The sequence below is a fragment of the Microvirga lotononidis genome, from assembly GCF_034627025.1.
In the GTDB taxonomy this organism is placed as follows: Bacteria; Pseudomonadota; Alphaproteobacteria; order Rhizobiales; family Beijerinckiaceae; genus Microvirga; species Microvirga lotononidis.
Genome location: NZ_CP141048.1, coordinates 845,883 through 900,793, shown reverse-complemented (window position 1 = coordinate 900,793; position 54,911 = coordinate 845,883). Strand labels below are relative to the sequence as shown.

General features: G+C 65.1%; 58 protein-coding genes and 1 tRNA gene (1 of these 59 only partly in view). 26 read left to right on the top strand and 33 right to left on the bottom strand.

Annotated features, from left to right (window positions below; translation table 11 throughout):
• The 3 genes from U0023_RS04235 to U0023_RS04225 all read right to left on the bottom strand — a co-directional run.
• A protein-coding gene (locus U0023_RS04235) for a class I SAM-dependent methyltransferase (protein WP_009763580.1) crosses the window boundary here: on the bottom strand, positions 1-263 show its start. It extends 541 nt beyond the left edge of the window; only the first 263 of its 804 coding nucleotides appear in the window; its start codon is at positions 261-263; its stop codon lies beyond the left edge, outside the window.
• Between the two features lie 209 nt (positions 264-472).
• A complete protein-coding gene (locus tag U0023_RS04230) occupies positions 473-1,270 on the bottom strand; it encodes an HpcH/HpaI aldolase family protein (RefSeq protein WP_009763581.1) in 798 nt (265 codons plus the stop codon).
• A gap of 296 nt (positions 1,271-1,566) precedes the next feature.
• Positions 1,567-2,460 (bottom strand): LysR family transcriptional regulator, encoded by an 894-nt coding sequence (locus tag U0023_RS04225; protein ID WP_009763582.1) that lies wholly within the window; start codon positions 2,458-2,460, stop codon positions 1,567-1,569.
• 136 nt (positions 2,461-2,596) lie between these two features.
• Between U0023_RS04225 and U0023_RS04220 the strand changes: the two genes are divergently transcribed.
• The 3 genes from U0023_RS04220 to U0023_RS04210 all read left to right on the top strand — a co-directional run bounded on the left by U0023_RS04220 (position 2,597) and on the right by U0023_RS04210 (position 4,142).
• Positions 2,597-3,325 carry an SDR family oxidoreductase gene (locus tag U0023_RS04220; RefSeq protein WP_009763583.1) on the top strand — a complete coding sequence of 243 codons (729 nt, stop codon included), beginning with the start codon at positions 2,597-2,599 and terminating at the stop codon, positions 3,323-3,325.
• A 15-nt stretch (positions 3,326-3,340) separates the two neighbouring features.
• Positions 3,341-3,709: an Atu4866 domain-containing protein gene (locus tag U0023_RS04215; protein ID WP_009763584.1), complete on the top strand. Its 369-nt coding sequence runs from the start codon at positions 3,341-3,343 to the stop codon at positions 3,707-3,709.
• Between the two features lie 169 nt (positions 3,710-3,878).
• A complete protein-coding gene (locus U0023_RS04210) occupies positions 3,879-4,142 on the top strand; it encodes a hypothetical protein (protein WP_009763585.1) in 264 nt (87 codons plus the stop codon).
• Positions 4,143-4,221: 79 nt separating this feature from the next.
• Here U0023_RS04210 and mepA read toward each other — a convergent pair whose 3' ends face one another.
• Together mepA and U0023_RS04200 are read right to left on the bottom strand one after the other, a co-directional pair.
• Entirely contained in the window at positions 4,222-5,133 is a 912-nt protein-coding gene (gene mepA / locus U0023_RS04205) for a penicillin-insensitive murein endopeptidase (protein WP_009763586.1), read from the bottom strand.
• A gap of 193 nt (positions 5,134-5,326) precedes the next feature.
• Entirely contained in the window at positions 5,327-6,487 is a 1,161-nt protein-coding gene (locus U0023_RS04200) for an SDR family oxidoreductase (RefSeq protein WP_009763587.1), read from the bottom strand.
• A gap of 472 nt (positions 6,488-6,959) precedes the next feature.
• Here U0023_RS04200 and U0023_RS04195 point away from each other — a divergent pair, with 472 nt between their 5' ends.
• From U0023_RS04195 to arsC, 8 genes are all read left to right on the top strand, one after another.
• Entirely contained in the window at positions 6,960-7,370 is a 411-nt protein-coding gene (locus tag U0023_RS04195; protein WP_009763588.1) for a PRC-barrel domain-containing protein, read from the top strand.
• 121 nt (positions 7,371-7,491) lie between these two features.
• Positions 7,492-8,190, top strand: a complete 699-nt coding sequence (locus tag U0023_RS04190) for a hypothetical protein (protein WP_009763589.1) — start codon at positions 7,492-7,494, stop codon at positions 8,188-8,190.
• 572 nt (positions 8,191-8,762) lie between these two features.
• Positions 8,763-9,629, top strand: a complete 867-nt coding sequence (locus tag U0023_RS04185) for a DMT family transporter (protein WP_009763590.1) — start codon at positions 8,763-8,765, stop codon at positions 9,627-9,629.
• Positions 9,626-10,717 carry an ATP-dependent DNA helicase gene (locus U0023_RS04180; protein ID WP_009763591.1) on the top strand — a complete coding sequence of 364 codons (1,092 nt, stop codon included), beginning with the start codon at positions 9,626-9,628 and terminating at the stop codon, positions 10,715-10,717. Before U0023_RS04185 ends, U0023_RS04180 begins: the two co-directional genes overlap by 4 nt.
• 98 nt (positions 10,718-10,815) lie before the next feature.
• Positions 10,816-10,989 carry a DUF1328 domain-containing protein gene (locus U0023_RS04175; protein ID WP_009763592.1) on the top strand — a complete coding sequence of 58 codons (174 nt, stop codon included), beginning with the start codon at positions 10,816-10,818 and terminating at the stop codon, positions 10,987-10,989.
• 211 nt (positions 10,990-11,200) lie between these two features.
• Positions 11,201-12,289 (top strand): TRAP transporter substrate-binding protein, encoded by a 1,089-nt coding sequence (locus U0023_RS04170; protein ID WP_040639040.1) that lies wholly within the window; start codon positions 11,201-11,203, stop codon positions 12,287-12,289.
• 163 nt (positions 12,290-12,452) lie between these two features.
• Positions 12,453-13,073 carry a hypothetical protein gene (locus tag U0023_RS04165; protein ID WP_009763594.1) on the top strand — a complete coding sequence of 207 codons (621 nt, stop codon included), beginning with the start codon at positions 12,453-12,455 and terminating at the stop codon, positions 13,071-13,073.
• Between the two features lie 87 nt (positions 13,074-13,160).
• Complete coding sequence (arsC, locus tag U0023_RS04160; protein ID WP_009763595.1) at positions 13,161-13,586, top strand: arsenate reductase (glutaredoxin); 426 nt, start codon at positions 13,161-13,163, stop codon at positions 13,584-13,586.
• A gap of 44 nt (positions 13,587-13,630) precedes the next feature.
• Here arsC and U0023_RS04155 read toward each other — a convergent pair whose 3' ends face one another.
• The 5 genes from U0023_RS04155 to hrcA all read right to left on the bottom strand — a co-directional run bounded on the left by U0023_RS04155 (position 13,631) and on the right by hrcA (position 19,357).
• Positions 13,631-14,866 carry an MFS transporter gene (locus U0023_RS04155; protein ID WP_009763596.1) on the bottom strand — a complete coding sequence of 412 codons (1,236 nt, stop codon included), beginning with the start codon at positions 14,864-14,866 and terminating at the stop codon, positions 13,631-13,633.
• Between the two features lie 266 nt (positions 14,867-15,132).
• Positions 15,133-16,938 (bottom strand): translation elongation factor 4, encoded by a 1,806-nt coding sequence (gene lepA, locus U0023_RS04150; RefSeq protein ID WP_009763597.1) that lies wholly within the window; start codon positions 16,936-16,938, stop codon positions 15,133-15,135.
• A 204-nt stretch (positions 16,939-17,142) separates the two neighbouring features.
• The gene (locus U0023_RS04145; protein ID WP_009763598.1) at positions 17,143-17,559 is read right to left on the bottom strand and encodes a hypothetical protein; all 417 of its coding nucleotides are present in this window, start codon (positions 17,557-17,559) and stop codon (positions 17,143-17,145) included.
• A 186-nt stretch (positions 17,560-17,745) separates the two neighbouring features.
• Positions 17,746-18,153, bottom strand: a complete 408-nt coding sequence (locus U0023_RS04140; protein WP_009763599.1) for a hypothetical protein — start codon at positions 18,151-18,153, stop codon at positions 17,746-17,748.
• Positions 18,154-18,265: 112 nt separating this feature from the next.
• Complete coding sequence (hrcA, locus tag U0023_RS04135; protein WP_009763600.1) at positions 18,266-19,357, bottom strand: heat-inducible transcriptional repressor HrcA; 1,092 nt, start codon at positions 19,355-19,357, stop codon at positions 18,266-18,268.
• A gap of 147 nt (positions 19,358-19,504) precedes the next feature.
• On the opposite strand from hrcA, the gene rph reads away from it, so the two are divergent.
• The 3 genes from rph to U0023_RS04120 all read left to right on the top strand — a co-directional run bounded on the left by rph (position 19,505) and on the right by U0023_RS04120 (position 21,364).
• Positions 19,505-20,218, top strand: a complete 714-nt coding sequence (gene rph / locus U0023_RS04130; protein ID WP_009763601.1) for a ribonuclease PH — start codon at positions 19,505-19,507, stop codon at positions 20,216-20,218.
• Complete coding sequence (gene rdgB, locus U0023_RS04125) at positions 20,215-20,856, top strand: RdgB/HAM1 family non-canonical purine NTP pyrophosphatase (protein ID WP_009763602.1); 642 nt, start codon at positions 20,215-20,217, stop codon at positions 20,854-20,856. The genes rph and rdgB overlap by 4 nt, the downstream gene beginning before the upstream one ends.
• 79 nt (positions 20,857-20,935) lie before the next feature.
• Positions 20,936-21,364 (top strand): shikimate kinase, encoded by a 429-nt coding sequence (locus U0023_RS04120; protein WP_210161018.1) that lies wholly within the window; start codon positions 20,936-20,938, stop codon positions 21,362-21,364.
• A gap of 49 nt (positions 21,365-21,413) precedes the next feature.
• On the opposite strand, the gene U0023_RS04115 is transcribed toward U0023_RS04120, so the two are convergent.
• Complete coding sequence (locus U0023_RS04115) at positions 21,414-21,893, bottom strand: DUF2852 domain-containing protein (protein ID WP_009763604.1); 480 nt, start codon at positions 21,891-21,893, stop codon at positions 21,414-21,416.
• Between the two features lie 75 nt (positions 21,894-21,968).
• A complete protein-coding gene (locus tag U0023_RS04110; protein ID WP_009763605.1) occupies positions 21,969-22,640 on the bottom strand; it encodes a TetR/AcrR family transcriptional regulator in 672 nt (223 codons plus the stop codon).
• A gap of 297 nt (positions 22,641-22,937) precedes the next feature.
• On the opposite strand from U0023_RS04110, the gene hemW reads away from it, so the two are divergent.
• Entirely contained in the window at positions 22,938-24,098 is a 1,161-nt protein-coding gene (gene hemW / locus U0023_RS04105; RefSeq protein WP_009763606.1) for a radical SAM family heme chaperone HemW, read from the top strand.
• A gap of 114 nt (positions 24,099-24,212) precedes the next feature.
• Here hemW and gshB read toward each other — a convergent pair whose 3' ends face one another.
• Positions 24,213-25,157 (bottom strand): glutathione synthase, encoded by a 945-nt coding sequence (gene gshB / locus U0023_RS04100; protein WP_009763607.1) that lies wholly within the window; start codon positions 25,155-25,157, stop codon positions 24,213-24,215.
• A 160-nt stretch (positions 25,158-25,317) separates the two neighbouring features.
• Between gshB and U0023_RS04095 the strand changes: the two genes are divergently transcribed.
• The gene (locus U0023_RS04095) at positions 25,318-26,199 is read left to right on the top strand and encodes a lipid kinase (protein WP_009763608.1); all 882 of its coding nucleotides are present in this window, start codon (positions 25,318-25,320) and stop codon (positions 26,197-26,199) included.
• On the opposite strand, the gene U0023_RS04090 is transcribed toward U0023_RS04095, so the two are convergent.
• Complete coding sequence (locus U0023_RS04090) at positions 26,196-26,405, bottom strand: DUF1127 domain-containing protein (protein WP_009763609.1); 210 nt, start codon at positions 26,403-26,405, stop codon at positions 26,196-26,198. The two genes, U0023_RS04095 and U0023_RS04090, sit on opposite strands and share 4 nt — an antisense overlap.
• 104 nt (positions 26,406-26,509) lie before the next feature.
• Here U0023_RS04090 and U0023_RS04085 point away from each other — a divergent pair, with 104 nt between their 5' ends.
• The gene (locus U0023_RS04085; protein WP_009763610.1) at positions 26,510-27,382 is read left to right on the top strand and encodes a LysR family transcriptional regulator; all 873 of its coding nucleotides are present in this window, start codon (positions 26,510-26,512) and stop codon (positions 27,380-27,382) included.
• Between the two features lie 22 nt (positions 27,383-27,404).
• Here the strand turns inward: U0023_RS04085 and U0023_RS04080 are convergent, their stop codons facing one another.
• Complete coding sequence (locus tag U0023_RS04080) at positions 27,405-27,782, bottom strand: YraN family protein (protein WP_009763611.1); 378 nt, start codon at positions 27,780-27,782, stop codon at positions 27,405-27,407.
• The gene (rsmI, locus tag U0023_RS04075; protein WP_009763612.1) at positions 27,779-28,717 is read right to left on the bottom strand and encodes a 16S rRNA (cytidine(1402)-2'-O)-methyltransferase; all 939 of its coding nucleotides are present in this window, start codon (positions 28,715-28,717) and stop codon (positions 27,779-27,781) included. The genes U0023_RS04080 and rsmI overlap by 4 nt, the downstream gene beginning before the upstream one ends.
• A gap of 134 nt (positions 28,718-28,851) precedes the next feature.
• On the opposite strand from rsmI, the gene U0023_RS04070 reads away from it, so the two are divergent.
• On the top strand, positions 28,852-30,135 hold the full coding sequence (locus U0023_RS04070) for a penicillin-binding protein activator (protein ID WP_009763613.1): 1,284 nt from the start codon (positions 28,852-28,854) through the stop codon (positions 30,133-30,135).
• Positions 30,136-30,278: 143 nt separating this feature from the next.
• Here the strand turns inward: U0023_RS04070 and U0023_RS04065 are convergent, their stop codons facing one another.
• The 4 genes from U0023_RS04065 to U0023_RS04050 are packed head-to-tail and all read right to left on the bottom strand — an operon-like array spanning position 30,279 to position 33,442.
• On the bottom strand, positions 30,279-30,788 hold the full coding sequence (locus U0023_RS04065) for an OsmC family protein (RefSeq protein ID WP_009763614.1): 510 nt from the start codon (positions 30,786-30,788) through the stop codon (positions 30,279-30,281).
• Between the two features lie 19 nt (positions 30,789-30,807).
• A complete protein-coding gene (locus U0023_RS04060) occupies positions 30,808-31,596 on the bottom strand; it encodes an ABC transporter ATP-binding protein (protein ID WP_009763615.1) in 789 nt (262 codons plus the stop codon).
• Positions 31,596-32,450 (bottom strand): ABC transporter permease, encoded by an 855-nt coding sequence (locus U0023_RS04055; protein WP_009763616.1) that lies wholly within the window; start codon positions 32,448-32,450, stop codon positions 31,596-31,598. The genes U0023_RS04060 and U0023_RS04055 overlap by 1 nt, the downstream gene beginning before the upstream one ends.
• Positions 32,451-32,473: 23 nt before the next feature.
• Complete coding sequence (locus U0023_RS04050) at positions 32,474-33,442, bottom strand: aliphatic sulfonate ABC transporter substrate-binding protein (RefSeq protein WP_009763617.1); 969 nt, start codon at positions 33,440-33,442, stop codon at positions 32,474-32,476.
• 250 nt (positions 33,443-33,692) lie between these two features.
• Here U0023_RS04050 and U0023_RS04045 point away from each other — a divergent pair, with 250 nt between their 5' ends.
• Both U0023_RS04045 and grpE read left to right on the top strand, forming a co-directional pair.
• On the top strand, positions 33,693-36,443 hold the full coding sequence (locus U0023_RS04045) for a [protein-PII] uridylyltransferase (protein ID WP_009763618.1): 2,751 nt from the start codon (positions 33,693-33,695) through the stop codon (positions 36,441-36,443).
• 65 nt (positions 36,444-36,508) lie between these two features.
• A complete protein-coding gene (gene grpE / locus U0023_RS04040) occupies positions 36,509-37,126 on the top strand; it encodes a nucleotide exchange factor GrpE (RefSeq protein WP_009763619.1) in 618 nt (205 codons plus the stop codon).
• Positions 37,127-37,246: 120 nt separating this feature from the next.
• On the opposite strand, the gene U0023_RS04035 is transcribed toward grpE, so the two are convergent.
• From U0023_RS04035 to dnaK, 10 genes are all read right to left on the bottom strand, one after another.
• Positions 37,247-38,185: a hypothetical protein gene (locus U0023_RS04035; protein ID WP_009763620.1), complete on the bottom strand. Its 939-nt coding sequence runs from the start codon at positions 38,183-38,185 to the stop codon at positions 37,247-37,249.
• A 47-nt stretch (positions 38,186-38,232) separates the two neighbouring features.
• Complete coding sequence (locus U0023_RS04030; protein ID WP_009763621.1) at positions 38,233-38,853, bottom strand: alpha-ketoglutarate-dependent dioxygenase AlkB family protein; 621 nt, start codon at positions 38,851-38,853, stop codon at positions 38,233-38,235.
• A 183-nt stretch (positions 38,854-39,036) separates the two neighbouring features.
• The gene (locus tag U0023_RS04025; RefSeq protein WP_009763622.1) at positions 39,037-39,657 is read right to left on the bottom strand and encodes a 2,3-bisphosphoglycerate-dependent phosphoglycerate mutase; all 621 of its coding nucleotides are present in this window, start codon (positions 39,655-39,657) and stop codon (positions 39,037-39,039) included.
• Positions 39,658-39,696: 39 nt separating this feature from the next.
• Positions 39,697-40,503: a 4-hydroxy-tetrahydrodipicolinate reductase gene (gene dapB / locus U0023_RS04020; protein ID WP_040639042.1), complete on the bottom strand. Its 807-nt coding sequence runs from the start codon at positions 40,501-40,503 to the stop codon at positions 39,697-39,699.
• A gap of 117 nt (positions 40,504-40,620) precedes the next feature.
• Positions 40,621-40,923, bottom strand: coding sequence for a DUF1330 domain-containing protein (locus U0023_RS04015; RefSeq protein WP_009763624.1), 303 nt, complete (start codon positions 40,921-40,923; stop codon positions 40,621-40,623).
• A gap of 4 nt (positions 40,924-40,927) precedes the next feature.
• A complete protein-coding gene (locus U0023_RS04010; RefSeq protein WP_009763625.1) occupies positions 40,928-41,215 on the bottom strand; it encodes a DUF1330 domain-containing protein in 288 nt (95 codons plus the stop codon).
• A gap of 55 nt (positions 41,216-41,270) precedes the next feature.
• Entirely contained in the window at positions 41,271-41,999 is a 729-nt protein-coding gene (gene pyrF / locus U0023_RS04005) for an orotidine-5'-phosphate decarboxylase (RefSeq protein ID WP_040638710.1), read from the bottom strand.
• A gap of 8 nt (positions 42,000-42,007) precedes the next feature.
• Positions 42,008-42,631 carry a class I SAM-dependent methyltransferase gene (locus U0023_RS04000; protein ID WP_009763627.1) on the bottom strand — a complete coding sequence of 208 codons (624 nt, stop codon included), beginning with the start codon at positions 42,629-42,631 and terminating at the stop codon, positions 42,008-42,010.
• A 66-nt stretch (positions 42,632-42,697) separates the two neighbouring features.
• Entirely contained in the window at positions 42,698-43,849 is a 1,152-nt protein-coding gene (gene dnaJ / locus U0023_RS03995) for a molecular chaperone DnaJ (protein WP_009763628.1), read from the bottom strand.
• Positions 43,850-44,056: 207 nt separating this feature from the next.
• Complete coding sequence (gene dnaK, locus U0023_RS03990; RefSeq protein ID WP_009763629.1) at positions 44,057-45,973, bottom strand: molecular chaperone DnaK; 1,917 nt, start codon at positions 45,971-45,973, stop codon at positions 44,057-44,059.
• 369 nt (positions 45,974-46,342) lie between these two features.
• Between dnaK and U0023_RS03985 the strand changes: the two genes are divergently transcribed.
• Entirely contained in the window at positions 46,343-46,747 is a 405-nt protein-coding gene (locus U0023_RS03985; RefSeq protein ID WP_009763630.1) for a hypothetical protein, read from the top strand.
• Here the strand turns inward: U0023_RS03985 and U0023_RS03980 are convergent.
• Entirely contained in the window at positions 46,744-47,652 is a 909-nt protein-coding gene (locus U0023_RS03980) for a bifunctional transcriptional activator/DNA repair enzyme AdaA (protein ID WP_009763631.1), read from the bottom strand. The two genes, U0023_RS03985 and U0023_RS03980, sit on opposite strands and share 4 nt — an antisense overlap.
• A 760-nt stretch (positions 47,653-48,412) precedes the next feature.
• Between U0023_RS03980 and U0023_RS03975 the strand changes: the two genes are divergently transcribed.
• Together U0023_RS03975 and U0023_RS03970 are read left to right on the top strand one after the other, a co-directional pair.
• Positions 48,413-49,705 (top strand): adenylosuccinate synthase, encoded by a 1,293-nt coding sequence (locus U0023_RS03975; RefSeq protein WP_009763632.1) that lies wholly within the window; start codon positions 48,413-48,415, stop codon positions 49,703-49,705.
• A gap of 34 nt (positions 49,706-49,739) precedes the next feature.
• Positions 49,740-50,933, top strand: a complete 1,194-nt coding sequence (locus U0023_RS03970) for a hypothetical protein (protein ID WP_009763633.1) — start codon at positions 49,740-49,742, stop codon at positions 50,931-50,933.
• A 127-nt stretch (positions 50,934-51,060) separates the two neighbouring features.
• Here U0023_RS03970 and rpoH read toward each other — a convergent pair whose 3' ends face one another.
• The gene (gene rpoH / locus U0023_RS03965) at positions 51,061-51,951 is read right to left on the bottom strand and encodes an RNA polymerase sigma factor RpoH (RefSeq protein WP_009763634.1); all 891 of its coding nucleotides are present in this window, start codon (positions 51,949-51,951) and stop codon (positions 51,061-51,063) included.
• Between the two features lie 186 nt (positions 51,952-52,137).
• Positions 52,138-53,136: an RluA family pseudouridine synthase gene (locus tag U0023_RS03960; protein WP_009763635.1), complete on the bottom strand. Its 999-nt coding sequence runs from the start codon at positions 53,134-53,136 to the stop codon at positions 52,138-52,140.
• A gap of 95 nt (positions 53,137-53,231) precedes the next feature.
• Between U0023_RS03960 and U0023_RS03955 the strand changes: the two genes are divergently transcribed.
• From U0023_RS03955 to U0023_RS03950, 3 genes are all read left to right on the top strand, one after another.
• Positions 53,232-53,307, top strand: a tRNA-Glu gene (locus U0023_RS03955).
• Between the two features lie 95 nt (positions 53,308-53,402).
• The gene (locus U0023_RS35505) at positions 53,403-53,582 is read left to right on the top strand and encodes a DUF6538 domain-containing protein (RefSeq protein WP_009763636.1); all 180 of its coding nucleotides are present in this window, start codon (positions 53,403-53,405) and stop codon (positions 53,580-53,582) included.
• Between the two features lie 281 nt (positions 53,583-53,863).
• Positions 53,864-54,268, top strand: coding sequence for a hypothetical protein (locus U0023_RS03950; RefSeq protein WP_040638711.1), 405 nt, complete (start codon positions 53,864-53,866; stop codon positions 54,266-54,268).
• Positions 54,269-54,911 lie beyond the last annotated feature (643 nt).

The window sequence follows — 54,911 nt, the reverse complement described above, 5'->3', positions numbered from 1 at the left end:
GCCTCCTGGGTCATTCCAGGTGAGAGATCGGAAAGGGTCAGATTGAGCTTTTCAGGCAGCGTGCTTGCCGTTGCCGCCCAGAACCAACCCGGGCCGCAGCCTGCGTCCAGGACATGATTGCCGGAATTCAAAGGCAAATGTCTCGCAACCCAAGGAAACCAGCCGATCTCGGCGATTGTGTACCTGGAATTGATGCGCGCCCGTGCCGCCAGCTTTTGGCTGTCGCTGTATTGTTGGGCCAAGCCTGAGGTTATGGAGGACATGGTGCCTTCTCCTGCGCGAACCACAACGAGCGGCTCGTATCGCGAAGCGAAAACCCTCGTGGAGCTTTCCCGCGCAGAAATATGCAGCAATTCCGTTCTTGTGTGAAAGCGTGCTGCGAAGGCAGCACGATGAACGGAATACGAGAGTACGCGCCGTACCTTGCCGACGAAGGCTCAGGGCCGGCTCATCGCCGGAGTCCCTCGAGCCTTCATCGCCCGTTTGGCGGCGTGTTCGCCGAGGCGTTCGATTTGAAGCTCTGTGCCAGTTCGTCGGCACCTTTGACCAGAAGCCCGAGATCCGACCCGACGGCAATGAAGCCATAGCCCCATTCGATGTAGCGGCGGGCATCCGTCTCCCGTGGGGCAAGGATGCCGGCAGGCTTTCCAACAGCCTGAAGCCGCCGCACGGCATCTTGAATGGCGGCCTGGACCTCCGGGTGCTGCGGGTTTCCGATATGGCCCAAGGATGCGGACAGATCCGCGGGGCCGATGAACACGCCATCGACACCGTCGACACGCGCGATTGCCTCCAGTTCAGCAAGAGCCGCTGCGGTCTCGATCTGCACGAGGACGCAGGTCTCCCGGTCGGCCTGCTTGAGGTAGGCGGGCAAGCGTCCGTAGCCGCTGGGCCGGCCGACCGACGTAATGCCGCGAATGCCTGCCGGAGGATAGCGGCAGGCGGCCACGGCCAGTTCTGCTTCCCGGGCGTTTTGAACGAATGGGATCAGAACCGCCGGCGCCCCGATGTCCAGGAGACGCTTGATGAGGACAGGATCATTCCAGGCCGGACGCACGATGGGAGTGGCCGTCCCGCCCGTGAGAGCCTGGAGCTGGCTCAGAATCCCTGGAACTTCGTTGGGCGAATGTTCCATGTCGAGCAGAATCCAGTCATACCCGCTGTGAGCAATGATTTCCGCGACGATGTTGCTGCAGAGGCTGCTCCAGAGGCCGATCTGCGGCTGTCCCGCCTTGAGGGCAGCTTTGAAGGCGTTGCGCTGAATGTCCATCGTCGATCACCCTTGTGTTTGGATCATTGCTTCGGCTGGAGTACCAGGAGGGAGCGGGCCATCGCCCAGGGCGAGCCTACGAGATTTCATGAGGAGAGTCTTGGCTCGTTTCTCGTCTCTCATCTTCATACCCAACGAATGGCGCAATCTGTCATCGCGTTTCCATCCTGCAAAGCGTCGACCGGGAATCTCGAACATCCGCACGACCGTCTGGCGGTTCTAAGCCGGCCGATGCAAAGAAACCGGCCGCGTGCATCCGTTCGACCTCATGCTTCGAGCCGGTATGAAGCGCGGGGTCAACGTCGGCTCTTGCGCAGGTAATCGATCAGGGCACGCAGTCTGAGGGGGACGTTCCTGCGGCTCGGGTAATAGAGATAGAAGCCGGGGAACGGCGGGCAGAACTCTTCGAGAAGCGGCACGAGTTCGGCGCGGGCAAGATAGGGGCGGAAGGTCTCCTCCATGCCGAAAGTCAGGCCCGCTCCCGCGCAGGCCAGTTGGAGCATCACCCTCATGTCGTTGGTGGTCACGCGAGGGTTCACGTCGACGGTGAAGTCGCGCCCGTCTTCGGTGAACTCCCATCGGTAGGGAGCGACCTGCGGGCTGGGCCGCCAGCCGATGCAACGATGCTTGGGCAGGTCGCGGGGATGGGCGGGAGCGCCATGCCGGGCCAGATACGCGGGAGACGCCGTCACCAATTGGCGCTGCTCGTCCGAGACCGGAATCGCGATCATGTCCTGCTCGATGACCTCGCCGAGCCGCACGCCTGCATCGAAGCCCTCGGACACGATGTCGAACTCCTCGTCCGTCACGGTAATATCGAGACGGATGTCGGGATAGGCTTCGAGGAACCCGGCGAGAAGCGATCCGCTCAGGAACCTCTCGGCGATCGAGGAAACCGTCAGGCGCACCATGCCGCTGGGCTGCTCGCGCATCTCGCCCACGGCCTCCATCGCGGCGGCGAGATCGTCGAGAGCCGGGCGCACGGATTGGTAGAGCCGCTCTCCTGCTTCCGTCAGGCGGACGCTTCGGGTGGTCCGCTGAACCAGGGCCACACCCATCCGCTCCTCGAGCCGTCGAATGGCCTGGCTGATGGCAGAACGGGTCACGCCCAGGCGTTCGCTGGCTGCGCGGAAGCTGCGTGCGTCCGCGACGGTCACGAAGACGGCGATGCCGGAAAGGTCTGGGCTCATTGGTGACAAATACTGACCAACCTATTCATGATTGGCAAGTCGATCAGGTCGATAGGACGAATTATCTTTCGCTCATCGGCTCGGTACCGTCACGCAATGACGGGTCCGGGCATGGATTGGACGAAAGGAAGAAGCCATGTCCGAGAGGAAAGTTGTTCTGATTACCGGTGCCTCCAGCGGGATCGGCGAGGCGACAGCCCTGGAGCTTTCGAAGGCCGGTCACGCGATCATCCTGGGCGCGCGCCGGACGGACCGTCTGCATGCTCTCGTCGGCCGCATCGAGGCATCCCACGGGGTCGCACGGGCCCATCGGCTCGACGTCACCTCCCGGGACGACTTCGCCCGGGTCGTATCGGCAACCCTTGAGGAGTTCGGACGCATCGATGCGATCGTCAACAATGCGGGCGTCATGCCCTTGTCCCCGCTCAAGGCCCTCAAAGTGGAGGAATGGGACCGGATGGTGGACGTCAATATCAAGGGTGTCCTGAACGGCATCGCGGCCGTGCTGCCTATCATGGAAGCCAGAGGTGATGGCCATGTGATCAACATCGCGTCCATCGGGGCGCACCGGGTCTCTCCCACGGCCGCGGTCTATTGCGCCACCAAGTATGCCGTCTGGGCGATCTCCGACGGGCTTCGCCAGGAGACTGACCAACTGCGGGTCACGGTGATCTCTCCCGGCGTCGTCACGAGCGAACTGGCGGAGACCATCTCGGACGATACGGCGCGCGAGGCGATGAGGGAGTTCCGCAGGATCGCTATCGAACCGGATGCGATCGCTCGCGCGGTCCGCTACGCGATCGAACAACCCTCCGATGTGGACGTGAGCGAAATTATCGTTCGCCCGACCGCAAGCCCGCACTGAAGAAGGGAACCCTCGATGCTGCGCGTGGAGCCCGCTCTCGCCTTTGCCGTCGCCATGGCGCTCGCACCAGGTGCGCATGGGCAATCCGCGAGGACCGATCAACCCCTATCCAAGGATGCAACAGGCATGACAAATCACCCCTATCTCGGCATGTGGGTCACCGAGGATGGCCGCATTCGCCAGGAGCTACTCCCGAACGGCCGCTACGACGAGGCGCGGGGCACCCGCAGGAGCGCCTATCAGGGACGCTATGAAATCCGCGGCACCCGGATCGACTACTGGGACGATGCCGGGTTCACGGCCGACGGCGAGTTCATCGGCGATGTCCTCCACCACGGAGGAATGCTGTTCTACCGCGAAGGACAGAGGAAGCCGCGTCCCTGACGCCTGCTGGAAACCGTGCTTGCCAGCGCCTCCTGAGCGGCCCGACAGCAGGCTTTCGATGGCCTGCTGGATCCGTCTTCCATCTTGGCCGCAACCTTCCGGTAAACTTCGCGTTGGGTGTTGACCAATAAGCATCACCTCAGGGGCATCTGATCGCAAGGAGATCCCCATGCGTCGTATTCTGTTGGGCACTGTGACGATCGCCACCATCGTTCTGGGCGCGGCCACCGCGATGGCCCAGAACCCGCCACCGCCGGTTCCGGGCGGAAGCGGATCCCAGACGACAAATCCGTCGACGTACCGGGACACGGCGAGGCGAGACCGCGAGCGTTCGATGCTGCTTCAGCAGAAGCAGCTCGGAATGACCACGGGCAGCGTCAGCAAGCATCACACCACCAAGAAGCACCACCGCTCGACCCATCACAGCATGTGAGCCAGTCGGCTTGTGCGACGTCGAAGCCTCGGGGCCCCGGCCATCGGCCGGGGCCTTTCGTCTGCGCGCGTCCGATGCTTTAGGGCGCCGCGAGAACGTTGCGGCACTCGTTGGGTAATTGCGCCAGGGTCAAGGGCGGGCGGGGTTTGCCGGGTTTCGGATGCAGCATCTGCGGCGTGAACCACGCATTGAGCTCCGCGCCGCATCCGTCGCCGTTCGGCGGCGGATCCTGATCGGCACAGCCCGCATCGCCGGCCGGACAGGCGAGGCGGATATGGAAATGGTAGTTGTGGCCCCAGATGGGCCGAACCTTCGTCAGCCAGGAGCGGTCGTCCCCCGCCTCTCGACAGAGGGCTTTCTTGATCGCCGGGTTCACGAAGACCCGGGCCACGCTGCGTTCCTGGGCGGCCGCGCGGATGAGCGCGGTGTGCTGAGGCGTCCATCGGGCCGGATCGATGTCGAGCAGGTCGTCGCGGACCACGTTGGTGGCCGACATCTCTTCTCGCTCGGCCCGCGAGAGGCGGCGGTTCGGCATGGGCGTGAGCCAGATATCCGCATCGAGGCCGATCTGATGCGAGGCGTGACCCGTGATCATCGGACCGCCGCGCGGCTGCGAGATGTCGCCGACGAGAAGGCCCGGCCACCCGTTGATGCTGGGCAGGCGGGTCGCAAACCGCTGCAGGAATGCGATCATCTGCGGATGCCCCCAGTTGCGGTTGCGGGACAGGCGCATGACCTGCCAGTTGTCGCCGTCGATCGGGATCGCGGCAGCGCCCGCCACGCATCCCCGGGCATAACCGCCGATGGAGCGGGAGCGCAGATCGGCCGGCGTCGTACGCCGCCCGAAGAGTTCCTTCGCGGCGAGCTTGGGATCGTCGGGGTTGGCGAGCGGCGGCAGCGGCTTCGGGTCAAGAGTGCCTTTGTCCTGGGCGACGGCGGAGCCGCCGGCGAGGAGAGCGAGCGCGAGGGCGAGAGAGCGAATCGGAATCATGCGGCAAGGCTAGCCTGCGGGCGTGGAGTTCGGAACGTGCCGGATGCGGCCATCTTGTCGCTCTTTCGAAGGTGTGGGGAGCTTGACGAACGTCAGGTCATGGCCAGGCCCGTCCCGGCAAGGTGGGACCCAGCGCTTCCTGCAAGTCGTGATCACCGGCACAAGGCCGGTCATCACGCCGGAGACTTGATCCTCAATGCCTCGGCTGCGGGCGGCCTTCGCCGGGGCCGCGCTGGCTGATGTGGCCGGGGCCGAAGGTGCGCTTGTCGTGTCCGTTGCCGGTGCGGCGCATGGTGGGCTGGTAGCGCGGCGTCGGTCGCTTGGACCGCTTCGGGCGGCGGCTCCCTGCCAGGGGCGGCAGGAAGAGGGCCGCGATGCCGGCCGCGACGGTGGCCAGCACGGCGGCCGTCGCGAAGGGATGGAGCTGTGCTTCGAGAAGCAGGCTCGTCTGGCGCGGCTCGCCGGGCAGGGACGAATACATGTCGCCATCTTGCCGGGCACGATAGAGGTTGTCGCGCATTCCCGGGCGCTCGGGCTGGTCCGTGGTCTGCGAGGCATAGCCCGTCCATTCCATCGCCTTGTCGATGAGGTGCGGCGCGACCTTGCCCATGGCGCCGATGACCCACCCGCCGAACCCGATGGTGATCTCGCGGCGCTGGTGTTCGGCCGCGTGTACGATCGCCTTGGCGACGAGATGCGGGTCGTAGGATGGCGGCGGAACGGCATTGCCCCGGTCGAGATAATTGCGGGCATGCTCGACGTAAGGCGTATCGATGGAGGATGGTTTGATGAGCGTGACCGAGATCGGCGCATCCTGGTTGGCAAGCTCCATGCGCAATCCGTCCGTGAAGGCCTTCACCGCATGCTTGGCCGCCGAATACTGGGTCTGCAGGATCATGGCCCGCTCGGACAGCACGCTGCCGACATTGATGATGGTGCCGCCGCGACGGCGCAGGTGATCCGCCGCGATCATCGAGCCGTTGACGACGCCCCAGTAGTTCACGTCGAAGAGCTGACGCTGGTCTTCCATCGGGATGTCGGTGAGATTGCCGTAGATGGCCACAGCGGCATCGTTCACCCAGGTGTCGAAGCCCCCGAAGGTCTCGATGGCGGTGCGCGACACCCGCTCCAAGTCTTCGCGCTTGCTGACATCGGCAGTGACCGCGATGGCGCGTGTTCTTCCGTGGCTGAGCTCATCGGCGATCTTGCGCAGGGCGTCCTCGTTGCGGGCGACCAGAACGAGACCCTTCACGCCGCGTTCCGCGAACAGATGGGCCGTCGCAAGTCCGATGCCGCTCGACGCGCCGGTGATGACGACGATCTGGCCCTCGACCGGCTTCTGGCGAACCGCCATGGCACTCTCCTTCAAATCCTCATGGTCCATGAACGTGGGTCAACGTGAGGTCGGAAACGGGGTTCCTAAGGCAACGCTTGCTGTCCGGCGCAGGTCTCGACCCAGCTTCCCCATAGGCAAGTGAGGGGCCCGCAGGTGCAGGGAAGATCCTCCCCGAACGGGTGGATGCCGGCATTCCCCTTCGCCCTGAACGTTGAACCCGTCGCGAGCGGGGCATCGGGGAGATCCCGGCACAGGAAGCCCGCTCGTGCCCAGATGATCCCGCAAAACTCTTGGAAAGCTTGGACTTTCGGACCCGAACCGGAACCTGCTTTTCGACCTGAGCGTTGCCTTGGAGCATCGTGCGGAAAGATGGATCCTTTTTCCGCATCGACGATGCCCCGATTGAAGGATGACACATCGGATCTGACCCATAAGCCGGGTCCGCTTTTCGATCCGGTGCCCTGGATCTCACACAGAAGGGAGCGCAGTGATGGAGACAACGGCACAGAGCAGCGACGTTCGCGAAACGCACAGCCTGATCGCCAGCGACAAGGTCGAAGGGACGCCGGTGCGCCGTACGGACGGCGAGAAGATCGGAACCATCGAACGGGTGATGATCGAGAAGAGGTCCGGCAAGGTTGCCTATGCGGTCATGAGTTTCGGTGGCTTCATGGGTCTCGGCGAGGAATACTACACGCTTCCCTGGAGCGTCCTGAAGTACAATACGGAGCTCGATGCCTATGAGCTGAACCTCTCCGAGGATCAGCTGCGTGGAGCGCCCCGCCGCAGCGCGGAGGGCCACGACGCGTCGTACGATCGCGAATGGGAGGAGCACGTCCACCGCTACTACAACGCCACGCCTTATTGGGGCGGCAGCGACCCGATGAGCACGGGCCGGTAAGCCCGATCGGCACCCCGGTCAAACAAAATCGCCCGGCTTTCGCCGGGCGATTTTTTATGCGCAGGCGCCGGGCGATAGGAGAGGTCCTATCCCGGCGCTTGCGGCATGAGCGTCTTAGCGCTTGCGCGACTTCGACGGGCTCTTGCGAGCGCTCGAAGACCGCTTCGCGACCTTGGCCGACTTCTTCGTGGCAGAGGTGCGGCTCGAAGCGGCAGCGGCGCGCTTCGTGGTAGACTTGGAGGCGCTGCGCGACTTCGCAGGCGACTTCACCGCGCTGCGGCTGGTGCTGCGAGCAGCCGTCTTCCGGGCCGAGGTCGAGCGGGCCGAAGTCGAACGAGCCGTAGACTTCTTGGCGGCCGACTTGGCCGGAGCCTTCCGAGCGGTGGTCTTCTTGGCAGTGGTCTTCTTCGCTGCCGACTTGGCCGACGAACGAGCCGTGGTCTTCTTGGCAGCGGTCTTGGCGGTGGTCTTCTTGGCGACTGCCTTCTTGGCAGTGGTCTTCTTCGCGCCGGACTTGGCGGAAGATTTCGCCGCAGACCGCGAGGTCGACTTCGCAGCCGTCTTCTTGGCCGTGGTCTTCTTGGCCGTGGCCTTCTTGGCAGCGGTCTTCGTGCCAGCTTTCTTGGCGGTGCTCGTCGAGCTGCGGCGTGCGCTGCTCTTCTTCGCGGTCTTCTTGGTGCTGGTCGCACCGGTGTCACCCGTGAACAGCATCGTCAGCGGGTTCTTGGTATCTGTCGGCATTGCCGCCTCCTTCAAGGGCCTTCGCGTGCAACCGTCACGCTTGCAAGGCAACGTCGTTATACCAACGCGGTTCCGATAATCGAAAAGTGTAGACAGTAGAACGCTCACTTTTTCTGTGGATATTTCGACCGGCAGGTTTCTCTGCTCTTGCGGATCAAAGACTCAATATCGGGTTGAAGATGAGACAGTTAGAGACACTTCCTCAGCGCCGCCGGCATTGCTCTTCATGATCGATCACAATCGTTACGGTCAAAAAAATCCTTTAAAATCAGTTACTTATCTCAATGATAAAGAAGATGTTAAGCCTCAGCAGAGTATTCGAACGTGTTCATGCACGTTCAACGTCGTGGCCGAAAACCTCTTCACTTGGAGGGGGACGAAACCGGCTCTCGTGCCGATCGGATTCGTCGCGCATGCGTGATCGAAAAAATTGTCGCGCGGAGTCGAAAACGGGTCCGCATGTCGCCGCACGAGTCGAGAATCACATGTCGCGATGCGCGCCTCGGGAGCTGCGCGCATTCCTCGTCGAGATCGGTACGCACATCCATCCGTCGTGTGCGCCTTGGTCGCTGCAGGTCGCATGACGATGGAGGCTTCACGCGATCGCCGAGGCAGGTTAAGCGAAAAGGGCCTCACATCGGTTGGACCGCCTTGCCCCATCGCAGCATCCTCGCCGTCGTCCTCTGGATGAGCGGCGCGCTTCTCTCCTTCTCCGCAACCGCCATCGCGGTCCGCACCCTTGCGCCGAACTTCTCGATCTTCGAGATGCTGGCCGTGCGCAACGCCGCCGGCGTCCTGATCCTGCTCGCGCTCGCGCTTCTCAAGCCGGACCTGCGGCCCGGTCTGAGGCCCCGCCGCTTCCCGCTGCACCTGGCGCGCAACGTCCTCCATTTCCTCGGCACGGACGGGTGGGCTTTCGCGCTCACGCTCCTCCCGCTCGCGACGGTCTTCGCAATCGAATTCACCACGCCGGCCTGGGTCGCGCTTTTGGCGATCCCGCTGCTCAAGGAACAGATGACGCGTGGCCGTCTCGTGGCCATCGTGCTCGGTTTCGTGGGCATTCTCGTGATCCTGCGTCCGGGGGTGGAAACCTTGCAGCCGGCCAGTTTCCTCATGCTCGGCGTGGCGTTCAGCTTCGCCCTCGTGGCGATCATGACCAAGCGCCTCACGATGACGGAGAGCACCTTCTCGATCCTGTTCTTCATGAACCTGCTGCAGCTGCCCATGAACCTCGCAGGCGTGAGCCGGGCCTTCTGGCTCCAGGTGCAGCCGTCTCACGCGCTCGGCCTCACCGGCATCAGCGTCGGCGGCCTGCTCTCGCATTACTGCCTGACCAATGCCTACCGGCGCGGCGACGCCACCATGGTGGTGCCGCTCGACTTCATGCGCATCCCGCTGATCGCCTTCGTCGGCTGGCAGTTCTATGGCGAGGCGCTCGATCCGTACGTCTTCCTCGGGAGCGGCATCATCATCATGGGTCTTCTCTACTCCCTGCATCGCGAGGCGAAATCCGCATGACCTGGTCGCCGCAACAGGACGCCGCCCTGAAAGCCGTCGCCGAGTGGCTCCGCCGTGGCGACCGTCCGGTGTTTCGTCTCTTCGGTTATGCCGGCACGGGCAAGACGACGCTCGCCAAGCACATCGCCGAGAACGTGGACGGCGACGTGGCGTTCGGCGCCTATACGGGCAAGGCCGCGCTCGTGCTGCGCACCAAGGGCTGCACCGATGCGTCGACGATTCACTCGATGATCTACCGCTCACGGGAATCCGACGAGAACGGCCCGCAATTCGTGCTCAACCGCCAGAGCCCGGTTTCCAAGGTCGACCTCATCATCATCGATGAATGCTCCATGGTGGACGAGGAGCTGGGGCGCGATCTCCTGTCCTTCGGTCAACCCGTTCTCGTGCTCGGCGACCCGGCGCAGCTGCCGCCGGTGAGGGGCGGCGGATTCTTCACGGAAGGCGAGCCCGACGTGATGCTCACGGAGGTCCACCGGCAGGCCAAGGACAATCCCATCATCCACCTGTCGATGCAGGTGAGGGAAGGCGGGCGGCTCGAGCCGGGCTCCTATGGCGAGAGCCGCATCATCCGCCGCCGCGAGATCGATGCCGCCGCCGTCATGGCGGCCGACCAGGTGCTGGTCGGCCTCAACAAGACCCGGCGCCTCTACAACACGCGCCTGCGCGAATTGAACGGCTACCGCGATCCCATGCCGGCGGCTGGCGAGAAGCTCGTCTGCCTGCGCAACGACAAGACCAAGGGTCTTCTCAACGGCGGCACCTGGAGCATCCAGGCTTTGCGCGGCATCCGGAACGACTTCATCCGCATGGACGTGCTACCCGACGACGATGCCCGCCGCCGCTCCGTGGAAGTCGCCGTGCACAAGGCCTTCTTCGAGGGGATGGAGGAGGAGGTGCCGTTCGTCCTGCGCAAGGAGTCCGACGAGTTCACCTACGGTTATGCCCTGACGGTGCACAAGGCCCAGGGCTCGCAATGGGACGACCTCGTGCTCTTCGACGAGTCCTATGCCTTCCGCGAGCATCGCAGCCGGTGGCTCTACACGGCGCTCACCCGCGCGGCCGAGAAGGTGACAGTCGTCATTTGACGGGAGATGCTAGGCATCTATCGGAGGGCTGCCCGGAACCGGATCGACCGTCGGCGCTTAATGTCTTCAGCTGAGCAGTATGAAGTCGAGGTGCCGATATGCTGAAATGGGCTCTTATCTTTCTCGTCGTGTCTCTGGTGGCCGGCGCGCTCGGATTCACGGGCGTCGCGTCCGGTGCCAAGACCGTCGCCAAGGTTCTGTTCGGCCTGTTCCTCCTCGGCTTCATCATCCTGATCCTGATCGCATGGGGCGCAGGCGAGCTGATCTTCTGACGACCTGTCCGTTCGCGCGGCCGCAGGTTCCAAGCCTTGCTCTGGAACCTGCCCACGCATGCACTGAATGCATGAAGTCCCTGCTTCGGAAGCCCTCCCTTCTTTCCCTTGGGGCGTTATAGGGGCGTCTCAACTATTCGTTTGAGTGCGTCGCGTTGAAACTTTCTGTCCCGTGTGCGCCCTGAAACGGAAACGAATGAAAGGGACGCTCATGAAACGTCGTGCATTCCTCCAGGCCGCCACCATCGGTGCCGCCGCCGGAGCCGTCGCGAAGCCCGCCATCGCCCAGTCGAACCCGGAAGTTCGCTGGCGCCTGACCTCGGCCTTCCCGAAATCCCTCGACACCCTGTTCGGGGGCGGCGAGACCTTCGCCAAGCTCGTGGCGGAAGCCACCGACGGCAAGTTCATCATCCAGACCTTCGCGCCCGGCGAGATCGTCGGTGCGCCGCAGGCGCTCGACGCCATCGGCGGCGGAACGGTGGAGATGGGCCACACCTGCTCCTACTACTACGTGGGCAAGGACCCGACCTTCGCCATCGGCACCACGCTGCCCTTCGGCCTCAACTCCCGCCAGACCAACGCGTGGCTCTATCACGGCAACGGCAACGCGCTGCTGAACGATTTCTACGCCAAGCACAATGTCTACGCTCTGCCTGCGGGCAACACGGGCGTGCAGATGGGCGGCTGGTTCCGCAAGGAGATCAAGACGGTTCAGGACCTTCAGGGCCTGAAGATGCGCATTGCCGGCCTCGCCGGTCAGATCATGGGCAAGCTCGGCGTCGTGCCGCAGCAGATCGCCGGCGGCGATCTCTATCCGTCCCTGGAGCGCGGCACCATCGATGCCGCCGAGTGGGTCGCGCCTTACGACGACGAGAAGCTCGGCCTCAACAAGGTGGCGCCGTACTACTATTATCCGGGCTTCTGGGAAGGCGGTCCCGCCATCCACTTCTACATCAACCTGCAGAAGTGGAACGAGCTGCCGAAGAACTACCAGGCTGCCGTCCAGGCGGCTGCGGGCTACGTGAACGTCGACACGCAGGCCAAGTACGACGCCAAGAATCCGGCCGCCCTGCGCAGCCTGATCGGCAACGGCGCACAGCTGCGTCCCTTCTCGCAGGAGATCATGGAAGCGGCCTACAAGGCCGCCAACGAGGTCTACGACGAAATCTCGGCCAAGAACCCGGATTTCAAGAAGATCTACGACAGCTACAAGGCGTTCCGCGGTGAGGAATATCTCTGGTTCCAGGTGGCCGAATACGCCTTCGACACCTTCATGATCCGCGCCCGCGCCCGCGGCTGATCGCCAACAGGGCAGAAAAGGGAAGGCGGGTTTCGATCCGCCTTTCTTCCCGGAAGAAGACCGGTGCATCGGTCCTGATGTCTCGCCGCCGGATTTTGAGGCAACCGTTGCAGTTCCAGGGCGTTTCCTATGACGTGAGGGTCTGTGCCCCTGGAGGGTTTCAGTGGCTAGCATGATGTGGCGGGGAGCAGGGACGCGCGCGATCGTTCTCGTGGCAGGACTTGCCGTTGCTCCCATGGTGCATGCCGCCAACGACCCGCTCGACAGGATCGACGGGACCGAGGCGATCCAGGCGCGCTTCGACGCCGCCGCGCACCAGACGCAGGTTTCCGGCAAAGTCGCGTCCGATCTCTGCTACTCCTTCGCGCTGCCGGAAGAGTGGCGTCTCACTGAGGCGGGCCTGAAGGCCGTCGCATCGAATGCGCATCTCTCCATCGGCCTCCGGTCGGCCGAGGAACTTCGCGACATGCCCCAGCCCGATCTCGCGATCCGCGATGCGGCAGCCCTGCAGAGGGACTACGAGGAGCTGTTGGGGCAGCCGGCGCAATCCGTGTCCCTGTCCTCGGAGGCAGGGGCGACCCGCTGGTCTGCCACATGGATCGACGTCAATCTGCCGACGACTTCGCGTGCCATGACGGTCGAGACCCTGATCGTGCCGCTCTCGAGCGAATGGGTGCTTGAATTGTCCCTCTCCGGTGTGGAAAGCCGCGAGGCCTACGAGGCTCTCGCATGGCGCCTCCTGGCACGATTGAAGGTCGAGGGGCGGGCGGCCTGCCGGAACTGACCTGTCGTGCCTTGAACCGATTGCCCGTCAGCCTTGACATGGGTTGTCCTGACGAGGGACGGATTCACGCAGTAAGAAGGATCGGCCATGGACGTGATCATCTACCACAATCCGCAATGCGGGACCTCGCGCAATACCTTGGGGCTGATCCGCAATGCCGGGATCGAGCCGCATATCATCGAGTATCTGAAGACCCCGCCGACGCGCCTGCTCCTGCGCCAGCTGATCGACCGCATGGGAGGAAGCGTCCGCGATGTGATCCGCGAAAAGGGAACGCCCTATTCGGAGCTCGGGCTCGGTGATCCCTCCTTGAGCGACGACCAGCTCCTCGATGCGATGATGGCGCATCCGATCCTGATCAACCGGCCCATCGTGGTCACGCCCCTGGGCGTCAGGCTATGCCGCCCGTCCGAGACGGTGATCGACATCCTGCCGCCGCAGCAGGGCGAGTTCGTCAAGGAAGACGGCGAGCCGGTGATCGATGCCTCCGGGCGCCGCGTCGGCGTGGCCTAGATAAGAACGAAGGGAGCTGCCATGCTGCGGTTCGATGGAGGCGCTCAATGCGCCTCCAGCCGCGTTCCGACGGGAACGACCGGTTCGGGAACGAAGGTTTCCTTTTCTTCCGTCGCCGGTGCGGCGCGCTGCAGGCTGCGATAGGCGCCCCAGATCGCCATGAGGGCCTGGGCGATGATGACGACATAGAGCAGGCCCAGCCGCCCGAACTCCGTCATGGCCATGCCCGAGATCACCGGGCCGATGGCCGCGCCGATGCCTTGCAGGATGAGGAGGCCGCCGGCGGCGGCCACGAACTCGCCGGGCTTCACCATGTCGTTCACATGCGCCGTCACGATGCTGTAGGTCGGGATCACGCTGCCGCCGAAGATGGCGACATAGAAGAAAAGCAGCCAAACGGGCACCGTGAGCGGCACGAAGTGGATGAGCGCGAGAAGGATCGCCGCAGCCATGCCCGACGCGCCGATGATCACATGGCGCCGGTCCATGCGGTCCGAGAGCCAGCCGAGCGGGTATGTGGTGGCGAAGCCGCCCAGGGTGCCGCAGGCCATGAAGATGGCGATCTCCGCCGTATCGAGCCCTCGCTCCTGCGCCCAGATCGGGCCGAGCGCGAAGAACGAACTCGTGGTGATGCCGCACAGGACCGCAGCCACCACGCCGAAGGGCGATTGCCTGTAGAGCTGCCTGAGATTGATCTTCGTGTCGCTGACCGCGTGGGCCGGGGCGGAGGCCCGCGACAGGGCCGTCGGCACGAGAGCGAGGCAGATGAGGATGGCGACGAAGCAGAACAGCCGGTAGCCGTTCGGATCGCCCGCGGGCAGGAGCATCTGCCCGCCGATCCCGGCGATCAGGCCCGTCATTCCGTAAACGCTGAGAACCTGCCCGCGGGTCTGCGCGTCGGCGGAGGCGTTGAGCCAGCTTTCGACCACGATGAACAATCCGGCGAAGCAGAAGCCCGTCACCGCGCGGGCGGCGATCCAGACGGGCGGATTGATGACAAGAAGATGCAGCAGCGCCGTCGAGGCGGCGATGGCCGCCAATGCGGCAAAGGCCCGCGTGTGGCCGACCTGCTGGATCACGCGCCCGGCGTAAAGCGAGCCCACCACGATCCCGCCCCAGAAGGCGGATCCGACGGCGCCGATTTCCGTCGGCGTGAACTGAGCGATGCTCCCGCGCACGCTGAGCAGCGTGCCCTGCAAGGTGTTGCCGATCTGCATGAGAGCGTAGCCGAAGAGAAGGGCGAAAAGCGTCGGCAGCGTGGCCCGCAGGGATGAAGGCATTGGCGCTCCTCTGTAAAGCGAGGTCCTGTGGCTTGGATGTGCGGTTTGCGAAAGGTCCAGCCGGCATGGACGTGCCGAAGCCCGGCGTCCGAAGACTCCGTTCCTTCAGCATCGACCCTTTGGAGAGACCTTGGCCCCGTACGGGGGTTGAACTCAGGCTGCCGGATCAGGTTCCCGGCTGCGCCGATGAGCCGCTCGAACAAAAAGCGCGCCGGTTGATGGCCGGCACGCTTTTCGACGCGTCACGTTTGATGTGAAGTCGGAGATCAGTTGTCCATCTTCAGCGCGGCGATGAAGGCTTCCTGCGGGATGTCGACCTTGCCGTATTGGCGCATCCGCTTCTTGCCTTCCTTCTGCTTGTCGAGAAGCTTGCGTTTGCGGGAGGCGTCGCCGCCGTAGCACTTGGCGGTCACGTCCTTGCGCAGGGCGCGGATGGTCTCGCGGGCGATGATCTTGCCGCCGATGGCCGCCTGCACCGGGATCTGGAACATGTGCGGCGGGATGAGCTCTTTCAGCTTCTCGCACATGGCTCGGCCGCGGCCTTCGGCGCGGGTGCGGTGCACGAGCATGGACAGCGCGTCCACCGGCTCGCCGTTGACCAGAACCGACATCTTCACGAGGTCGCCCTCGCGATAATCGGAGATGTGGTAGTCGAAGGAAGCGTAGCCCTTCGAGACCGATTTCAGGCGGTCGTAGAAATCGAACACCACCTCGTTCAGCGGCAGGTCGTAGACCACCATGGCGCGCTTGCCGACATAGTTGAGGTCTATCTGCACGCCGCGGCGGTCCTGGCAGAGCTTGAGCACGGCGCCGAGGTATTCGTCGGGCGTGAGGATCGTGGCGCGGATCCACGGCTCCTCGATGGACTCGATCTGCATGACGTCCGGCATGTCGGCCGGGTTGTGCAGCTCCTTCACCGAGCCGTCGCGCATGCGCAGGTGATAGACCACGGACGGCGCGGTGGAGATGAGGTCGAGGTTGAACTCGCGCTCCAGGCGCTCCTGGATGATCTCGAGGTGGAGAAGCCCGAGGAAGCCGCAGCGGAAGCCGAAGCCCAGCGCGGCCGAGGTCTCCATTTCATAGGAGAAGCTCGCGTCGTTGAGGCGCAGCTTGCCCATGGCGCCGCGCAGGTTCTCGAAATCGGCCGCATCGACGGGGAAGAGGCCGCAGAACACCACCGGCTGCACGGGCTTGAAGCCCGGAAGCGCTTCCGCCGTCGGCTTGCGCTCGTCCGTGATGGTGTCGCCGACGCGGGTATCGGCCACTTCCTTGATCGAGGCGGTGAAGAAACCGACCTCACCGGGGCCGAGCTGCGCCAGCTCGGTCATCTTCGGGTTGAACACGCCGACGCGGTCGAGGCCATAGGTCGCGCCCGTTCCCATCATCTTGATGGTCTGGCCCTTCTTCATGGTGCCGTCGACGATGCGCACGAGCACGACCACACCGAGATAGGCATCGTACCAGGAATCGACCAGGAGAGCCTTGAGCGGCGCATCCGGGTCGCCCTTCGGCGGCGGCAGCTTCTGGACGATGGCTTCCAGCACGCCCTCGATGTTGAGGCCGGTCTTGGCCGAGATCGGCACCGCGTCCGAGGCGTCGATGCCGATCACTTCCTCGATCTGCTCCTTGATCCGGTCCGGATCGGCGGCCGGAAGGTCGATCTTGTTGAGGACGGGAACGATCTCGTGATTGGCGTCGATGGCCTGATAGACATTGGCGAGCGTCTGCGCCTCCACGCCCTGGGAGGCGTCCACCACCAGGAGCGAGCCCTCGCAGGCTGCGAGCGACCGGGAAACCTCGTAGGCGAAGTCCACGTGGCCGGGGGTGTCCATGAGGTTCAGGATGTAGGTCCTGCCGTCCTGAGCCTTGTATTCGAGGCGGACGGTCTGAGCCTTGATGGTGATGCCGCGCTCGCGCTCGATATCCATGTTATCGAGCACCTGTTCCGTCATCTCACGGGCCGTCAGCGCCCCCGTGGCCTGGATCAGGCGGTCGGCGAGAGTCGACTTGCCGTGGTCGATATGGGCCACGATGGAGAAGTTGCGGATGTTGTCGAAGGTGCGAGCGGTCATAATACTGCAAATATAAGAATGTTCAGGCCGCAATAGCAGGGGCGGCCCTCAAAGCCAAGGGAGGCCGGGCGTATCGGGGCCGGTGCAGGCCGAAAGCCAAGGTTCGTCGGAGAAGGACTGCGGCCCTGCGAGGGAAGGGCTATCGCCAGGAAGAAGCGGGCGCGGGCGCACAACCCCATGCTTTTGGAAAAACAGGAGACAGGATCAGCGCACGCACTCGACAGGGAGGTGCTCTCCCGTCTCCTCGATGAACTCGGTGCGGCACTTGAACCCGTTGATGATCTGAATGTCGCTCTGGGCGCGCTCGGGAAAGGCGTAAGGCGGTGCGCCAAGACCCGGAACCCCATAGGGCGGCGGGGCGAAAACGTTGCCGGTCGCGGTCGGATCCACGCCGATCACCCCGTCCGGACCGGCGCACTGGACCGGGAGCCGGACCCCGCTGGCCCGGTCGAGAATCGTGCGGCAGGGTATCCCGTTGTAAATCCGGATCTCATGGGGAGCGGCATCCGGGAAGGGCGAATAGGGCGTCCCGCTGACCTGGGCCTGGGCAAAGCCGATGTTGCCGAGCCCCATGAGGCCGGTGATCGCGACAACCGAGAGCGTCTTCACGGAAACCTCCACGGAAACCTCCTGGGGCCAGGGCGAATGAGCAACTCTTAAGGCAGAGGTTATGGCTCTGGAGATAGGAGGGTTTCCGCCCGGGGCAACATGCCTCGAATGGGCGATCCGGCGGCTATGCAGGAATGGGAGCGAGGGTGTTGCAGACGCGGAGCAGGGCATCCGCGCCTGTCAGGGGAAACGGAGCGATTATCGCGCGGCGCACTCGACGGGAACGCGCTGGTCGGTGCCCTGGACCAGGACGGTCCGGCAGGGAATGCCGTTGATGACCCGGATTTCATGAGGGGCGGCCGTGGGGAAGGCGGAAGCAGGCGTTCCGGACACCGGAGCCTGGCCGGCCGGCGCCACGAGAACGCTGCCGGTGGTCGTCGGGTCCATGCCGATCATGCCGGCCTGGCTGGCGCACTGAACCGGGATGCGCGTGTTGCTCTCGCGGTCGAGAATGGTGCGGCACGGCACGCCGTTGATCGTCTGGATTTCGTGCGGGGCGGCCGTCGGGAACGGAGAGCCGGGGGTACCGCTGGCCTGAGCCTGAGCCTGACCGAGGGTGCCGAGCATCATGAGACCGGCGCCGGCGATGATCGCTGCTGTCTTCAAGGAAACCTCCTCCATCGATGGGAACATAGGCCGCATTCGCGGACAGGAGGTTTAACGCTTCAGGCCAGGATGGTTCCCTATAACGCAACGATATGTGGGACAGGAAAGAGGCTTACCGTCCCCGTTCCAGGATGCGCGAGATCACCTTGGCGGTGTAATCCACCATCGGGACGATGCGCGCGTAGTTGAGGCGCGTCGGGCCGATGACGCCGAGGACCCCGACGATCTTCTGGCTGCCGTCACGGAAGGGGGCGGCGATCATCGAGGAGCCGGAGAGCGAAAAGAGCTTGTTCTCCGAGCCGATGAAGATGCGTACGCCTTCGCCGCCTTCGGCACGGCTGAGCAGGTCGATGACATCGGTCTGGGTTTCCAGGTCCGAAAAGAGCAGGCGGATGCGTTCCAGGTCCTCCGCAGCCTTCAGGTCGTCGAGGAGGTTGGCCTGGCCGCGCACGATGAGCTGGCGCGAATCCGCCGGTCCCACCGTGGTGGCAAGTCCCGCCTCGACGAGCCGGGCGGTGAGGACGTCGAGCTCGCGCTCCATGTCCTCTCGGCGGGTCTGGATCTCGCGCTTGATGTCGCCGAGCGTCTTGCCCTGGATGCGCGCGTTGAGGAAGTTGCCCGCCTCCACCAGGGCGCCGGCGGGCAGGCCTGCGGGCAGATCGAGGAGGCGGTTTTCCACCGAGCCGTCCTCGGAGACGAGCACCACCAGGGCGCGGGTGGGGTCGAGGCGGACGAATTCGATGTGCCTGAGACGGGCATTGGACTTCGAGGTCACCACGACGCCGGCCCCGCGCGAGACGCCCGACAGCAGAGCCGAGGCCTCGGCAAGGGCCGTTTCCAGAGTATGGCCGGAGGCGGCGGCCCGCATCTGCGCCTCGATGCGCGAGCGCTCCTCGGAGGTGACGTCGCCGATCTCCATCATGGCATCGACGAAGAAGCGCAGGCCCGTTTCCGTCGGCAGGCGGCCGGCGCTGGTATGGGGAGCGAAGATCAGGCCTGCGGCTTCCAGATCCGCCATCACGTTGCGGATCGAGGCCGGCGAAAGCGTCATCGGCAGGATGCGCGAGAGATGGCGCGAGCCCACGGGCTCCCCGGTCATCAGGTAGCTTTCGACGATCTGGCGAAAGATCTCGCGAGAACGGTCGTTCAGCTCCGCGATGGCGCGGCTTTCCGAGAGATGGGAAAAGGGACCGGTGGGATGCATCCGAAGGGTTCTACGCTCTCACAATTCCGCCCTGCAAGCCGATATTATGTGCGGATCGGAAGCCCCTTCGGCAAGCCTTGCGCTTGCCTAATCGTCCTGGCCGCTTCAAACAGGCGGGAATCGCCAGATCTTTCAGGAGAAACCGCCATGCGTCCTTCCAACCGCGCGCCCGACGAACTGCGCCCCGTCACCCTGGAGCGCGGCGTCGCGCGCTACGCGGAAGGCTCCTGCCTCGTCACCTTTGGCAACACGAAGGTCATCTGCACCGCGTCGCTCGAGGAGAAGGGGCCGCCGTGGCTGCGCGGCACCGGGCGCGGCTGGGTGACGGCGGAATATTCGATGCTGCCCCGCGCGACCCACGAGCGCACCCGCCGCGAGGTCAATTCCGGCAAGCCTTCGGGCCGCACCCAGGAGATCCAGCGCCTCATCGGCCGCTCGCTGCGCGCCGTCGTCAACCTGCCGGCCATCGGCGAGAAGCAGATCGTCGTCGATTGCGACGTGATCCAGGCCGATGGAGGCACCCGCACGGCGTCCATCACCGGCGCCTGGGTGGCGCTGCACGAATGCTTCGCCTGGATGCAGAACCGCTCGATCATCTCGATCAACCCCCTGCGCGAGCCCGTGGCCGCCATCTCCTGCGGCATCTACAAGGGCCAGCCGGTCCTCGATCTCGACTATGCGGAGGATTCCGCAGCCGAGACCGACGCCAATTTCGTGATCACCGGCTCCGGCGGGATCGTCGAGGTGCAGGGCACGGCCGAAGGCAAGCCCTTCTCCGAGGAGGAATTCCTGAGCCTGCTACGGCTCGCCAAGACCGGCGTGGCGCAGCTCGTGGACCTGCAGAAGAAGGCCGTCGCATGAGCCCCCATCGCCTCCTGACCGGCAAGGTCGTCATCGCCACCCACAACGCGGGCAAGCTGCGGGAGATGCAGGAACTGCTCGCTCCCTTCGGCGTCGAGGCCGTTTCTGCGGGCGAGCTCGGCCTCCCCGTTCCCGACGAGACCGGGCACATGTTCGCCGAGAACGCTGCAATCAAGGCCCATGCGGCCGCCACGGCCACCGGCCTGCCGGCGCTTTCGGACGATTCCGGCCTGTGCGTGCACGCCCTGGATGGGGCGCCCGGCTTGTTCACGGCCGATTGGGCCGGCCCGAAGCGGGACTTTTCCGCCGCCATGGAGCGGGTGATGCGCGAATTGCAGAAGCGCGAAGCCACGGATAGGCGAGCCCATTTCGTCTCCGCTCTCGTGATCGCCTGGCCCGATGGGCATGAGGAACTGTTCGAGGGGCGCGTCTTCGGTCAGGTCGTGTGGCCGCCGCGCGGGACGAAGGGTTTCGGCTACGACCCCATGTTCCAGCCGGATGGCTTGGCCGAGACCTTCGGAGAGATCTCGTCGGAGGAGAAGCACGGCATCGACTGGTCGAAGCCGGAGCCGGACGGCCTCTCCCATCGGGCCCGCGCCTTCGTCAAACTGGCGGCGGGATGCCTGCACAGGGCATAGGGGACTTTTGCCTGTCATGCTGACGGTGGTCCACATCAACGGTCCCATCAACAGCGGAAAAACCACCCTTGGTCGGGCCTTGTCGGAGGCTTTGCCGAGGGCCTTTTTCATTGACGGGGACGATCACGATGCTCCGGACGATGCACCTCTCGGCGTCCGGATCGAGGCTGCCCTCGGCCGCATCGAAACAGAGATCGCGAGGGCGCAGGGGTGCTACCTTGTCGTCGCGTATCCCCTTGATGAGGCTGACCACCGGCGGCTGAAGGAAGCGGCTGATAGGAAAGGGGCCCGTTTCCTGGTTTTGACGCTCGCGCCGCCGCTTGAGGTGGCGTTGGCGGACCGCGGGGCTCGAACGCTCTCACGCGAAGAGAAGAACCGCATCGTCGAGATGTACGACGAAGGATACCACGCGCGCCCGTTCAGCGATCTCATCCTCGACACGTCCGTGTCCAGCCTGCCCGGGACCATTGAGGCCGCACGCGCGATGATCCTCGCAATCAACCTCTGAAACAGAAAGAGCGCCCCGAAGGGCGCTCCATTGACTTCACTCAGGCCGATCAGACGTTCGTCGTGCCGTTGCCGCGGCGCTTGGCCATGTAGGCGTCGAACTCCTCGCGGTCCTTGGCCCGCTTCAACTCCTCGACGAAGTTGCGGAAGTCCCTGGCCTCCTCGTCGAGCTTGCGGCGCTCCGCTTCGAGGCGCTCGAGTTCGCTGCGGCGATAATCGTCGAAGGCCGCATTGCCCGTGCTCGCGAAACCGCCGAAACCGGCCGGACCGCGCGAAGCGAAGAAGTCGTCCTTGGCGCGGCCGAGGGTGTCGCGGAAGAAGGCCTTGGCCTCATCGTATTTCGGATATCCACACATTTTCCATACCAGATAGGCCAGCGCGAGCGGCCAGACGAAGATGAAACCCAGAATGATGCCGGCGATCTCCAGGCCACGTCCGGGCCTGCGCCCGCAGCGGCGGTGTTGAGTGCCGTTGTTCCAGGGGCCCGCATGCGGGCCCGCGTTCCAGGCGGCGGAGGCAGAGTCAGACATTGGAGGTCCCTATGTTAATGCTAACAACATTAACATGCGACTTGATCTCGGCGCTTTCAAGAGCGCTTCTTTCGATTATTTCTTCGGCGTGTTGGCGTGTTCCTTGAGGGCGCCGTGGACCAGGGCCAGGACGCCGGCGCGGAGCAATTCGTACTTGTCCGGCAGTCCAGGGCCCTTGGGAAGCTGACCGGCTGCGTCGAGCGTGGCGATGCCATGGGAGAGCGCCCAGACTTCGATGGCGATGAAGCGGACGTCGACGCTCTGGAAACCCTCGGGAAATGTCTGCGACAGGGCCTGGACCAGGAAATCGAAGGCGTTCCCGACGGGCTTGCCGCCGCTCTGGATGCTTTTGGCCCAGAAGGGGCCGCACGAGGCATCGCCATCGGCCGGCTTGGCCGAGAACATGGCCGTGTAGAATCCCGGTTCCTGCTCGGCGAAGGCGAGATAGGCCTCGCCCATGCGGGTGAAGCGCTCCAGGGCCGTTCCCTCGCTCTGCAGCGCCCGTCCGAGCCGTTTCGCCAGCTCGTCGTAGCCGCGGAAGGCGACCTCGGCCACCAGGGCGTCCCGGCCTCGGAAATGGCGGTAGAGGGCGGCCGGCGTGACACCCACGAGCTTGGCCGCATCGGCGAGCGTAAACCCGCCGATCCCACGCTCGGCAATGAAGCGCTGCGCCGCCTCGATGAGCGCTTCCTTCAGATTGCCGTGGTGATAGCCCTGCCGGTCGAACGGGCCGCGCCAATGCCGCATGGTGGGTTCCTGACTCTTTACCTGCCGATCATAGGGCTCCGCAGCGCCGGAGGCCAGAACGGAAGGCTCTGTAGGAGAGAACAACCTTGTGAGTGAACAGGTTCAGAAAACTTTCCGCAGCGTATGGCCTTGTCATCCCCGTCGAGACGTAGGCGAGGGAGGGGGATCCACTCTTGAATGCTGAGCTATGGGTTTCCTTCCCCTTCGCTGCGCTCCGGCCGGGAATGACACCGAGAGCCTGTCCTGCGCGACACCGCCACCCGTGACGTACGCTCTCCGACCTGCCATATACGCTCCATGATCGATCATCCGACGCGCGATGTGGGCTTTGGCGTCTATGTCCATTGGCCCTTCTGCGCCTCCAAATGCCCCTATTGCGACTTCAACAGCCATGTCCGCCACCAGCCGGTGGATCAGGAGCGGTTCCTGGCGGCCTTCCGTCGCGAGATCGCCCACACGGCGGCGCGCATTCCCGGCCGGGCCGTCACGAGCGTCTTCTTCGGCGGCGGCACGCCCTCGCTCATGAAGCCGGAAACCGTGGGGGCGATCCTCGATGCCATCGGCGGGGCCTGGGCGATCGATCCAGGAGCCGAGGTGACGCTCGAGGCCAACCCCACCAGCGTCGAGGCGGAACGCTTCCGCGGCTACCGTCACGCGGGCATCAACCGGGTCTCTCTCGGCGTCCAGGCGCTCAACGATCCCGATCTGAAACGCCTGGGCCGCATGCATTCGGTCGACGAGGCTCTGGGCGCCGTGAAGATCGCAGCCTCCATCTTCGAGCGCTATTCCTTCGACCTCATCTATGCGCGGCCCGGCCAGACGCCGCAGGCCTGGGGATCGGAGCTGGAGCAGGCCATCTCCCATGCGGTCGAGCACCTGTCGCTCTATCAACTCACCATCGAGCCCGGCACCTGGTTCCAGCGCCTCTACGATGCGGGCAAGATCACGGTGCCCGACGAGGAGACCGGCCGCGCGCTCTACGACATCACCCAGGATGTGTGCGCGAAGCATGGGCTGCCGGCCTACGAGATCTCGAACCATGCGCGACCTGGCGCGGAATCCCGCCACAACCTGCTCTATTGGCGCTATGGCGAATATGCGGGCATCGGCCCCGGTGCGCATGGACGTTTGGTGACCGGCAATGCGCGGCTTGCGACCGCCACGGAGAAGCATCCCGAGACCTGGCTGGAACGCGTCGAGCGCGAAGGCCACGGCGTCATCGACGAGGAGGTTCTGACCTCCGAGGCCGAGGGCGACGAATTCCTGCTCATGGGCCTCCGGTTGAAGGAGGGCGTCGATTCCCGGCGTTTCGAGGCATTCACGGGCAAGACGCTCAATCAACGCGGCCTGCGGATCCTCGAAGAGGAAGGCCTGATCCAGGTCGACGGCTCTCGCCTCGCCGTGACGCCGAAGGGCTTTCCGGTGCTCAATGCGGTGATTGCGGAACTGGCCGCCTAGGCACCCACTCACACGTCATCACCGGCCTTGTGCCGGTGATCTCGATGAAGAAGAGCGCTGCGCTTCACGGGATCGGGACGGCCGGGACAGGCGCGGCCATGACGGCGAAGGATGTCAGGCCTTCACCTTGCTCTCGATCACATCCCATACCGTCACGGCGAGATCCGGCCCGCCGAGGCGCTTGATGGCGCGGATGCCCGTGGGGGCCGTCACGTTGATCTCGGTCAGGTTGCCGTCGATCACGTCGATGCCGACGAGGATGAGGCCCATGCGCTTGAGGTCCGGGCCGATGGTTTCGCAGATCTCGCGCTCGCGCGCCGTCAGGTCCGTGGGCTTGGCCGCGCCGCCGCGCACCATGTTGGAACGGATGTCGTTGGCCGCCGGAACCCGGTTGATTGCGCCCGCGGCCTCGCCGTCGATGAGGATGATGCGCTTGTCGCCTTCGGTGATCTTGGGCAGGAAGCGCTGGATCACCCAGGGTTCGCGGAACAGGTTGGAGAACAGGTCGTAGAGCGATCCGAAGTTCGGATCCTCGCGCCCGACCTTGAACACGCTCGCGCCGCCATGGCCGTAGAGCGGCTTCATCACCACGTCGCCATGCTCGCGTCGGAACTCCTCGATCTCCTGCCTGTCGCGGGAGATGAGGGTCGGCGGCATCAGGTGCGGAAAATGCGTGACGAAGATCTTCTCCGGCGCATTGCGCACATGGGTCGGATCGTTGACCACCAGGGTCTTGGGATGGATGCGCTCGAGGAAATGAGTGGCGGTGATGTAGGCGAGGTCGAAGGGCGGGTCCTGGCGCATGAGCACCGCGTCGACCGTCGACAGATCGACCCTCTCGGGCGTTCCCAGGGTGAAATGATCGCCTTCCACGTCGCGCGCTTCGATGGTTTCCGCCATGGCGATGACGGCGCCGTCGCGCAGGGACAGGCGGTCGGGCGTGTAGTGCAGGACCCGGTGCCCGCGCCGTTGGGCTTCGAGCATCAGCGCAAAGCCGGTATCGCCTGCGATCTTGATGCTGCGGATGTGATCCATCTGGAACGCAACGGTGAGGGTCATGCGTCAGGCCTCCTTGGGAAGCAGGGTTATTGGGCCAAATGTCGAGGATGGCAACTCTTGATCTGCGGCTCGTGAACGAAATCGGGGGAGGCGGGTTATTCAACGGCTCCGCTTCGATGAACCCTTGCGGATCCGCTCAAGCTTTTCCATGTGACAGACCATGCCCCGCCGCGCCCTTCTGATCGTGAATACCAAGAGCCGCAGCGGCGCCGCCCAGTGCGAGATGGCTGTCGAGCGCCTGAAGGATCATGGCATCGAGCCCGTTCATCTGGAATGCGGCCGCCGGGAGGACCTGTCGCCGCTCATCGTCAGACATGCCCATGACGTGGATTGCGCCATCGTCGGCGGCGGCGACGGCACCATCAATGCCGCGGCCCTCGGGGTGATCGAGGCCCGGCTGCCCTTGGGCATTCTCCCGATGGGGACGGCCAACGATCTCGCCCGGACCCTCGACATACCCTTCGATGTCGATGCCGCCGCCGACATCATCGCCCAGGGGGTGACGCGCAAGATCGATCTCGGCCTGGTCAACGGCGAACCCTTCTTCAACGTGGCAAGTCTCGGATTGTCGGCGGAGTTGGCGCAGAAACTGACGCGCGACATCAAGCGCCGCTGGGGCCGCCTCGGCTATGCGCTGGTGGCCCTGAAGGTCCTGGCGCAGGCCAAGCCGTTCCGGGCCACCATCACCAGCGAGAACGAATCCGTGCGCGTGAAGACGCTGCAGATCGCCGTCGGCAACGGGCGTTTCTACGGCGGCGGGAATGCGGTGGAAAAGGATGCGGCCATCGACGACCAGCATCTCGATCTCTACAGCCTGGAACTGGAACGGGCCTGGAAGCTCGCTCTCATGGCGCGCTCGTTCCGTTACGGGCAGCACGGCGCCTGGGAGGAGGTGAGGGCCGTCAGGGCCAAGGAGTTCGACATCCGCACCCGCAAGCCGAGGCCCATCAATGCGGATGGCGAGATCGTGACCCAGACGCCCGCCCATTTCTCGATCCGGCCGGCGGCCGTGACGGTATTCGCGCCCAAACAGGGAGATTAATGCCGCCCGCACCGAACGGCGTCCTCGATGCTGCCCGGCGTGAGGCCGATATCGTGCAGCATCGCATCATCGAGGCTGTTGACGTGGCGCAGGGCGCGGCGAATCTCGATCTCATGCATGAGGGCCGCGAAGAGGCCCTTGATCCTCGAAGGCTTCGAGGCCGGCTGCTCGGCGGTCCAATCGTAGGATGGGGCATGGACTGTCATGGCTGTCTCCTCAGGTTCGATGAGGAGATGATGCTCTTTCTCCTTGCATAAGAGAAACGAATGTTCATTATATTGATGATAATGAATCTTTATTGAGAGAGGCCATGGCCCGGAATCTCGATGTCAGCCTGCTCAGGGCCTTCGTCGCGGTGGTGGATGCAGGCGGGATGACCGCCGCCACCGGGGTTCTCAACCTGACCCAGGCGGCGGTGAGCCAGCAGATCAAGCGCCTGGAAGAAGCCCTGGGCGAGGAGCTTATCACCCGCGACCGGCGCGCCATGAAGCTCACGACCGCCGGCGAGCGCCTGTTCGGACGGGCGAAGCGCATGCTGGCCCTCAACGATGAAATCTGGACCGAGATGACGACGCCGGAATTCGAGGGCGAGGTTCGGCTCGGCATCCCGAGCGACATCATCACCACGTATCTTCCGACCTTCCTGAAGGATTTCGCGCGCCGCTATCCGCGCGTGCAGATCTCGCTCAACAGCGGCTCCAGCGTGTCGCTTCGCTCGAAGCTCTATGCCGGCCAGGTCGACGTGGTGCTCGCCACCGAAATGGCCTGCGATCCCGATGGCCGAAACCTCGTGATGGACCGCCTCGTCTGGGTCGGCGCCCGCGGCGGCGATGCGGCGCGCCAGCGTCCGCTGCCGGTTTCCATCGGTTGCTCCGATTGCGCCTTCCGGGCGCCGATCCGCGAGGCGCTGCAGAAGGCCGGCATCGAATGGCGTTCCGTCTCGGAGGTAACGAACACCTCGGCCCAGGTGGCCACGGTGGCGGCCGACATCGCCGTCATGGCCTGGATGGCTTCGACCGTGCCGATCGGTTTCGACGTACTGGGGCCTGAATCGGGACTGCCTGCCTTGCCGCCTTTCATGGTCAATCTCTACCTGCCGCGCGACGGCGGCAATCATGTCGTGCAGGAACTGGCGCGACATATCCGCGAGGCGGTGGCGGACCGGCACCGGATGGCAGCGTAGACGACACCGTCGTTGCGCTCGTTCAACTCATCTCCAGCTCGAAAGCCGACACGATGTGCTGCGGCCATCGTTTGGGTGCGATGAACACCGCATCGGCGCGCCATGTCTTGCCTTGCGCCCAGACGTTGCGCGAGAGCCATGTGCGCACCGCACGCGAGAAGCGCTGGCGCTTGCGGGCGGTGATGGCCGCGAGGGCATCGTCCATGAGCCCGCGCGCCTTCACTTCGACGAACGCGATGGTGTCGCCACGCATCACGATCAGGTCGATCTCGCCGCCCGAGGCCGCATAACGGCGTGCGAGTGGGCGATAGCCTTTCATCATGAGAAACAGCAACGCGATCCACTCGGCGCGGTGGCCGCGCAGGAAAGTGGCGCGGCGCCGTTCGAGAGCGCTCGTCATGCGTCCTTCTTGGCGAGCGCCAGGGCGCGGGCATAGACCTCGCGCTTGGGCAGATCGAGCTCCGCCGCGACGAGTGCCGCGGCATCCTTGATCGAGTGGTTCTTCAGCGCCGCTTCGAGCTTGCCGTCGAGCGCCGCATCGGCCTCGGCCGCATGCATCTCTTTGGTCGCCTCGCCGATCAGCACCACGATCTCGCCCTTGGGCGGGCCTTCCTCGGCGAATTGCCGGGCGAGGTCCGGCAGGGTGCCGCGCCGGATCGTCTCGAACATCTTGGTCAGCTCGCGCGCCACCACGGCTTGCCGCTCGCCGAGCACCTCCGCCGCATCGGCGAGCATCTCGGGCAGGCGATGCGGTCCCTCGAAGAGCATGAGCGTGCCGGGAATCGTGCCGATCTCGGCAAGCCTCGCGCGGCGCGCGGCGCTCTTCGGCGGCAGGAAACCCTCGAAGAAGAAGCGGTCGGTCGGCAGGCCCGAGGCCACGAGGGCGGTGAGGACGGCGGAGGGCCCGGGGATCGGGGTGACGGGCAGTCCTTCCTCGATGGCCGCCTGCACGAGCTTGTAGCCCGGATCCGACACCAGGGGCGTGCCCGCGTCCGACACCAGGGCCAGCGCCTGGCCCTCGCGGATGCGGTGGACCATGCGCTCGCGCACCGCATCGTTGGAATGCTCGTGATAGGCCACCAGCGGCGTCGTGATGCCGTAATGGGCGAGCAGCGTCTTCGTCACCCGCGTATCCTCGGCGAGGATCGCATCCGCGGCGGCGAGCACGTTCAAGGCGCGGAAGGACACGTCCTGCAGATTGCCGATGGGCGTCGCGACCACATAGAGCCCCGGCGACAGAGGCTTTGCCTCGGCGGCGAGGCCGAAGGCGGTGAAGGTGGCAACCCGTTCGTTCGGCTCGCGCCGTTTGGTTCGATTATCGATTCTCTGGCTCATCGTCGTCACTGTCGCATGAAGGGGCGTCGTCGCGAAAGCGGGGTCGTCAATCCATCAACCGGCATTGGAAACAATGTTTACCTTTTGCTGCCACGCTTTGCTCCTCGCTTGAGCTGTTTCCAAAGGGGGTGGAGATGGCGCGCTTCATCGAACGGGCAGCCGGTCCTTCCAGCCGCGCCGCCTGGGCTTTCGTTCTCTCCACATCGCTGGTGTTGTCCGGATGTGTCGGGTCCGGCAGCCGGACCTCGTCCCGCAAGCCGGCCCGGCCTGTCGCCGCCAAGCCGTCCGAACCTGTCTACGCGGCCGACCTCGCGGCGGGCGGCGTCCCCGCGTCGGGCGTTTCGCCGGCGCCCGGACAGGAAGGGACGACCATCGGCCGGGGCCCCGTCAGGGTCGCGCTGATCCTGCCCATGTCGGAACCGGGCCAGGGGGCCATCGTGGCGCAGAGCATGCGCAACGCCGCGGAACTGGCCCTTGAAGAATTCCAGGGCTCCGATCTCACTCTGCTCGTGAAGGACGATGCCGGCACACCGGAGGGCGCGCAGACGGCGGCGCAGCAGGCTTTGGGCGAGGGCGCCGAACTCATCCTCGGTCCGCTTTACGCAGGCTCCGTGCAGGCGGCGGGACAGGCGGCCCGTCAGCGCGGAAAAGCCGTCATCGGATTCTCGACGGATGCGAGCGTCGCCAGCCAGGGCGTCTATCTTCTCAGCTTCATGGTGCAGGAGGAGGTCGACCGTATCGTATCCTTCGCCGCCAGCCAGGGACGCCGCTCGATCGCGGCTCTGATCCCGGACACGCAATATGGCCGCGTGGCCGCGTCGCGGCTGCAGCAGGCGGCGGCCCGGCAGGGCCTCCGCATCGCGACGCTCGACTATTATCCGCCGGGCCGGCCTCATGACGCCGTGCGGCGGATGGCGCCCATCGTCGCCGGCGCCGCGCCGCAGGCCGATGCGCTGTTCATGCCGGAGAACGGCGATGGCCTGCCGGCCATCTCCCAGGCGCTGCAGATGGAAGGCTTCGATCCGTTGCGGGTTAAGCCGCTCGGCACGGGCTTGTGGGACGAGCCTCGCGTAGCTGCTCTCCCGGCTCTGCAAGGGGGCTGGTTCGCGGCCCCCGATAAACGTGGTTTCACGGCTTTCGCCGAGCGGTATCGCGCGCGGTTCAATGTCGATCCGATCCGGCTGGCGACCCTGTCCTACGACGCCGTGACGCTCGCCGCCGCGCTTGCCAGGATGCAGGGTGCTCAGGCCTTCACCGATGCCATGCTGACGAGCCCGGCCGGCTTCGCGGGTGCCGACGGCGTGTTCCGCTTCAACCCGGACGGCACCAACGAGCGTGGATTGACCGTGCAGGAAATCCGCGGCGGCACCGCGATCGCAATCAGCGGCGCGCCGCGAACTCTGGTGGCTGGGAATTGACATGATTTTGCAACCCGCCACATCATCACCGGCCTTGTGCCGGTGATCCCGATTGGAAAACACAGCGCTTCACAGCATCGAGATGGCCGGCACAAGGCCGGCCATGACGGGGAGGCGCACTTTGTCGATGGGAACAGCCAGCCTTATGTCCGCGCGAGCGTAGCGCTCAGTTCGGGCTTGTTGTTGAGGGTCTGGAAGACGACGCAATAGCGCTCGGTGAGCTTGAGCAGCTGGTCGATCTTCTCCTGAGGCGCGTCCGTGTCGACCTCGAAGGACAGGCGGATATTCTTGAAGCCGACCGGTGCCGTCTTGTCGACCCCGAGCGTGCCACGGAAATCGAGATCGCCTTCGGCCTTCACCGACCCATGGCGCAGATCGATTTCGAGAGCGGTCGCCACCGCCTTCAGCGTCACGCCCGCGCAGGCGACGAGGGCTTCGAGGAGCATGTCGCCCGAGCACAGTTCGGCGCCGGAGCCGCCGGTGGCCGGATGGAGGCCCGCAATGGCCAGCGCGCGGCCGGTCTCGACCTTGCAGGCGATGTGCTGGTCGTCGAGCGTACCCTGGGCCTTCAGAGTGATCACGGCCTTGTCGGGATCGTTGCGGTATTGATCCTTCAACGGCGCCTGAAGGGCGCGAAGGGCGGTCGCATCCATGATGAAGTCCTTTTCGTTCCTACCACCACAACGCAGCGGCCTGACGGTCGCGTTCACGCTGGGGCTGCGATTGCGGTGCTTTGAGGGAATGGTCCAAGGCCGTCAAGATGCGGCGCACGGAAGTCTCGAAGGGAAGGCCCGCCTTGTCGCGCGGCCGCGCAAGCGTCAGCGGCAATTCGTCGAAGATTCGGCCGGGCTTCGGCTGCATCACGACGGCCCGATCGGCGAGCGTCACCGCTTCCTGCACGTCGTGGGTCACGAGCACGACGGTCGGGCGCGTCTCTTCCCAAAGCCCAAGCAGATGATCGTGCAGGCTCGCGCGGGTAAAGGCATCGAGCGCCGAGAAGGGCTCGTCGAGGAGCAGCACCTTCGGGTTCGTCACGAAGGCGCGGGCGATGGAGACGCGCTGCTGTTGCCCGCCTGACAAGTCGCGCGGCCAACGGTCGGCGTGTTCGGCCAGGCCGATCTTGTCCAGGGCGTGCGCGACGCGCGCCTTCTTCTCGGCGGCAGTCAGTCCGTCGAGCCCGAAGGCGATGTTGTCGGCCACCGACAGCCAGGGCAAAAGGCGTGGCTCCTGGAACACGATGCCGACGGCCGGATGAGGGCCCGAGAGGACTTCGTCGTCGAGACTGATCCGGCCGGCGCTCGCCGGGTCGAGACCCGCGACGAGACGCAGCAACGTGGTCTTGCCGCAGCCCGAGCCGCCGATCAGCGAGACGATCTCGCCTTCCTGCACGACGAGATTGATGTCGGACAGCGCGCGCGTACCGTCGGCATAGGTCTTGGAAAGATGTTCGAGGTTCAGCATCACAGCCTCTCCCGCACGGTGTCCTGCCAGCGCACGAGCGGCTTGGTGCCGGCGACGAGCAGGCTGTCGGCGATCTTGCCGAGGAGCGCGAAGGCGATGATGGCCGCGAGGATCTGGTCGGGCTTGCCCATCTGCTGGCCGTCGACGAGCAGATAGCCGAGGCCTTCCGATGCGCCCATGAATTCCGCCGCGACCACGAACATGAAGCCGAGGCCGAGGCCCGAGCGGAGCGCGATCACGGCTTCGGGCAGGACCGCCGGCAGCAGGATGCGGCGCGCCAGCTGCACGCGCGAGAGGCGGAACACATGACCGACTTCCACGAGCTTGCGGTCGACGGACAGGATGGCGCCGGCGATGCCAAGATAAACCGGGAAGAACACGCCAACGGCGATCAACGCGACTTTCGAGGCCTCGAAGATGCCGAGCCACAGAATGAAGAGCGGCACCCAGGCGATGGACGGAATCGCACGCAGGGCCTGCAGGGTCGGGTCGAGCAGCTGGCGGATGGTCTTGCTCGAGCCGGAAAGTGCGCCGAGCACGATCCCCGCGGCGGCCCCGATCACGAAGCCGACGAGAACGCGCCACAGCGTCATCCAGGTGTGGGTCCACAATTCGCCGCTCTGGGCCAAGCCCCAGAGCGTCGCGAGAATGCGGCTCGGCGGGGGAACGAGGCGTCCCTGCGCGAGGCCGAGACGAACGGCGCCTTCCCAAAGGACAGCGACCGCGATGGGCAAGAAAAAGCCGAGAAGGATGCGCCAGTCGAAGGCGCGTCGCTTCTCGGCGGAGGTTGGGGCCGCGAGAGCGGCGGCACCCTCATGGGAGGACCAGGCTTGGCTTGCAGCGTTGCCTGTCACGGCGCTCTCCCGCGATGAAGTCATCAGCGCGACGCAGTGGCGAAGCGGCGGTCGATGAGGGAATCGACGGCGGCCTGCACGTTCGTGTCGGCGGGGATCACGCCGGCCTGCTGCAGGGCAAGACCCGCGGCAAGGATCGTATCGACCTGAGGCTGGCCGATGTTGGAATGGGTCAGCTCCGTGCGCTCGAGCTGGCGTTCGATCACCGCGTCGGACAGCTTGGTGTAGGTGACGAGGGTCTTCTTCAGCTCGTCCTTGTTGGCGAGCGCATATTTGCGGGCTTCCTCATAGGCCTTGAGCACGCGCTGCACGAGAGCAGGATTGTCCTTGGCGAACGACTCGGAGACGTTCAGTACGCCCCAGGTGTTGGCGCCGGCGTTGCGGTAGAAGAGCTGGGCGCCGCTTTCCACTTCGGCCGCCGCCATCAGCGGGTCGAGGCCGGCCCAGGCATCCACGTCGCCGCGCTCGAGCGCAGTGCGGCCATCCGGATGCTGGAGCAGAACGAGCTTCACGTCCTTCTCGGTGAGCTTGGCTTCCTGCAAGGCGCGCACGAGGAAGATGTGCGGATCGGTGCCGCGGGTCACGGCGACACGCTTGCCCTTCAGGTCCTCGACCTTCGTGATGCCCGTATCCTTGCGGGTGACGAGGGCGGTCCATTCGGGCCGGGAATAGACGTAGATCGACTTGATCGGGTTGCCGTTGATCTTGCCGATCAGGGCGGCTGCGCCGGCTGTGGAGCCGAAATCGATCGACCCGGCATTGAGGAATTCGAGCGCCTTGTTGGAGCCGAGCGACTGCACCCAGCGCACGCTGATGCCGTCCTTCTCCAGCTCCTTCTCGAGGAAGCCCTTGTCCTTCAGAACGAGGCTGACCGGGTTGTAGGTGGCATAGTCGATGCGGATTTCCTTCACCTGCGCGGAAGCGACGGTGGCGAAGGAGGCAAGGCCTGTGGCGAGGGAGGCGGCGATCAGGAGGCGGCGCGTCAGGCTCATCGTGTTCTTCCCATGTTTTGCGCATGGGAGCTTCTTCGAGGCACCCGGCGCTTTAGCTGCACTTGTTTCGCGCCCGCAATCTGCATGCTCAAATCGGCGCGTGTCCGGTTTATAGAACTCGTCGTTTTTTATGTCAAACGTTATCTCTTATAAAGAACAAACTATCCGTTCGGTCGGATAGTTCCAGCCCTCCCTTTGGCGGAGGCCTTTCAGGTGTTAAGTCAGACACGTCCCCGTATGCGGTTGCCCCATGACCCTTCACACCCCCAAGAGCATCCTGAAAACCCTCGGCGGCGAGTCGATCCGCGATGCGGCGGAGCTGCGCGCCAGGCTCGTGCCCGAGTTGAGGAGGCTGCTCGACGAAGGTCACGAGGAGGCTCAGGCCAAGCTCCAGGAGAGCCAGAACGGGTTCATCTGCGCCCGTTATCTCTGCGAGCGGATGGATGAGCTGGTGCGCATCGTCCACGATGCCGTGGTCCAGCATCTCTATCCAGCGGCCAATCCTTCAGCGGGGGAGCGCCTCGCCGTGGTGGCGACCGGCGGATACGGGCGGGGAACCCTGGCGCCGGGCTCGGACGTCGATCTCCTGTTCCTGCTGCCGTACAAGCAGACCGCCTGGAGCGAGAGCGTCGTCGAGGCGATGCTGTACGTGTTCTGGGACCTGAAGCTGAAGGTCGGGCACGCGACCCGCTCGGTCGAGGAATGTCTGCGCGAGGCCCATGCGGACATGACGATCCGCACATCCCTGCTCGAAGCCCGTTTCCTCTTCGGCGACCGGGAACTCTTCGACAACCTGGAAAAGCGCTTCGATCAGGAGATCGTCGCGACATCGGCGGCGGAATTTGTCGATGCCAAGCTCAAGGAACGCGATGCCCGCGTGACCAAGGCCGGCGCGTCGCGCTACCTCGTCGAGCCGAACGTCAAGGACGGGAAGGGGGGCCTGCGCGATCTCAACACGCTCTTCTGGATCGCCAAATACGTCTACCGGGTGAAGGAGCCCAAGGAACTGGTGAAGGCCAGGCTCTTCACGCAGGCTGAGTTCAATCTCTTCTCGCGCTGCGAGGAATTCCTGTGGCGCGTGCGCTGCCACATGCACTTCGCCACCGGCCGCGCCGAGGAGCGCCTGACCTTCGACCTGCAGCGCACCATCGCGGAGCGGATCGGCTTCGCGCCGCGCGGCGGCCTGTCGGCGGTCGAACGCTTCATGAAGGCCTATTTCCTCATCGCCAAGGACGTGGGCGATCTCACGGCGATCGTCTGCGCGGAGCTGGAGGCGCGCCAGACCAAGCGCCGCCCCATGCTCGACCGGATGTTCGGCCGCTTCCGCCGCCGCAGCGGCGGCGCGCTGGTGAGCGAAGGCTTCATCATCGACAACAACCGCCTCAACGTGGAGAACGAGGAGGCCTTCGAGCGCGATCCGGTCAACCTGATCCGCCTCTTCTGGCTGGCCGACCGCCGCAACCTCGCCATTCATCCCGACGCGACGCGCCTTGCGACCCGCTCGCTCAGGCTCATCGGGCACAACCTGCGCACCGACCCCGAGGCCAACAAGCTGTTCCTGGAGATCATCACCTCCAAGAACGCCCCCGAGGTGGTGCTGCGGCGCATGAACGAGGCGGGCGTGCTGGGGCGCTTCGTTCCCGATTTCGGCCGCATCGTCGCGATGATGCAGTTCAACATGTATCACCATTACACGGTGGACGAGCACCTGATCCGCTCAGTGGGCGTGCTCACCGAGATCGAGGCGGGACAGCTCGGCAGCGAGCATCCGCTCGCCAATCAGATCTTTCCCTCCATCCGCAACCGCCGCGCCCTCTACGTGGCGGTGTTCCTGCACGACATCGCCAAGGGCCGGCCGGAGGATCATTCCGAGGCCGGAGCCGTGATCGCCCGCAAGCTCGGGCCGCGCTTCGGGCTTACCGAGGCGGAGACCGAGACGGTGGCGTGGCTGGTCGAGCACCATCTTCTCATGTCGAACACGGCCCAGAGCCGCGACCTGTCGGATCCCGCCACCATCAAGAGCTTCGCCGAGGTGGTGCAGACCATGGAGCGCCTGAAGCTGCTCCTCGTGCTCACCATCGCGGACATCAAGGCGGTGGGTCCGGGCACCTGGACCGGCTGGAAGGGGCAGCTCCTGCGCAACCTCTACCAGGAGACGGAGGTGATCCTCGGAGGCGGCGCGGTGGACCTCGCCCGGTCGGAGCGCGTCCGCCTGGCGCAGGAGCGGCTGCGTTCCGAACTGCCCGACTGGACCGATGCGGAGTTCGAGGCCTTCGCCGCGCGGCATACGCCTGGATACTGGCTGAAGACTGACGAGACCCGGCGGGCCAAGCAGGCAAGGCTCCTGCGCGAGGCCGAAAAGGGCGGGCGCACGGTGACCACGGCTTATGAGACGGACCAGTTCCGGGGCGTGACGGAGCTGACGATCCTGTCGCCAGACCATCCGCGCCTGCTCGCCATCGTGACAGGCGCCTGTGCGGCGGCGGGCGGCAACATCGTGGACGCGCAGATCTTCACCACCACGGACGGCATGGCGCTGGACACCATCGTGCTCTCCCGCGCCTTCGACCGGGACGAGGACGAGCTGCGCCGGGCCGAGCGGGTCGCCAAGGCCATCGAACGGGCCCTGAAGGGAGAGGTGAAGATCGCCGACCTCGTGGACGGCAAGCGCCCGGCCAAGGAACGCTCCAAGGCGTTCCACGTGCCGCCGGAGGTCAATATCGACAATTCCCTGTCGAGCCGCCAGACGGTGATCGAGATTTCAGGCCTCGACCGGCCGGGCCTGCTCTACGACCTCACGACGGCCCTGGGGAAGCTCAACCTGAACATCGCCTCGGCCCACATCGTCACCTTTGGCGAGAAGGCCGTGGACGTGTTCTACGTCACCGACCTGACGGGCACGAAGATCACCCATGCGGGGCGCCAGGCCACCATCACCCGCACCCTGCTCGAGGTGTTCAAGGCCGAGGAATCGGAGCCTCTCCACAGGCGAAGCGCTTGATTTGTGGGGCCAGGGACCTGATATGTGGCCCGAACCTTTCTTTCTCCCACCTTAGTTGATCGACCATGAATCCGAACGACACGGAAAACCACAATGCGGCCCCCCAGGCCGAGCCCGCCACTGACGCCGCTGCCGAAGCGGCTTCCGCGCCCGAGGCCGATCCGATTACCGTTCTCGAGGCCGAGAAGGCGGACCTGAAGGACAAGCTTCTGCGCCTGATGGCCGACATGGAGAACCTGCGCCGCCGCACGGAACGCGAGGTGGCGGACGCTCGCACCTACGCGGTGGCGAACTTCGCCCGCGACATGCTCAACGTGGCCGACAACATCCACCGGGCCATCGAAAGCGTCCCGGACGAGGCCCGCAGCACCGCCGAGGGCGCCTTCAAGGGCCTCATCGAGGGGATCGACCTCACCGAGCGCGACCTCCTGAAGACCCTCGAGCGCCACGGCGTCAAGAAACTCGACCCGCAGGGCCAGAAGTTCGACCCCAACGTGCATCAGGCCATGTTCGAGATCCCCAATGCGGAGGTCCCGAACGGCACGGTCCTGCAGGTGGTCCAGTCCGGCTACGTCATCGGCGAGCGCGTCCTGCGCCCGGCCCTGGTCGGCGTTTCCAAGGGCGGCCCGAAGGCATCCGCCAACGGGGCCGAGACGACGGACAATTCCTCGACGGCTCAGTAAACGGAGCCACGCCCCGGTTTTCGGGCGGAGCGGTAGCCGTTTCGCCCGAAAATGCCGTAAGCGGACATCCGTGATGGCCCTCCCGCGAGGCTGGTCCCTGCCGACCTTCCCGAAGCGGGGTTAGAGACTCATATCGACCCCGTCGATGATCGTCCGGAAGCGGGGCAGGTTCTGGTCCCGCTGCTCAACCCGGGTGAGGCCGATCATGCGCACGTATCGGTCGGACTCGAAGCGGATCGTCTGCATCACCACGATCGGCTGGCCGGATTCGGCTTCCACGGCCGTGGCGACGATCTCGTGCCAGTCCTGACCCTTGAACCGGAAGGACTCGGACCGCTCGATCTTGATGTCCTTGAGGATCTGGTTGGAATTCAGGGCCGCGCGAGCAAACTGGCTGCGCCGATCCTGCGGCGGAATGGGCACGTTCAGAGAGGCGGCCACGATGACCATCGGCTGCTCCACCGCCTTGATCGTGTCCTGTGGGCCGTCCGTGAACAGGGCCGAATTGCCGGAGATCACCCGCACCGGTCGGAAACCGGCCTTGTCGCCGAGGCGGAAGGGCAGGGCGGATACCTGCTCGTCGACGGAAACCGGGCCGCGCAGGGCGATGCTCTTCAGAGCGTCCCGCATCTGCGTCTCGCTGTAGCCGTCCTGGCCGCCGCGGACCTGGGCGATCACGAGGGCGGTGAGATCCTCGTCCTTGACGGCCATCACCCATTTGCGGCCCTGCACGGGCCCTGCCATGGTGCCGCCGATGAGCACGCCCGTCCGGGTGCCGAGCTTCAGGCTCTCCCGGGAGGTCTCACTCATGCCCTGACGCTTCAGGGCCTCCTTGGTGAGCCCATTCACCAGCTGTCCGTAGGCGGCCGCGGGCATCTCCACGAAGTTGATGGCGGCGGCCTTCTCCTCGCTCTCGAAGCCGCTGAAGCGCTTCGAGACCAGCATGTCCTCAGGGGGCACGATGCCGATCCGCGAGGCGGGCGGGAAAACCGGCTCGGCCGCGAGAGCGACGGGAGCCGTCAGGATGAGGGCCAGAGCGGCGGCTGCAAAACCTTTCATGGATGCCTCTTCAAAAGGAAAATTGCAGGTCATTACATCGTCGAAAGCTAAAGCGGCTTTCCCACCTTGCGCAAGGTGAGATTGAGCCGCCCGCCCTGCGGCAGCAGGTCCGAGCTTCCCTCAATCAGCCGGTCGATCCCATGATAGATCAGCCGTGCGGGCCCGCCGAACACGATTGCGTCACCGGAACGCAGCCTGATGGACTTCGTCGGATCCTTCCGCTCCAGGCCGCCGTAGCGGAACAGCGCCGTGTCTCCGAGGGAAAGCGACACGACGGGCGCGGCGAACTCCTCCTCGTCCTTGTCCTGGTGCAGGCCCATCCGGGCCGTGGGCTCGTAGAAGTTGATCAGGCAGGCATCGGGCGGGTGCGGATACGCGCTCAGCTCCTCCCACGACCGCAGCACCTGGTCCGGCATGGCGGGCCACGGGCGGCGGGTTTCAGGATGCACCGGCTGATAGCGATAACCCTCCACGTCCGACACCCAGCCGAGCGGCCCGCAATTGGTCATGCGAACGGAGAAAGGCTTTCCCGTGCGCGGCATGCGTGGGGTGAACAGAGGGGCCTCACGTGTGATCTCCCGCAGGGATTGGAGCAGCCGCTCCTGGGCCGGGCGGTCGAGATAGTCGGGGTAGTAGGTGAGGCCGGGGGCGAGGGTGATGGAGGTCATCTTCTATCCTGACACATGCCACCGTCGTCATCACCGCCCCGGACTTGATCCGGGGATCGGTGCCGATGATCTCGATTGGAAGAGCGCCGAGCCTCACCGACGCGGGATGGCCGGGACTGATCCCCGGATCAAGTCCGGGGACGGCCATGACGTAGAGGGTGTGATCCCTAGCGGAGCGTGTCTCTACCCCTCCAGCACTTTCTTGCTGGCCACGGTCGTGTCGTCGTTGAGGTCATAGACCAGCGGAATGCCCGTCGCGAGTTCGAGGCTCGGGATGGTCTCGGAGGTCAGGCCGTCGAGCACCATCACGAGGGCGCGGAGCGAATTGCCATGGGCGGCAACCAGCACGCGCTCGCCGCGCATGACGCGGGGCAGGATCTCGCGGATGTAGTAGGGCAGGACGCGGGCGACCGTGTCCTTCAGGCTCTCGCCGCCGGGAGGGGGAACGTCATAGGAGCGGCGCCAGATATGGACCTGCTCCTCGCCCCAGCGGGCGCGGGCGTCGTCCTTGTTGAGGCCGGAGAGATCGCCGTAGTCGCGCTCGTTCAGGGCCTGGCTCGCAATGGTTTTCAGGTTGGGCTGGCCGATCTCTTCCAGGATCAGCTTGCAGGTGGCTTGAGCCCGAGACAGGTCCGACGTGAAGGCGATGTCGAACTGGACACCCATCTCCTTCAGGCGACGGCCGGCATTCCGCGCCTCCTCGATGCCGAGTTCGGTCAGCCCCGGATCCTTCCAGCCGGTGAACAGGTTCTTGAGGTTCCATTCGCTCTGGCCGTGGCGTGCAAGGACGAGAAGGCGGTTCATGTCTTGGCGTCTCCGGTAATAACGGGGTGTTGGCGTGTTTTAGAGCTGATCGAGGCCAAGGACATTGGCCATGGTGTAATAGCCGGGCTTCTTGTCGAAGCCCCAGAGCGCGGCCCTCACGGCGCCGCGGGCGAAGATGCTGCGGTCCTCGGCCCGGTGCGACAGTTCCAGGCGCTCGCCGGCGCCCGCGAAGATCACCGAATGCTCGCCGACCACCGTTCCGCCGCGCAGGGTGGCAAAGCCGATATCGCCCGGATTGCGGGCTCCCGTGTGGCCGTCGCGGCTGCGCACGGAGCGTTCCTTCAGCGAGATCTTGCGTCCCTCCGCCGCCGCCTCTCCGAGGAGGAGGGCGGTGCCCGACGGCGCATCCACCTTCATGCGGTGGTGCATTTCGAGGATTTCGATGTCGAAGTCCTCGCCCAGCGTCGCCGCGACCTTGCGCACGAGGCCCGCGAGCAGGTTGACCCCGAGCGACATGTTGCCGGACTGGATGATGCGCGCATGGCGGGCGGCCGCCTCGAGCTTGGTGAAATCGGCCTCCTGCAGGCCGGTGGTTCCGATCACGTGGACGATGCGCGCCTGGGCGGCCAGCGCGGCGAAAGCCGTGGTGGCGGCGGGCGCGGTGAAATCGAGCACGCCGTCGGCCTGAGCGAAGACGGCGAGTGGATCGTCGGTCACGTCCACGTCGAGAAGCCCGGTCCCGGCGAGCAATCCGGCATCCTGCCCGAGCGCGGGGGAGCCTTCCCGCTCGATGGCGCCGACGAGGGTGCAGCCCTCCGTCTCGGCCACGGCCTTGATGAGCATGCGCCCCATGCGTCCGCTGGCACCCACCACGACCAGTCGCATCTCGCTCATGCCGCTCTCCTGTTTTCCGGGCTCAGGGTATAGCCGCTTCGGATGGGGCTGAGAAGCGGCGTGCATTCTTTCCCTCTCCCGCAGAGGGGAGAGGGGAGGTTGCGCATCTCAACCCGGCTGCGCGCCTTCGTATCCCTCGATGATGATGATGTCGGCAACCGCGTGGCCGTCGCGATGCGCCTTGGCCGCCTGGTACTCGGGCGAGTCCCAGCACTCCAGGGCCGCCTGATAGCTCGGAAACTCGATCACCACGTTCCGGGCGCGTGCCTCTCCCTCGGCCACCCGGTACGCGCCGCCGCGCACCAGGAAGCGCGCGCCGTACTTGGCGAACGGGACCGCATTGGCCTTCACGTAGTTCTGGTAGGCGTCGGGGTTCGAGACGTCGACGCGGCCGATCCAATAGCCTTTCATGGCTTCAGGCTCCTTCCACCAGAACGAATTCCGCCACGCAGGCGCCTTCGCGCTTGGCCTTGGCCGCCTGATATTCCGGCGAATGATAATAGGTCCGGGCCTGCTCGACCGAGTCGAACTCGATCACAACGTTGCGGGGCCGGGCATCGCCCTCCAGCGCCTCGTAGGCGCCGCCGCGCACGAGCGGCCGGCCGCCATACTGGCGAATCGCCTCCGTGGCGCCCTTGGCGTATTCCGCGTAGGCTTCGGGGTTCGTGACGGTCACGCGGGCAATGACATAGCCTTTGGGCATGGGGCGCTCCTCTCGATTTCAGGGAGGCGCAGCGAACGCCAGAGACGTCCTATCGTCAAGCCTTCACGTCGGCGATTTCCCGCACAATCGCCTCGGCGACGGCGCGCGGGTCGGACGCCTTCACGATGGGCCGGGCCACCACGAGATGGTCGGCGCCGAGCCGGATGCCTTGCGCCGGCGTCACGACGCGCTTCTGGTCGCCCGCGTCGGATCCGGCGGGCCGGATGCCCGGCGTGACGATGAGCCGGTCGGGGCCGACGACGGTGCGCACGCGCTCGGCTTCCGTGGCCGCGCAGACGATGCCGTCGATGCCGAGGTCGCGGGCCTGCCCGGCGCGGCGGGCGACGAGCTCCGCGGCCGTCACGGGGGCATAGCCCGCCTCGACGAGATCATTGTCGTCGTAGGAGGTGAGCACGGTGACCGCGAGGATCTTCAAGGACGATCCCGCTTTCCCCGCCACGGCCGCGCGCATGGTCTGCGGATAGGCGTGGACCGTCAGGAACGTGGCGCCGAGGCGGGCGACCGAGCGCACGCCTTCCTCAACGGTGTTGCCGATGTCGTGGAGCTTGAGGTCGAGAAAGACCTTCTTGCCCTGGCCGATCAGCTCGCGGGCGAACTCGAAGCCGCCCGCATAGGCGAGCTGGTAACCGATCTTGTAGAAGGTGCCCGCATCCCCGATGCGCGCGATGACGGCGCGTGCCTCCGCGACGGAGGGGACATCGAGGCCGATGATGAGCTTGTCGCGACTGTCTCCTGCGGGAACGGGATTCGGCGGAAGAGACATCGCGGCGCTCATGGATGGTTGACCTTGTTGTAGACCCAGACGCGGGCCGGGGGCAGGTTGCGCCAGATCCGGTTGGAGGCCCTGGCCTTGTAGCTTTGCGAGCGCGCCGGGATCGGCGGCACCACCGCGTAGGTGAACTGGATGAACGGAGCGTTGGGGTTCATCAGTTCCTGGGCGGTTTCCAAGAGCTCCAGGCGCTGATCCATGGGCTTGGTGAAGAGCGGCAGGCTCGACACGGTCGCGGCCGCGGGCTCCTTCAGGATGCCGGAGAGCGTTTCCTTGAGATCGTAGGCATCGCCCTGGATGATCGTAGCCTTCGGGAAGCGGCGCTTCAGGAGCTGGCAGAATTCGGGGTTGAACTCGATCAGGACCAGCCGCTCCTGCGCCACGCCGCGCCGGATCAGGGCATCGGTGACCGGCCCCGTGCCGGGGCCGAGCTCGATGACGGGGCCGGGAATGCGCGGGTCCACATAGGACGCCATGGTCCGGGCCAGGATCTTGCCCGAAGGGGTCACGGCCCCGATGACGAGGGGGCGTTCGAGCCAGGAGCGCAGGAATCGCGCTTCGTCCTGGAAGCGATCCTTCTTGAGGGGACTTTTCCGGGCCGTTGGCCGTTGAAACGACTGAAGCACTAAGCTGTCCCCTCGATCATGCCGATCACACGGGCTGTTTAGAATCCAAAGAAAACGACCGTCAAGTTAGGTTGATCCACCGAGCCCGTCGATAAACTCCCGGAAACGGGAGAAAAAGCCCGAACTCTCCGGATGGTTTTCCTTGGAGCATTCCTGGTCGAACTCCGTCAGCAGCTCGCGCTGCCGCTTGGTGAGCTTCTGCGGAGTTTCCACAACAACCTGGATGTAGAGGTCGCCCACGTCCCGCGAGCGCAGCACCGGCATGCCCTTGCCCCTCAGGCGGAACTGCTTGCCGGTCTGGGTGCCCTCGGGAACCTTCACGAGCGCATCGGTGCCGCCCAGGGTCGGAACGCTGAACTCGCCGCCCAGTGCCGCCGTCACCATGGAAATCGGCACCCGGCAGAACAGGTCGGCCCCGTCGCGCTGGTAGAACGGATGAGGCTTCAGGGACAGGAAGATGTAGAGGTCGCCCGCGGGCCCGCCGCGCAGGCCGGCCTCGCCCTCGCCCGCGAGGCGGATGCGCGTGCCGTCCTCGACGCCCGCCGGGATGTTGACCGAGAGCGTGCGCTCCCGGGTGACGCGGCCCGCGCCGCCGCACTGGCCGCAGGGGTCGTCGATGACCTCGCCGCGCCCGTGGCAGTTGGGGCAGGTGCGCTCGATGGAGAAGAAGCCCTGGGTCGCCCGCACCCGGCCCGCACCGCCGCAGGTGGGGCAGGTCTTGGGCTTGGAGCCCGGCTTCGCGCCGCTCCCCGAACAGGCCTCGCAGGTGATGGAGGTCGGGATCTTCAGCTCGGCGGTCTTGCCGTTGAAGGCCTCGTCGAGGGAGATTTCCAGGTTGTAGCGCATGTCGGCGCCGCGTTCGCGCCCGCCCGTGCCCCGGCCCCGTCCGCCGCCGCGTCCGGTGGCATCGCCGAAGAAGTTCTCGAAGATGTCCGACATGAAGTCGGAGAAGTCGCCGCCGAAGCCCGGGCCGCCGGCCCCGGCGCCGCCGTTGGCGAAGGCCGCATGGCCGTAGCGGTCGTAGGCCGCGCGCTTCTGGCCGTCGGAGAGGGTCTGGTAGGCCTCGTTGATTTCCTTGAACTTGATCTCGGCCTCGTGGTCCCCCGGGTTGCGGTCCGGGTGGTACTGCATCGCGAGCTTGCGGAAGGCGGATTTCATTTCCGCCTCGGTCGCGGTCTTCGCGACGCCGAGAACCTCGTAGTAATCGCGCTTGGACATGTCAGGCGCCCCTCGGAGCGTCTATGGGCTCCATCATTGTGCCGGACCTCTTTGCATGCGCTGCACTGGAAAAGGCTCTGGAAGCCTTTTCCAGAACATCGCGGGAAGCGGTCGGTGGATTGGTCATGGGTGTTTGAAGCTCGTTTCATGAAAACGGCACCCGGTCACGAAACCGGGTGCCGAATTCTTCAGAAGAGGCGCATCGCTTTAGGCGCGCTTCTTCTTGTCGCCTTCGTCGACTTCCTGGAAGTCGGCGTCGATGACATCGTCCTTCTTCGGCTCTTCGGCCGAGGCCTGCTCGCCGCCTTCGCCGGGATTCGCCTGAGCGGCATACATGGCTTCGCCGAGCTTCATCGAAGCCTGCATCAGGTCCGTGGTGCGGGCCTTGATCACCTCGGCGTCCTCGCCGGCCAGGGCCTGGCGCAGCGCGTCGATGGCGGTCGTGATGCCCTGCTTGTCGGATTCGGAGACCTTGTCGCCGTATTCCGTCATGGACTTCTCGGTGGCGTGGATCAGGCTCTCGCCCTGGTTCTTCGCCTCGACGACCTCGCGGCGCTTCTTGTCTTCCTCGGCGTGAGCCTCGGCGTCCTTCACCATCTTCTCGATGTCGGCGTCGGACAGGCCGCCCGAGGCCTGGATGCGGATCTGGTGCTCCTTAGCCGTAGCCTTGTCCTTCGCCGTGACGTTCACGATGCCGTTCGCGTCGATGTCGAAGGTCACCTCGATCTGCGGCACGCCGCGGGGCGCGGGCGGAATGCCCACAAGGTCGAACTGGCCGAGCAGCTTGTTGTCCGCCGCCATCTCACGCTCGCCCTGGAAGACCCGGATGGTGACCGCGTTCTGGTTGTCCTCGGCGGTCGAGAACACCTGGCTCTTCTTCGTCGGGATCGTCGTGTTGCGGTCGATCAGACGGGTGAACACGCCGCCGAGCGTCTCGATGCCGAGCGACAGCGGGGTCACGTCGAGGAGCAGAACGTCCTTCACGTCGCCCTGGAGCACGCCCGCCTGGATTGCCGCGCCGATGGCCACGACCTCGTCCGGGTTCACGCCCTTATGGGGCTCCTTGCCGAAGAACTGCTTCACGACTTCCTGGATCTTCGGCATGCGGGTCATGCCGCCGACCAGGACCACCTCGTCGATGTCGCCCGCCGAGATGCCGGCGTCCTTGAGGGCCTTGCGGCAGGGCTCGATGGTCTTCTGCACGAGATCGTCGACGAGCTGCTCGAACTTGGCGCGCGAGAGCTTGAGGGCGAGGTGCTTCGGCCCGGAGGCGTCCGCCGTGATGTAGGGCAGGTTGATCTCGGTCTGCTGGGCCGAGGAGAGCTCGATCTTGGCCTTCTCGGCGGCTTCCTTCAGGCGCTGCAGGGCGAGCTTGTCCTTGGTCAGGTCGATGCCCTGCTCCTTCTTGAACTCGGCCGCCAGGTACTCGACCAGGCGCATGTCGAAATCTTCACCGCCGAGGAAGGTGTCGCCGTTGGTGGACTTCACCTCGAACACGCCGTCGCCGATCTCGAGGACCGACACGTCGAAGGTGCCGCCGCCGAGGTCGTAGACCGCGATCATGCCGGTCTGCTTCTTGTCCAGGCCGTAGGCCAGGGCCGCAGCGGTCGGCTCGTTGATGATGCGCAGGACCTCGAGGCCGGCGATCTTGCCGGCGTCCTTGGTGGCCTGACGCTGGGCGTCGTTGAAATAGGCCGGAACCGTGATGACCGCCTGGGTGACAGGCTGCCCGAGATAGGACTCGGCCGTCTCCTTCATCTTCTGAAGGGTGAAGGCGGAGATCTGCGAGGGCGAATACTGCTTGCCGTCGGCCTCGACCCAGGCGTCGCCGTTCGGGCCGCGGATGATGTGGTACGGAACGAGGCCCATGTCCTTCTTGGTCATGGGGTCGTCGAAGGTGCGGCCGATCAGGCGCTTGATGGCGAAGAAGGTGCGCGACGGGTTCGTGACCGCCTGGCGCTTGGCCGGCTGGCCGACGAGGCGCTCGCCTTCGTCCGTGAAGGCCACGATGGACGGGGTCGTCCGGGCGCCTTCTGCGTTTTCGATGACTTTGGGCGTCGTGCCTTCCATGACAGCGACGCAGGAATTGGTGGTGCCGAGGTCGATACCGATGACCTTACCCATGGCGGGATCCCTCACTTTCAAGCAGACCGCCGAGCCCTAAAAGCAGCCCGGCCCATGGCTTACATGTTGATGACTGAACGCCGGGACCGGCTCAACCCGAGCCGTGCCCCATGCTGGCGCTGATATAAGAAGGGGCATTCGGGCCTGCAAGACAATCCTGAAGGCTAGAATGCCTCAATTCGTCGGATCCTGCGTCTGTTGCATGGCTGCAATGGAGGAGCGGCCAGGGTTTGCAGCTCGGCAGTTCCTCAAATTCCTGGCGGAACTTGCCGGGTATCCTCGTCTCCGGTCCTGCGGTAGAATCGAGGTTCGTGGCGTTCCCCGACCTTCTCGCGAGCGCCGCGTACCTGCTCCTTGTGGAAGCGGCCGATGGTCCAGATCGTCCTTGCTCTGATCGCAATGGGATTGGCTTCCCCAGCCCAGGCCCACGATATCTATTCCCACCTGCTGGATTCCTGGGGCAACAGCTGCTGCAGCGAACAGGATTGCCGCCCGGCGCCCTACCGGGTGACCCCGACCGGCGTGCAGATGCTCGTCGACGGGGAATGGGTCGAGGTCCCGGGTTACACGATCCAGTACCGGAGCCTGCTCGGAGATGCCGGACAGACGGGCGGCGGGCATTGGTGTGGCCGTGCCTACCAGAGGGTCGACAACAGCGTGTTCCATGTGACGCAATGCGCGGTGCTGCCGCCGAGCACGGCGGGGCTGTCCAGCTCCCCTGCTTGGAGCGACCCGAAGGCCATGGGCGGAGAAGGCCGTTCCGCCGAACCTTAAGCCGCTTTCCCGCCCAGGGTCTGCCCCGCTTCCCACCCCAGGATCGCCTGCTTGCGGGTGAGCCCCCAATGATAGCCCGTGAGCGCCCCGGAACGGCCGAGGACCCGGTGGCAGGGGACCACGAAGGAGACCGGGTTCTTGCCCACGGCCGCGCCGACCGCCCGGCAGGCCGACGGTTTTCCGATATGGCGGGCGATGTCGGAATAGGTGGTGGCCTTGTCGCGGGGGATGCGCAGCAGGGTCTGCCAGACCCGGACCTCGAAATCCGTCCCGATGAGGACCACCCGCAGAGGCTGCTCCGCCTGCCATTGCGTCGGGTTGAAGATGCGCCGCGCCAGCGGGGCGGTGGCGGCCTCGTCCTCCACATAGGTAGCCTTGGGCCAGCGCCGGGTCAGGTCCGATAGCGCCGCCTGGCGGTCGCCGTCATCCACGAAGCCGAGTCCCGCAAGGCCCCTTTCGGTGGCGATCAGAACCGCCTCGCCGAACGGGGAGGGGTGGAAGCCGTAGCGCATGGTCAGGCCCGCGCCGCCCGTCCGGTAATCCCCCGGGGTCATGGCCTCGTGAGTCACGAAGAGATCGTGCAGCCGGGCCGGTCCCGAAAGGCCGACCTCGTAGGTGGCGTCGAGCACGCTGGCGGAATCGGCCAGCAGCGCCTTGGCGTTGTCGAGGGTCAGAGCCTGCAGGAAAGCCTTCGGGCTCAGTCCCGCCCAGCGGCGGAAGAGGTGGTGCACATGGGTGGTGGAGAGGCCCACATGGTCGGCGATCGCCTCCAGGGAGGGCTGATCGCGCCAGCGCTCGGAGATATAGGCGATGATCCGGCGCACCCGCTCGTAATCCGAATGCGGCTCGTCCGGCACGGTGATCGCGCCGGGTTCGATGGTGATGTCGCGTAGCGTATCCAGCATGGCTCTCATCCTGATTGACGCTCATCCTAGCGAGCCGGTGAGGCGGGCGACACCCGATTTCTGTGGCGCCAGGCGCAGGACGCAGGGGAGCCTCGTGGGGGCGATTGGACAGGTGATTTGGTTGCCCTGGAGATGACACCCGCCACGTCATGGTCCGGCTTGTCCCGTCCATCCCGATGCTGTGAAGCGCCGCGCTTGTCCAATCGGGATCGCCGGCGCTGATCCCCGGATCGAGTCCGGGGAGGTGATGACATGAAGAGCATGACTGGGCGAACGTTATGTTCTCACTTTGTTCTTGACGGGGCGGATAGGCTTGGCTATATCGTTGTGCATTCCCGCCCGCCGAGGGGCGCGCTCGCGAGGCGTCAGCCAGTGTGGGGCGGGAAGCGGTCCGGTCGTGGGCTTCGCACCCCTGCGGCCGGAGGCCCTTGGCAGCCCTGTGCTGGTCCAAGTCTCAACGCCTAAAAGAACCGCGTGCGAGGCGCCGTCCGGCTCTTCCACTCTCACACTCACAGCGAGCCGGGCGACACCACGCACCCTCCCTCGAACCAGACGGCTCGCAGCGCAAGCTGCGGGCCCGATGGTGCTGGCTTCATGGTTTAGAACGGAAAACACATTCCCGCCGCGCGTGCGGCCTATCATGTTGGGATCGAGGCTTATTCCGCCTTGACCTGAGGCGCGCGATCCACCATGAGGGTTTGCAAGGTTTTTGACCCAACCCTGGCCTTGCGCCGGGGTTTTTTTATGTGAGGCTTGAACGATGGCGAACGTGGTTGTCGTGGGCGCCCAATGGGGCGACGAGGGCAAGGGCAAGATCGTCGACTGGTTGTCCGAACAGGCGGACGTGGTCGTGCGGTTCCAGGGCGGGCACAATGCCGGCCATACTCTCGTGATCGGCGGCACGGTCTACAAGCTCTCGCTCCTGCCCTCCGGCGTCGTGCGTCCGGGCAAGCTCTCCGTCATCGGCAACGGCGTCGTGCTCGATCCGCATGCCCTGGCGGGCGAAGTGGAGCGCCTCACCGGGCAGGGCGTCTCGATCACCCGCGAGAACCTGCGCGTGGCCGAGAACGCCACGCTGATTCTCTCCGTTCACCGCGAGCTCGACGCGCTGCGGGAAAGCGGCAGCGCCGGCACGAAGATCGGCACCACCAAGCGCGGCATCGGCCCGGCCTACGAGGACAAGGTCGGCCGCCGTGCCATCCGCCTCATGGACCTCGCCGATCTCTCGTCCTTGCCGGAGAAGATCGAGCGCATGCTCACCCATCACAATGCGCTTCGCCGCGGCTTCGGCCTCGACGAGTTCAGCGCCGACGCGATTTACGAGGAACTCGCCTCCGTGGCTCCGAAGGTGCTGCCCTACATGGATGCCGTGTGGCGCCTGCTCGACGACCAGCGCCGCGCCGGCAAGCGCATCCTGTTCGAGGGCGCGCAGGGAGCGCTGCTCGATGTGGATCACGGGACCTATCCCTTCGTCACCTCCTCCAACACGGTGGCCGGACAGGCGGCGACCGGTTCGGGCCTGGGCCCGGGCGGCGTCGGCTACGTGCTCGGCATCGCCAAGGCCTATACGACCCGCGTGGGCGAGGGGCCGTTCCCGACCGAGCTGTTCGACGAGGTCGGCGAACTGATCGGCCAGAAGGGCAAGGAATTCGGCGTGGTCACGGGCCGCAAGCGCCGCTGCGGCTGGTTCGACGCCACGCTCGTGCGCCAGACCGTCAGCACCTCCGGCATCGACGGCATCGCGCTCACCAAGCTCGACATCCTCGACGGCTTCGAGACGATCAAGATCGGCGTCGGCTACAAGCTCGATGGCGAGACCATCGATTACTTCCCGGCCAGCCAGGGCGCCCAGGCGCGCGTCGAGCCGATCTACGAGGAGATCGAGGGCTGGAGCGGCTCGACCGCCGGGGCCCGTTCCTGGGCCGACCTGCCCGCGCAGGCCATCAAATATGTCCGCCGTATCGAGGAACTGATCGGGGCGCCCGTCGCCGTGCTCTCGACCTCGCCGGAGCGTGACGACACAATCCTCATGAAGAACCCCTTTGAGGGTTGACGGCGGAGCCACGGCGGGTCATTCCCAGAGAGAAATGGCAGATTATTACCCTCTCATCGCAAGAGCCGTCGAAGGCTTGCCCGAGCAGAATCCCGATAAGCGGCGCGCCGTCTACGAGCGCGCCCGCACGGCTCTGATCGCGCAGCTGCGTTCCCTCAATCCGCCTCTGAGCGAGGCGGAGATCCAGCGGGAGAGCCGTTCCCTGGACGAGGCGATCACCCGCGTCGAGGCGGATTACAATGCACCGCCGGCCGGTTTCGACGCCGACGCCTTCTCGGACATGCTGGCGGAGGATCAGCCGGCCCCCGCGGGGGCCCGGGGGCCAGGCGCGGTCCACGGCCTGCGTGCGCCCGCTCCCCACGCTGCCGGACAGGAAGAAGCCGAAGAGGCCTATGCCGAGCCTGCGGTGGCGCGTCCCAAAATCGACAGCCGTCCCCATCCGGCCATGCAGAACAAGGGCCGGACGCGGACCATCATCTTCGGGTCGGTGCTGGCGCTTGTGATCGCGGCCATCGCGGCCTTCGCGTTCCTGTGGCGCGACAGACCGGAAAATCTCGCTCCCGAAGCCCCCGTCGCCGAGGCGCCGCAGCAGCCGGCCCCTCCGGCCGATGCCAAGATCAACGAGCGTGTCGGCGGCCAGGCTCCTCCCGCGACCGCTCCCGCCACGGCACCCCGTCAGGAGGCGGGCGCGGTGCAGCGCGCGGTGTTCTATGAAGAGGACCCGACCAATCCGCAGACTCCGAAGGCGCAGGTGGGACGCGTCACGTGGCGTCTGGAGGATGTGAATCCCGGCCAGGGCCAGCCTCTCGAGAAGGCGGTCAGCGCGCTGATCGAGGTGCCCGACGCCGGGTTGACCATGCGCATGGTGCTGAGGCGCAACCTCGACACCACGCTGCCCGCCTCGCACACGGTCGAACTCACCTTCACCACCCGCCAGGGCGATGCGAACCGCGTCATCCGGGACGTGGGATTGCTGCAGTTCAAGGATGAGGAAGCGGCTCGTGGGACGCCCGTGGCCGGGCTGCCGGTGCCGGTGCGCGAGAACCTCTTCCTGATCGGCCTTTCGAACTTGCAGGTCGATATCGCCCGCAACACCCAGCTGTTCGTGCGCCGCAACTGGATCGACCTGCCGGTTCGCATGGCCTCCGGCCAACGCGCCATCCTGAGCTTCGAAAAGGGCGGGTCCGGCACCCAAATCCTCAACGACGCCTTCAATCAATGGCAATAGTCCAGCTCATCTTCGACAACAAAAAAGCCGCGCATCCTGCGCGGCTTTTTTAATGGCTCGAAGGCTCGGCTAAAGCATCGGATGAATCCCAAAAGTGGTGTCCACTTTTGGGTCCGAGGCCCGAGGCTTAAGCCTCGGCCGACGAGGTCTCGATCTGGGTCAGGTTCTTCTTGACCGCTTCCTGCACCTTCTCGAACGCCCGAACCTCGATCTGACGGACCCGTTCACGGGACACGCCGAACTCGGTGGAGAGCTCCTCGAGAGTGATCGGATCGTCCGACAGGCGGCGCGCCTCGAAGATGCGGCGCTCACGCGGATTGAGCACGGAGAGCGCGGAGCGGAGAGCGCTCAGGCGGTTCTGGCCTTCCTCTTCCTCGACGAGCACCTGCTCCTGGCTCTGGCTGTTGTCGACCAGCCAATCCTGCCATTCGCCGCCACCTTCGCCCTCATCGCGCAAAGGCGCGTTGAGGGACGAGTCGCCACCGAGACGGCGGTTCATGTCCACCACGTCCTGCTCGGTGACGCCGAGCTGCGTGGCGATCTGCTTCACGTGCTCGGGGCGCAGATCGCCTTCCTCGAACGCGGAGATCCGGCCCTTCGCCTTGCGCAGGTTGAAGAACAGTTTCTTCTGGTTAGCCGTGGTGCCCATCTTCACGAGGGACCAGGACCGCAGAATGTACTCTTGAATGGCCGCTTTGATCCACCACATGGCATAAGTGGCGAGGCGGAAGCCCTTGTCGGGCTCGAAACGCTTGACGGCCTGCATGAGGCCGACATTGCCTTCCGACACGACCTCGCCGATCGGCAGACCGTAGCCGCGATAGCCCATGGCGATCTTGGCGACGAGGCGCAGATGTGACGTCACGAGCTTATGGGCCGCTTCGCGATCTCCGTGCTCGCGCCAGCGTTTGGCGAGCATGTACTCCTCATGCGGCTCAAGCATGGGGAAGCGACGGATCTCGTCGAGATAGCGCGAAAGGCCCCCTTCATTGGCAAGCACCGGAAGCGCTGTAGCCATCTTTTCTCCTCCTTTGGCTCCCTCACCACGAGGCAAGCCTGGGGCGGCCCCCTCCATGGCCGGCCGCCCTGCCCCCTATATAAGCGGTTCAACCGTGTCCGAATAGAGGCGTCAGGCTTCAAGACGTGGTGAACGCTCCAGACTCGCAAGGGTGCCCGCGTGAGCTGATTTTGCGACCGATTGACGCTAAGTCTCTACCCGCAAGGCTGCGAGAAGCCTGTCCAGATCCGGGGGCAGGGGGCTCTCGAAGCGCAGGAATTCCCCGCTGCGCGGATGCTCGAACCCGAGGATCGCGGCGTGCAGGGCCTGCCGGCCGAGGGCGGTCAGCGCCTCTTTCTGCGGCTCCGAAAGGCGGTTCGCCTTGGTCTTGAAGCCGGACCCGTAGGTCGCATCTCCCAAGAGGGGATGACCGAGATGGGCCATGTGAACCCGGATCTGATGGGTGCGTCCGGTCTCCAGCTCGCATTGGACGAGACTGGCGATCGGCTGGGCCGGGGGCAGGCCCTCCAGAACCTCGTAATGGGTGATGGCATAGCGGCCGCGATCCTCGCCCACCACGACGATCTTTTCCCGGTTGTGCGTGCTTCGGGCGAGCGCCGCCTCCACGGTCCCCCGACGCCGCTCGGGCACGCCCCAGAGGATCGCCAGATAGGCACGTTCCAGGGGGCCGGTCCGGCCATGGTCGGCGAATTGCGCGGCGAGCCCCTGGTGGGCGAGATCGTTCTTGGCAACCACCAGAAGCCCCGACGTGTCCTTGTCGAGGCGATGGACGATGCCGGGCCGCTTCACGCCGCCGATCCCCGACAGGCTCTCCCCGCAATGGGCGATGAGGGCATTCACCAGCGTGCCGGAATCGTGACCCGCCGCCGGGTGCACCACGAGGCCTGCCGGTTTGTCGATGACGATCACATCGTCGTCCTCGTAGACGATGGCGAGCGCCATCGCCTCGCCGGCCGGCTCGGCCGGGACGGGGGCAGGCACGGTCAGGGCGATCCGGGCGCCGCCGCCGACCTTCCGGTTCGGATCAAGGACCGGGACGCCGTCGACGGTGGCCTGCCCGTCGCGAATGAGCGCCTGCAGGCGGCTTCGCGACAGGTCGGCCTGCAATCGTGCCAATACCCGGTCCAGCCGTTCGGCCGGCACATCGTCTTCCAAGAGCCATTCCTGGCGTGTCGCGTCGTTCACCGCATCCTCATTTTACCTGAGCCGTTCGCTTTTTTCAGCAAAAGGACTTGAAGGGATTCGGAAGGGTGGTTATACGAGCGGCCTCCACCTTGCTAGCTCCCTTCGTCTAGCGGTCTAGGACGTCGCCCTCTCACGGCGAAAACAGGGGTTCGAGTCCCCTAGGGAGCGCCAAAGGTTCGATAGGCAGATTGCCTTAATATCCTCAGCTATCAGGCATTCTCGGCTCAACTTGTCACACAACGGTGTCAGACCTGAGCGGGGTCCTCATGCCAAAAGACGCAGACCTTTGCCGGCGGGGAAAGGGCGGCAACTACTATCTCAACATCCGGATTACAACGGACATCGTTGCAGCCTACGGCAGCGATAAGGTCTTCGTGAGCCTTGGCACCCGCAATCGGAATGAAGCGCGGAGGTTGCGAAATCTATCTCCGGCCGCTCTCCATTGATGAGCTAATCGCACGGTGCGGCATCGCCCCCGGTGGTGCCCACGATCGCCTCCCACGTGTCAGCCAGATGCAGCCTAAACGCTCTAAGGCCTGTCCGCCGTTGGCCAACGATGCCGATCCGTGAGCCGCACACATGACAGAGATCAATGTCCAGCTCCGTGGCATCATGGCCAAGGGGGTTGCCGGACGAAGCCTTTGCAGACCATGGGTACAGCGCGGATGGGGCCCCCTTCAAAGAGGCCATAGAGCTTGCCGGCGCTTCGCTCGAAGGCAGCGCGGATATGGACACCCTACAACTGACCGGCGGCGGGACATTCGATCTGACGCATGCGGCCGTCTGCTCGAGCATCTCGAGCATCGAGGCGGTGCGCGGATCGGATCGGCATGACACGATCATCGTCGATCAGACCATCTTCGCCGGGATCGCGACCTTCAACGGCGGCGCCAGCCCGGCAGCGCATCTGGATGAGATTGTCCTGAGAGGCGCGGTTTTCGACTTCACGGGCAAGAGCCTCGTCGGCATCGATAGGCTGGTGCTTGAGACGTGGCAGCTGAATACGCTCGACGAACCCGAAGTGGATCCCAGCATTGAGGGCGAATGGGACCGTTTGGCGTTCATGACTACAAGGAAAAGGACACGACCGGAGCGATCATCCGGCACTGGTACATCGACGACTTTGGTGTGACGCATATGCTCATCCATAGGGACACGTCGGACGATAACGAGAGTCGGTCAGGCTGGGATCACGAGCCTGGCGATCCTGCAACCGGAGCAGACGGAGGCTGGGGAGAGGCGGACGGAACGCCGTTCAGCCCTTACCGTTCCATGATGCTGCCGGGGCTTTATTCGGATGACTTCCGGTTCCACAGCTAACCGTTGCATTGCAAAACGCTCCGGGAACTTGCTGAGCTGCTTGATGCGGAGCTGAGCGAGGTTCCCGTAGGAAGCGAGAATGCTCAATGCGACCAAGGCTGGAAATTTCACTGTTGCACGGGCCGATCTCCTGGTCATGAGGCGGCACATCGCGAGGAAGGTCCACAATCCGGCATGCGGGGAGAACCGTAAACCCGGATGAAATCTCGGGCGCAGGTCGATCGACCGATAGCCAGGTCAAGCGCCGCGGCCGCTCCACGACCAGCAGCGTCCATCGGGGTTCGGCGGATAACTAGGAGCCCGGCCCCTGTCGACGATGAAGCAGACGGAGGTCGCGTGTCGGGAAGGGCGCCATCGTCCCGGCCCTGATTGGCGAAAGGACGGATCGCCTGGATACCTCTATCGACCTAACCAGAGACCGATCGCTGTCATGGAAGGGCGGATCAGGTGTATAA

Bases quoted from the DNA above. Each gene is read 5' to 3' on its own strand.
- U0023_RS04070 (WP_009763613.1), top strand. From the start codon at position 28,852: ATGGCGCGCTTCATCGAACGGGCAGCCGGTCCTTCCAGCCGCGCCGCC.
- U0023_RS04180 (WP_009763591.1), top strand. From the start codon at position 9,626: ATGACCTGGTCGCCGCAACAGGACGCCGCCCTGAAAGCCGTCGCCGAG.
- U0023_RS04080 (WP_009763611.1), bottom strand. From the start codon at position 27,782: ATGACGAGCGCTCTCGAACGGCGCCGCGCCACTTTCCTGCGCGGCCAC.
- U0023_RS04170 (WP_040639040.1), top strand. From the start codon at position 11,201: ATGAAACGTCGTGCATTCCTCCAGGCCGCCACCATCGGTGCCGCCGCC.
- rpoH (WP_009763634.1), bottom strand. From the start codon at position 51,951: ATGGCTACAGCGCTTCCGGTGCTTGCCAATGAAGGGGGCCTTTCGCGC.
- U0023_RS04085 (WP_009763610.1), top strand. From the start codon at position 26,510: ATGGCCCGGAATCTCGATGTCAGCCTGCTCAGGGCCTTCGTCGCGGTG.
- pyrF (WP_040638710.1), bottom strand. From the start codon at position 41,999: ATGTCTCTTCCGCCGAATCCCGTTCCCGCAGGAGACAGTCGCGACAAG.
- U0023_RS03950 (WP_040638711.1), top strand. From the start codon at position 53,864: ATGGACACCCTACAACTGACCGGCGGCGGGACATTCGATCTGACGCAT.
- gshB (WP_009763607.1), bottom strand. From the start codon at position 25,157: ATGACCCTCACCGTTGCGTTCCAGATGGATCACATCCGCAGCATCAAG.
- U0023_RS03975 (WP_009763632.1), top strand. From the start codon at position 48,413: ATGGCGAACGTGGTTGTCGTGGGCGCCCAATGGGGCGACGAGGGCAAG.
- lepA (WP_009763597.1), bottom strand. From the start codon at position 16,938: ATGACCGCTCGCACCTTCGACAACATCCGCAACTTCTCCATCGTGGCC.
- grpE (WP_009763619.1), top strand. From the start codon at position 36,509: ATGAATCCGAACGACACGGAAAACCACAATGCGGCCCCCCAGGCCGAG.
- U0023_RS04090 (WP_009763609.1), bottom strand. From the start codon at position 26,405: ATGACAGTCCATGCCCCATCCTACGATTGGACCGCCGAGCAGCCGGCC.
- U0023_RS04225 (WP_009763582.1), bottom strand. From the start codon at position 2,460: ATGAGCCCAGACCTTTCCGGCATCGCCGTCTTCGTGACCGTCGCGGAC.
- U0023_RS04215 (WP_009763584.1), top strand. From the start codon at position 3,341: ATGCTGCGCGTGGAGCCCGCTCTCGCCTTTGCCGTCGCCATGGCGCTC.
- U0023_RS04060 (WP_009763615.1), bottom strand. From the start codon at position 31,596: ATGCTGAACCTCGAACATCTTTCCAAGACCTATGCCGACGGTACGCGC.
- U0023_RS04230 (WP_009763581.1), bottom strand. From the start codon at position 1,270: ATGGACATTCAGCGCAACGCCTTCAAAGCTGCCCTCAAGGCGGGACAG.
- U0023_RS04210 (WP_009763585.1), top strand. From the start codon at position 3,879: ATGCGTCGTATTCTGTTGGGCACTGTGACGATCGCCACCATCGTTCTG.
- U0023_RS04065 (WP_009763614.1), bottom strand. From the start codon at position 30,788: ATGGATGCGACCGCCCTTCGCGCCCTTCAGGCGCCGTTGAAGGATCAA.
- U0023_RS04195 (WP_009763588.1), top strand. From the start codon at position 6,960: ATGGAGACAACGGCACAGAGCAGCGACGTTCGCGAAACGCACAGCCTG.
- U0023_RS04115 (WP_009763604.1), bottom strand. From the start codon at position 21,893: ATGTCTGACTCTGCCTCCGCCGCCTGGAACGCGGGCCCGCATGCGGGC.
- U0023_RS04030 (WP_009763621.1), bottom strand. From the start codon at position 38,853: ATGACCTCCATCACCCTCGCCCCCGGCCTCACCTACTACCCCGACTAT.
- U0023_RS35505 (WP_009763636.1), top strand. From the start codon at position 53,403: ATGCCAAAAGACGCAGACCTTTGCCGGCGGGGAAAGGGCGGCAACTAC.
- U0023_RS04110 (WP_009763605.1), bottom strand. From the start codon at position 22,640: ATGCGGCATTGGCGCGGCCCGTTCGACCGGCAGGGCTATCACCACGGC.
- dapB (WP_040639042.1), bottom strand. From the start codon at position 40,503: ATGCGACTGGTCGTGGTGGGTGCCAGCGGACGCATGGGGCGCATGCTC.
- hemW (WP_009763606.1), top strand. From the start codon at position 22,938: ATGATCGATCATCCGACGCGCGATGTGGGCTTTGGCGTCTATGTCCAT.
- U0023_RS04200 (WP_009763587.1), bottom strand. From the start codon at position 6,487: ATGGCGGTTCGCCAGAAGCCGGTCGAGGGCCAGATCGTCGTCATCACC.
- U0023_RS04045 (WP_009763618.1), top strand. From the start codon at position 33,693: ATGACCCTTCACACCCCCAAGAGCATCCTGAAAACCCTCGGCGGCGAG.
- U0023_RS04015 (WP_009763624.1), bottom strand. From the start codon at position 40,923: ATGAAAGGCTATTGGATCGGCCGCGTCGACGTCTCGAACCCCGACGCC.
- rsmI (WP_009763612.1), bottom strand. From the start codon at position 28,717: ATGAGCCAGAGAATCGATAATCGAACCAAACGGCGCGAGCCGAACGAA.
- hrcA (WP_009763600.1), bottom strand. From the start codon at position 19,357: ATGCATCCCACCGGTCCCTTTTCCCATCTCTCGGAAAGCCGCGCCATC.
- U0023_RS04050 (WP_009763617.1), bottom strand. From the start codon at position 33,442: ATGAGCCTGACGCGCCGCCTCCTGATCGCCGCCTCCCTCGCCACAGGC.
- U0023_RS04095 (WP_009763608.1), top strand. From the start codon at position 25,318: ATGCCCCGCCGCGCCCTTCTGATCGTGAATACCAAGAGCCGCAGCGGC.
- U0023_RS04010 (WP_009763625.1), bottom strand. From the start codon at position 41,215: ATGCCCAAAGGCTATGTCATTGCCCGCGTGACCGTCACGAACCCCGAA.
- U0023_RS03980 (WP_009763631.1), bottom strand. From the start codon at position 47,652: ATGCTGGATACGCTACGCGACATCACCATCGAACCCGGCGCGATCACC.
- mepA (WP_009763586.1), bottom strand. From the start codon at position 5,133: ATGATTCCGATTCGCTCTCTCGCCCTCGCGCTCGCTCTCCTCGCCGGC.
- U0023_RS04035 (WP_009763620.1), bottom strand. From the start codon at position 38,185: ATGAAAGGTTTTGCAGCCGCCGCTCTGGCCCTCATCCTGACGGCTCCC.
- U0023_RS03985 (WP_009763630.1), top strand. From the start codon at position 46,343: ATGGTCCAGATCGTCCTTGCTCTGATCGCAATGGGATTGGCTTCCCCA.
- arsC (WP_009763595.1), top strand. From the start codon at position 13,161: ATGGACGTGATCATCTACCACAATCCGCAATGCGGGACCTCGCGCAAT.
- rph (WP_009763601.1), top strand. From the start codon at position 19,505: ATGCGTCCTTCCAACCGCGCGCCCGACGAACTGCGCCCCGTCACCCTG.
- U0023_RS04025 (WP_009763622.1), bottom strand. From the start codon at position 39,657: ATGAACCGCCTTCTCGTCCTTGCACGCCACGGCCAGAGCGAATGGAAC.
- dnaK (WP_009763629.1), bottom strand. From the start codon at position 45,973: ATGGGTAAGGTCATCGGTATCGACCTCGGCACCACCAATTCCTGCGTC.
- U0023_RS04175 (WP_009763592.1), top strand. From the start codon at position 10,816: ATGCTGAAATGGGCTCTTATCTTTCTCGTCGTGTCTCTGGTGGCCGGC.
- rdgB (WP_009763602.1), top strand. From the start codon at position 20,215: ATGAGCCCCCATCGCCTCCTGACCGGCAAGGTCGTCATCGCCACCCAC.
- U0023_RS03970 (WP_009763633.1), top strand. From the start codon at position 49,740: ATGGCAGATTATTACCCTCTCATCGCAAGAGCCGTCGAAGGCTTGCCC.
- U0023_RS04220 (WP_009763583.1), top strand. From the start codon at position 2,597: ATGTCCGAGAGGAAAGTTGTTCTGATTACCGGTGCCTCCAGCGGGATC.
- dnaJ (WP_009763628.1), bottom strand. From the start codon at position 43,849: ATGTCCAAGCGCGATTACTACGAGGTTCTCGGCGTCGCGAAGACCGCG.
- U0023_RS04155 (WP_009763596.1), bottom strand. From the start codon at position 14,866: ATGCCTTCATCCCTGCGGGCCACGCTGCCGACGCTTTTCGCCCTTCTC.